Source organism: Methanobrevibacter sp. (assembly GCF_045120835.1).
GTDB lineage: Archaea > Methanobacteriota > Methanobacteria > Methanobacteriales > Methanobacteriaceae > Methanocatella.
In genome coordinates this window covers 1-57,671 of the sequence record NZ_JBGVFE010000095.1, presented here as the reverse complement: position 1 = coordinate 57,671, position 57,671 = coordinate 1, and the positions used below count along the sequence as shown (strand labels likewise).

At 33.9% G+C, this 57,671-nt stretch carries 53 protein-coding genes (1 of these 53 running past the window's edge); 23 read left to right on the top strand and 30 right to left on the bottom strand.

Going from position 1 to position 57,671, the window contains the following annotated elements:
- Positions 1-209, bottom strand: partial view of an aspartate dehydrogenase gene (locus tag ACJMLO_RS08655; RefSeq protein ID WP_405295891.1) — the 5' portion only. 556 nt of this gene lie to the left of the window's left edge; 209 of the gene's 765 nt are visible here — the first part of the coding sequence; it begins with the start codon at positions 207-209; its stop codon lies beyond the left edge, outside the window.
- Between the two features lie 59 nt (positions 210-268).
- Positions 269-661: a PRC-barrel domain-containing protein gene (locus tag ACJMLO_RS08650; protein ID WP_405295889.1), complete on the bottom strand. Its 393-nt coding sequence runs from the start codon at positions 659-661 to the stop codon at positions 269-271.
- Between the two features lie 166 nt (positions 662-827).
- On the opposite strand from ACJMLO_RS08650, the gene ACJMLO_RS08645 reads away from it, so the two are divergent.
- From ACJMLO_RS08645 to ACJMLO_RS08635, 3 genes are all read left to right on the top strand, one after another.
- Positions 828-1,550 (top strand): tRNA-binding protein, encoded by a 723-nt coding sequence (locus ACJMLO_RS08645; protein ID WP_405295887.1) that lies wholly within the window; start codon positions 828-830, stop codon positions 1,548-1,550.
- Positions 1,551-1,749: 199 nt separating this feature from the next.
- Positions 1,750-2,004 carry a hypothetical protein gene (locus tag ACJMLO_RS08640; protein ID WP_405295885.1) on the top strand — a complete coding sequence of 85 codons (255 nt, stop codon included), beginning with the start codon at positions 1,750-1,752 and terminating at the stop codon, positions 2,002-2,004.
- A gap of 29 nt (positions 2,005-2,033) precedes the next feature.
- Positions 2,034-2,228: a hypothetical protein gene (locus ACJMLO_RS08635; protein WP_405295883.1), complete on the top strand. Its 195-nt coding sequence runs from the start codon at positions 2,034-2,036 to the stop codon at positions 2,226-2,228.
- A 23-nt stretch (positions 2,229-2,251) separates the two neighbouring features.
- On the opposite strand, the gene ACJMLO_RS08630 is transcribed toward ACJMLO_RS08635, so the two are convergent.
- A complete protein-coding gene (locus ACJMLO_RS08630) occupies positions 2,252-3,664 on the bottom strand; it encodes a lactaldehyde dehydrogenase (RefSeq protein ID WP_405295881.1) in 1,413 nt (470 codons plus the stop codon).
- A gap of 49 nt (positions 3,665-3,713) precedes the next feature.
- Between ACJMLO_RS08630 and ACJMLO_RS08625 the strand changes: the two genes are divergently transcribed.
- Positions 3,714-4,298, top strand: a complete 585-nt coding sequence (locus tag ACJMLO_RS08625; protein WP_405295879.1) for a TMEM175 family protein — start codon at positions 3,714-3,716, stop codon at positions 4,296-4,298.
- Positions 4,285-4,857 carry a TMEM175 family protein gene (locus ACJMLO_RS08620; protein WP_405295877.1) on the top strand — a complete coding sequence of 191 codons (573 nt, stop codon included), beginning with the start codon at positions 4,285-4,287 and terminating at the stop codon, positions 4,855-4,857. Before ACJMLO_RS08625 ends, ACJMLO_RS08620 begins: the two co-directional genes overlap by 14 nt.
- A 684-nt stretch (positions 4,858-5,541) precedes the next feature.
- Here the strand turns inward: ACJMLO_RS08620 and ACJMLO_RS08615 are convergent.
- A complete protein-coding gene (locus ACJMLO_RS08615; protein ID WP_405295875.1) occupies positions 5,542-5,724 on the bottom strand; it encodes a class III signal peptide-containing protein in 183 nt (60 codons plus the stop codon).
- On the bottom strand, positions 5,724-6,650 hold the full coding sequence (locus tag ACJMLO_RS08610) for a type II secretion system F family protein (protein ID WP_405295873.1): 927 nt from the start codon (positions 6,648-6,650) through the stop codon (positions 5,724-5,726). Before ACJMLO_RS08610 ends, ACJMLO_RS08615 begins: the two co-directional genes overlap by 1 nt.
- Positions 6,651-6,894: 244 nt before the next feature.
- Between ACJMLO_RS08610 and ACJMLO_RS08605 the strand changes: the two genes are divergently transcribed.
- Both ACJMLO_RS08605 and ACJMLO_RS08600 read left to right on the top strand, forming a co-directional pair.
- Entirely contained in the window at positions 6,895-7,056 is a 162-nt protein-coding gene (locus ACJMLO_RS08605; protein WP_405295871.1) for a hypothetical protein, read from the top strand.
- A gap of 93 nt (positions 7,057-7,149) precedes the next feature.
- Positions 7,150-8,064, top strand: coding sequence for a hypothetical protein (locus ACJMLO_RS08600; protein ID WP_405295870.1), 915 nt, complete (start codon positions 7,150-7,152; stop codon positions 8,062-8,064).
- 182 nt (positions 8,065-8,246) lie between these two features.
- On the opposite strand, the gene ACJMLO_RS08595 is transcribed toward ACJMLO_RS08600, so the two are convergent.
- The 6 genes from ACJMLO_RS08595 to ACJMLO_RS08570 form a co-directional block, all read right to left on the bottom strand.
- A complete protein-coding gene (locus ACJMLO_RS08595; protein WP_405295868.1) occupies positions 8,247-9,989 on the bottom strand; it encodes an MATE family efflux transporter in 1,743 nt (580 codons plus the stop codon).
- A gap of 46 nt (positions 9,990-10,035) precedes the next feature.
- Positions 10,036-19,872 (bottom strand): D-alanine--poly(phosphoribitol) ligase subunit DltA, encoded by a 9,837-nt coding sequence (gene dltA, locus ACJMLO_RS08590; RefSeq protein WP_405295866.1) that lies wholly within the window; start codon positions 19,870-19,872, stop codon positions 10,036-10,038.
- A gap of 341 nt (positions 19,873-20,213) precedes the next feature.
- A complete protein-coding gene (locus ACJMLO_RS08585) occupies positions 20,214-20,780 on the bottom strand; it encodes a transglutaminase family protein (protein ID WP_405295864.1) in 567 nt (188 codons plus the stop codon).
- 111 nt (positions 20,781-20,891) lie between these two features.
- Positions 20,892-23,471: a lectin like domain-containing protein gene (locus tag ACJMLO_RS08580; protein WP_405295862.1), complete on the bottom strand. Its 2,580-nt coding sequence runs from the start codon at positions 23,469-23,471 to the stop codon at positions 20,892-20,894.
- Positions 23,472-23,639: 168 nt separating this feature from the next.
- Positions 23,640-23,789 (bottom strand): hypothetical protein, encoded by a 150-nt coding sequence (locus tag ACJMLO_RS08575; RefSeq protein WP_405295860.1) that lies wholly within the window; start codon positions 23,787-23,789, stop codon positions 23,640-23,642.
- A 307-nt stretch (positions 23,790-24,096) separates the two neighbouring features.
- The gene (locus tag ACJMLO_RS08570) at positions 24,097-24,258 is read right to left on the bottom strand and encodes a hypothetical protein (RefSeq protein WP_405295858.1); all 162 of its coding nucleotides are present in this window, start codon (positions 24,256-24,258) and stop codon (positions 24,097-24,099) included.
- 76 nt (positions 24,259-24,334) lie between these two features.
- Here ACJMLO_RS08570 and ACJMLO_RS08565 point away from each other — a divergent pair, with 76 nt between their 5' ends.
- Positions 24,335-25,216: a CPBP family intramembrane glutamic endopeptidase gene (locus ACJMLO_RS08565; protein ID WP_405295856.1), complete on the top strand. Its 882-nt coding sequence runs from the start codon at positions 24,335-24,337 to the stop codon at positions 25,214-25,216.
- 76 nt (positions 25,217-25,292) lie between these two features.
- Here ACJMLO_RS08565 and ACJMLO_RS08560 read toward each other — a convergent pair whose 3' ends face one another.
- The 3 genes from ACJMLO_RS08560 to ACJMLO_RS08550 all read right to left on the bottom strand — a co-directional run bounded on the left by ACJMLO_RS08560 (position 25,293) and on the right by ACJMLO_RS08550 (position 27,717).
- Positions 25,293-26,054: a DUF4013 domain-containing protein gene (locus ACJMLO_RS08560; protein ID WP_405295854.1), complete on the bottom strand. Its 762-nt coding sequence runs from the start codon at positions 26,052-26,054 to the stop codon at positions 25,293-25,295.
- 120 nt (positions 26,055-26,174) lie between these two features.
- The gene (locus ACJMLO_RS08555) at positions 26,175-26,993 is read right to left on the bottom strand and encodes a Cna B-type domain-containing protein (RefSeq protein ID WP_405295852.1); all 819 of its coding nucleotides are present in this window, start codon (positions 26,991-26,993) and stop codon (positions 26,175-26,177) included.
- Between the two features lie 13 nt (positions 26,994-27,006).
- The gene (locus ACJMLO_RS08550) at positions 27,007-27,717 is read right to left on the bottom strand and encodes a DUF4013 domain-containing protein (RefSeq protein WP_405295850.1); all 711 of its coding nucleotides are present in this window, start codon (positions 27,715-27,717) and stop codon (positions 27,007-27,009) included.
- Positions 27,718-27,855: 138 nt separating this feature from the next.
- On the opposite strand from ACJMLO_RS08550, the gene ACJMLO_RS08545 reads away from it, so the two are divergent.
- The gene (locus tag ACJMLO_RS08545; protein WP_405295848.1) at positions 27,856-28,899 is read left to right on the top strand and encodes an acyltransferase; all 1,044 of its coding nucleotides are present in this window, start codon (positions 27,856-27,858) and stop codon (positions 28,897-28,899) included.
- A gap of 1 nt (position 28,900) precedes the next feature.
- Here ACJMLO_RS08545 and ACJMLO_RS08540 read toward each other — a convergent pair whose 3' ends face one another.
- Both ACJMLO_RS08540 and ACJMLO_RS08535 read right to left on the bottom strand, forming a co-directional pair.
- Entirely contained in the window at positions 28,901-29,761 is an 861-nt protein-coding gene (locus ACJMLO_RS08540) for an alpha/beta hydrolase fold domain-containing protein (RefSeq protein WP_405295846.1), read from the bottom strand.
- Between the two features lie 100 nt (positions 29,762-29,861).
- On the bottom strand, positions 29,862-30,878 hold the full coding sequence (locus ACJMLO_RS08535) for an aminopeptidase P family protein (protein ID WP_405295844.1): 1,017 nt from the start codon (positions 30,876-30,878) through the stop codon (positions 29,862-29,864).
- 49 nt (positions 30,879-30,927) lie between these two features.
- Between ACJMLO_RS08535 and ACJMLO_RS08530 the strand changes: the two genes are divergently transcribed.
- The 3 genes from ACJMLO_RS08530 to ACJMLO_RS08520 are packed head-to-tail and all read left to right on the top strand — an operon-like array spanning position 30,928 to position 33,422.
- Positions 30,928-31,569, top strand: coding sequence for a site-2 protease family protein (locus ACJMLO_RS08530; protein WP_405295842.1), 642 nt, complete (start codon positions 30,928-30,930; stop codon positions 31,567-31,569).
- A 1-nt stretch (position 31,570) separates the two neighbouring features.
- Entirely contained in the window at positions 31,571-32,761 is a 1,191-nt protein-coding gene (locus tag ACJMLO_RS08525; RefSeq protein WP_405295840.1) for a YcaO-related McrA-glycine thioamidation protein, read from the top strand.
- Between the two features lies 1 nt (position 32,762).
- Entirely contained in the window at positions 32,763-33,422 is a 660-nt protein-coding gene (locus ACJMLO_RS08520) for a TfuA-related McrA-glycine thioamidation protein (RefSeq protein ID WP_405295838.1), read from the top strand.
- 163 nt (positions 33,423-33,585) lie between these two features.
- Here ACJMLO_RS08520 and ACJMLO_RS08515 read toward each other — a convergent pair whose 3' ends face one another.
- Genes ACJMLO_RS08515 through ACJMLO_RS08500 form a run of 4 tightly spaced genes read right to left on the bottom strand, consistent with a single transcriptional unit; the run spans position 33,586 to position 36,554 of the window.
- The gene (locus ACJMLO_RS08515; RefSeq protein ID WP_405295836.1) at positions 33,586-34,044 is read right to left on the bottom strand and encodes a hypothetical protein; all 459 of its coding nucleotides are present in this window, start codon (positions 34,042-34,044) and stop codon (positions 33,586-33,588) included.
- A gap of 10 nt (positions 34,045-34,054) precedes the next feature.
- On the bottom strand, positions 34,055-34,894 hold the full coding sequence (locus ACJMLO_RS08510) for a CBS domain-containing protein (RefSeq protein WP_405295834.1): 840 nt from the start codon (positions 34,892-34,894) through the stop codon (positions 34,055-34,057).
- A 41-nt stretch (positions 34,895-34,935) separates the two neighbouring features.
- On the bottom strand, positions 34,936-35,358 hold the full coding sequence (locus ACJMLO_RS08505) for a universal stress protein (RefSeq protein ID WP_405295938.1): 423 nt from the start codon (positions 35,356-35,358) through the stop codon (positions 34,936-34,938).
- Between the two features lie 41 nt (positions 35,359-35,399).
- Positions 35,400-36,554 carry an amidohydrolase family protein gene (locus ACJMLO_RS08500; protein WP_405295832.1) on the bottom strand — a complete coding sequence of 385 codons (1,155 nt, stop codon included), beginning with the start codon at positions 36,552-36,554 and terminating at the stop codon, positions 35,400-35,402.
- A 133-nt stretch (positions 36,555-36,687) separates the two neighbouring features.
- On the opposite strand from ACJMLO_RS08500, the gene ACJMLO_RS08495 reads away from it, so the two are divergent.
- Complete coding sequence (locus tag ACJMLO_RS08495; protein WP_405295830.1) at positions 36,688-37,281, top strand: zinc ribbon domain-containing protein; 594 nt, start codon at positions 36,688-36,690, stop codon at positions 37,279-37,281.
- Between the two features lie 18 nt (positions 37,282-37,299).
- On the opposite strand, the gene carB is transcribed toward ACJMLO_RS08495, so the two are convergent.
- Together carB and carA are read right to left on the bottom strand one after the other, a co-directional pair.
- Positions 37,300-40,476 carry a carbamoyl-phosphate synthase large subunit gene (carB, locus tag ACJMLO_RS08490; RefSeq protein WP_405295828.1) on the bottom strand — a complete coding sequence of 1,059 codons (3,177 nt, stop codon included), beginning with the start codon at positions 40,474-40,476 and terminating at the stop codon, positions 37,300-37,302.
- A gap of 18 nt (positions 40,477-40,494) precedes the next feature.
- Positions 40,495-41,577, bottom strand: a complete 1,083-nt coding sequence (carA, locus tag ACJMLO_RS08485; RefSeq protein ID WP_405295826.1) for a glutamine-hydrolyzing carbamoyl-phosphate synthase small subunit — start codon at positions 41,575-41,577, stop codon at positions 40,495-40,497.
- 147 nt (positions 41,578-41,724) lie between these two features.
- On the opposite strand from carA, the gene ACJMLO_RS08480 reads away from it, so the two are divergent.
- Positions 41,725-43,302, top strand: coding sequence for a DEAD/DEAH box helicase (locus ACJMLO_RS08480; protein ID WP_405295824.1), 1,578 nt, complete (start codon positions 41,725-41,727; stop codon positions 43,300-43,302).
- Here the strand turns inward: ACJMLO_RS08480 and nadC are convergent.
- Entirely contained in the window at positions 43,279-44,112 is an 834-nt protein-coding gene (gene nadC / locus ACJMLO_RS08475; RefSeq protein ID WP_405295822.1) for a carboxylating nicotinate-nucleotide diphosphorylase, read from the bottom strand. The two genes, ACJMLO_RS08480 and nadC, sit on opposite strands and share 24 nt — an antisense overlap.
- Positions 44,113-44,181: 69 nt before the next feature.
- On the opposite strand from nadC, the gene rnz reads away from it, so the two are divergent.
- Genes rnz through nadA form a run of 3 tightly spaced genes read left to right on the top strand, consistent with a single transcriptional unit; the run spans position 44,182 to position 46,749 of the window.
- The gene (gene rnz / locus ACJMLO_RS08470; protein ID WP_405295820.1) at positions 44,182-45,081 is read left to right on the top strand and encodes a ribonuclease Z; all 900 of its coding nucleotides are present in this window, start codon (positions 44,182-44,184) and stop codon (positions 45,079-45,081) included.
- Entirely contained in the window at positions 45,078-45,842 is a 765-nt protein-coding gene (locus tag ACJMLO_RS08465; protein WP_405295818.1) for a mechanosensitive ion channel family protein, read from the top strand. Before rnz ends, ACJMLO_RS08465 begins: the two co-directional genes overlap by 4 nt.
- Entirely contained in the window at positions 45,832-46,749 is a 918-nt protein-coding gene (nadA, locus tag ACJMLO_RS08460) for a quinolinate synthase NadA (protein ID WP_405295816.1), read from the top strand. Before ACJMLO_RS08465 ends, nadA begins: the two co-directional genes overlap by 11 nt.
- Positions 46,750-46,768: 19 nt before the next feature.
- Here the strand turns inward: nadA and ACJMLO_RS08455 are convergent, their stop codons facing one another.
- The 3 genes from ACJMLO_RS08455 to ACJMLO_RS08445 all read right to left on the bottom strand — a co-directional run bounded on the left by ACJMLO_RS08455 (position 46,769) and on the right by ACJMLO_RS08445 (position 49,032).
- Positions 46,769-47,758 carry a homoserine acetyltransferase gene (locus tag ACJMLO_RS08455; protein WP_405295814.1) on the bottom strand — a complete coding sequence of 330 codons (990 nt, stop codon included), beginning with the start codon at positions 47,756-47,758 and terminating at the stop codon, positions 46,769-46,771.
- 115 nt (positions 47,759-47,873) lie between these two features.
- The gene (locus tag ACJMLO_RS08450; protein WP_405295812.1) at positions 47,874-48,149 is read right to left on the bottom strand and encodes a DUF5750 family protein; all 276 of its coding nucleotides are present in this window, start codon (positions 48,147-48,149) and stop codon (positions 47,874-47,876) included.
- Positions 48,139-49,032 carry an alpha/beta fold hydrolase gene (locus tag ACJMLO_RS08445; RefSeq protein WP_405295810.1) on the bottom strand — a complete coding sequence of 298 codons (894 nt, stop codon included), beginning with the start codon at positions 49,030-49,032 and terminating at the stop codon, positions 48,139-48,141. The genes ACJMLO_RS08450 and ACJMLO_RS08445 overlap by 11 nt, the downstream gene beginning before the upstream one ends.
- Positions 49,033-49,210: 178 nt before the next feature.
- Between ACJMLO_RS08445 and nucS the strand changes: the two genes are divergently transcribed.
- Positions 49,211-49,993 (top strand): endonuclease NucS, encoded by a 783-nt coding sequence (gene nucS, locus ACJMLO_RS08440; RefSeq protein ID WP_405295808.1) that lies wholly within the window; start codon positions 49,211-49,213, stop codon positions 49,991-49,993.
- Here nucS and ACJMLO_RS08435 read toward each other — a convergent pair.
- Entirely contained in the window at positions 49,990-50,469 is a 480-nt protein-coding gene (locus ACJMLO_RS08435; protein WP_405295806.1) for a hypothetical protein, read from the bottom strand. The genes nucS and ACJMLO_RS08435 overlap by 4 nt on opposite strands.
- A 70-nt stretch (positions 50,470-50,539) precedes the next feature.
- Here ACJMLO_RS08435 and ACJMLO_RS08430 point away from each other — a divergent pair, with 70 nt between their 5' ends.
- Together ACJMLO_RS08430 and ACJMLO_RS08425 are read left to right on the top strand one after the other, a co-directional pair.
- On the top strand, positions 50,540-51,250 hold the full coding sequence (locus ACJMLO_RS08430) for a zinc ribbon domain-containing protein (protein WP_405295804.1): 711 nt from the start codon (positions 50,540-50,542) through the stop codon (positions 51,248-51,250).
- A gap of 42 nt (positions 51,251-51,292) precedes the next feature.
- Positions 51,293-52,120 carry a carbon-nitrogen hydrolase family protein gene (locus tag ACJMLO_RS08425; protein ID WP_405295802.1) on the top strand — a complete coding sequence of 276 codons (828 nt, stop codon included), beginning with the start codon at positions 51,293-51,295 and terminating at the stop codon, positions 52,118-52,120.
- Here the strand turns inward: ACJMLO_RS08425 and ACJMLO_RS08420 are convergent, their stop codons facing one another.
- Together ACJMLO_RS08420 and ACJMLO_RS08415 are read right to left on the bottom strand one after the other, a co-directional pair.
- Entirely contained in the window at positions 52,121-52,960 is an 840-nt protein-coding gene (locus ACJMLO_RS08420) for a HEAT repeat domain-containing protein (protein ID WP_405295800.1), read from the bottom strand. It abuts the gene before it with no gap.
- Between the two features lie 73 nt (positions 52,961-53,033).
- On the bottom strand, positions 53,034-53,804 hold the full coding sequence (locus tag ACJMLO_RS08415) for an SDR family NAD(P)-dependent oxidoreductase (RefSeq protein ID WP_405295798.1): 771 nt from the start codon (positions 53,802-53,804) through the stop codon (positions 53,034-53,036).
- 209 nt (positions 53,805-54,013) lie between these two features.
- Here ACJMLO_RS08415 and ACJMLO_RS08410 point away from each other — a divergent pair, with 209 nt between their 5' ends.
- From ACJMLO_RS08410 to ACJMLO_RS08400, 3 genes are all read left to right on the top strand, one after another.
- Positions 54,014-56,611, top strand: a complete 2,598-nt coding sequence (locus ACJMLO_RS08410; RefSeq protein ID WP_405295796.1) for an ATP-dependent helicase — start codon at positions 54,014-54,016, stop codon at positions 56,609-56,611.
- Positions 56,612-56,672: 61 nt separating this feature from the next.
- Positions 56,673-57,056 (top strand): DUF5518 domain-containing protein, encoded by a 384-nt coding sequence (locus ACJMLO_RS08405; RefSeq protein WP_405295794.1) that lies wholly within the window; start codon positions 56,673-56,675, stop codon positions 57,054-57,056.
- Positions 57,057-57,058: 2 nt separating this feature from the next.
- Positions 57,059-57,463, top strand: a complete 405-nt coding sequence (locus tag ACJMLO_RS08400) for a hypothetical protein (protein WP_405295792.1) — start codon at positions 57,059-57,061, stop codon at positions 57,461-57,463.
- A 7-nt stretch (positions 57,464-57,470) separates the two neighbouring features.
- On the opposite strand, the gene ACJMLO_RS08395 is transcribed toward ACJMLO_RS08400, so the two are convergent.
- On the bottom strand, positions 57,471-57,671 hold a 201-nt coding region (locus ACJMLO_RS08395), incomplete at its 5' end, for a DUF1297 domain-containing protein (RefSeq protein ID WP_405295790.1).

Genomic DNA, 57,671 nt, shown 5'->3' with positions numbered 1-57,671 from the left:
GGCGCTGCACATTCTAAAATCAAATCAACATCATCCAACATGTCCTCAAATTTAAGTACAGCTACTCCACCTACACGACTTGCCAAATTTTCCGCTCTTTCAATATCCTTATCAAAAAAGTATGCAATGTCAATACCGTTTTCTTCGGGAACTATGCTGGTTGTTATAATGTTAGCAATAGCTCCACAGCCTATAATACCTACTTTCATAGTATCACTGAAAAAAAGTTATAAAAAAAGAATTGATGAAAGATTAATTATAATCTTTCTTATTCAAATTGGCTTTGAGTTTCGCCTTGTGGTTGAGGGGTTTCAGGTTTTGGAACAGTAGCTTCAGGGACTTGTGGTTCAGGAGTCATTTTTTTAATATCTCTTGGATTGATTAACATAATGTCCCCAATAGCTTGAACTTTATCAAAATCTACTGTCAATACATCGTTTTGGAAAGATCTCATGTTGTTATCTTCAGGCACTTCTCCACGGATACTTCCTAAAAATGAATTTACAAATCCAGCAGGTTTTGGTTGTTGTTCAATAGCTCTAACTTGTAACTTTGAAATGGTTCCTAACCTAATATTAAGAACAACATCTTCTACACGACCAACATAGTGTCCTGTGTTGGTATAAATATCTAAACTGCGTAATTTTGAAACTTCTACCATGTTTACACCACAATATAAAATATAATAATTAAATAAATATGTATTATTTTATTTAATTGTTAATATAAATACTTTATGTTTTCTAAAGTTGAAAAATGTCTTTTTTGCAAAAAATTTATTAAATTCTAAAATAAAAATATAAATTAGACTTAAATGAGGGCTTTAAATGTGGGATACAACAAAAGATTATAGAATTTTAGTGGCAAGCAAAGCAAGAGAAAACTATATGAATCTTATTCCAACAGCTTCTTTTAGGGGAAGCTGGAATAAAAAACAGGCAATTGATATGGGAAAACAGATGAATAGTGATTTCCAATCCTTAACTTATTCTTACCTTGAAGGAGACGAACTTGTGAATTCTCCTGACGTTCAGTCCTTAAAAGAGAAAGCTTTAAAGATTATTGAGTATTTGGGTGGGGATGACTGGAATAAAAAGTTTCTAAGCAATGCTCCAAAAGAGGACAGGGAAAAAACCCAGGAAAATATTGCAAAGGTAAGGTTTTTCCTTGACACCATCATCGGCCTGAAGGACAGGCTGGCATTAGGTCCCATAAATGATCCGATTATCGGCGTTGACATTAAAGTCGGAGAAGTGATGAGCGTAACACAGCATCCTAAAAATGAAAACCTGATGCTTTGTAATGTGAACCTTGGAAAACGTGCAATCACTGTTGTAACCAATGATTTGAGTGTCAAAGATGACAATAAAGTCGGAGTATCACTGCTTCCTCCACAGGCATTCAGCGATATTGTAAGTGAAGGAATGTTTCTTGGAATGAACGGAAGCATTTTAAAAGACGTTGACGGTGAACTTGGCCAGATGCCAAAAGGCATACCTATTGAATCACTCAATGAAACACGAAATCTTGTTGAAAATTATTTAAAATAAGTTTAATTACTTATTTTCTCTTTTTATTATTATAACATCCCTACAATATTTATTTAGACCCATAACGAAAGTTATATATACAATATCTTCCATAACCTCATGTAATTAGAAAATTAAGTGAAATTAGTCTATTATCAATGCAATATTACATTGTGCGTGGAATTTTACTTAAGTAATGCAATTTTTCAAGGTGAAAACAATGTATGACTTCGGAGAATTTTACCAAATTGGTGAAGAATTAAGTCAACAAAATGATGAAGCACACATCCGATCAGCAATTAATAGAGATTATTATGCATTATTTGGTGAATCTAGAAAATATCTAGTTGAAATTAGAGGCAAAAAATATTTAACCAGTAAAAATGGAATACATACCAAAGTTTGTAATGCTCTAATGTTTTCTAAAGATTCAACCGAAAAATATGTTGGAAACATATTATTTAATTTAACTTAAAAGAAACATTTCCCCAAGGCGAATTTGAATTGGAAATGTATTGCGATTTAAGTGGAGAAGGAGATCATTCCTTACTTGTAAATATCCATGTGGATGACGAAACATTCAACAATGGATTTATGCTGAAAATACACCATGTGAATATGAAAATACTTCCTATTCAAAAAAAGCTTAATATCCTGTCTGAATTCGGGTTAATGCCTGGAGTAAGAAATCAATGCTAAAAAAATAGTGAATGAATCATTCACTATCTTAAATTCAGCCCTATCAATTTTGTTTTTGTCATCTCATCAACAGCGTATTTTATTCCTTCCTTTCCAACACCACTATTTTTGAATCCTCCAAATGGCATGTTATCTGTTCTGAATGTTGATTGCTTGTTGACAAAAACTGTTCCGGCTTCAATTTCCTGAGCACATCTCATTGCTTTTGAATAGTCATTGGTGAATACCCCTGCCTGAAGACCATATTCCGTAGCATTTGCAACTTTGATTGCCTCATCAACATCCCTAACGCGAATTATTGGAGCCACCGGACCGAAGGTTTCTCGGACAACCAGATCCATTTCAGGTGTGACCCCATCAATGACAGTTGCAGAATAGAATGCTCCATCGCGATGACCTCCAGTCAATATCTCAGCACCTGATTCAACCGCATTATTAACAGTTTCCTCAACCTGCATTGCAGCTTTTTCACTGATTAAAGTTCCCAAGGTGGTTTTTTCATCTAAAGGATTTCCCATGACAAGCTTTTCAGTCTCAATAACCAGTTTTTCTGCAAATTCATCTGCAATTTCCTCCTCAACAATGACACGCTTTACACCCATGCATACCTGTCCCGCATTTAAGAATGCTCCATTGATAACTCCTTTAACAGCTTTTTCAATGTCTGCATCCTTCAGGACAATCATCGGGTCATTGCCACCCAGTTCAAGTGTCACTTTTTTCATTCCAGCCTTTTGTGAAATCATCATTCCTGTTGTTACACTTCCGGTAAATGAGATTTTATCGATTTGTGCAGAACACACAAGGTAATCACCAATTTCAGACCCGTATCCTGTTATGACATTAACGACACCATCCGGAAACTCCTCATCCAACAATTCGCAGAATTTCATGACTGTCAAAGGCGCTTCGGTTGGCGGCTTTACAATAACCGTGTTTTTGCATGCAATGGCAGGTGCAATTTTATGGATTGTCAAATTCAAAGGATAATTGAATGGAGTTATTGCTGCAACCACGCCAAGAGGCAGCCTTTGGGTAAAAGCAAAGAATCCCTTGCCATTTAAGCCCGCATCCAAAGGTACGCTTTCCCCATAGATTCTTTTTGCTTCTTCAGCAGCCAGTCTCAGGGTTTCAATTGACCTATCCACTTCAACCAAAGATTCATTGATTGGCTTTCCGACTTCCAGAGTCAATGATTTTGCAAATTCCTCACGGCGATTCTCCAATTTTTTAACGACATTAAGCAATTTGTTTGAAACCTTAAATGCAGACATTTCAGTTAGTGAATCTTTTGCATTTATCGCTTCATCAATTGCAAGTTGTGCAGTTTGCCTGTGGACAATTGGAATCGTATCAATCAACTCGTTATTATATGGATTTAAAACCTCCAGTTCATCATCGCTTGTAATGTATTTTCCACCTATCAACATGTCCATTCTATCACCTTAATTAATATTTTATACTTTGAAATTTAAATATTAACTCATGCAGACAAATAGATTTGAAACCTTTTTTGATGCGATTTTAGCCATCATTATTACAGTTTTGGTTTTAAAAATTCCCCAGCCTACAGCACCCACACCCGAGGCATTTTTAGAGTTAAATTCGATTTTTTTAGCATATTTAATTAGCTTTTTGGTATTATACAACATTTGGCATGCAAATCATAACCTATTTAAGATTGTAGATACCATCGACAACAACTCTGTTTGGATTTACGGAACCATGACCTTTGTCATTACTTTACTCCCATATTTTACAATATGGATTGCAAATCATGTCTATTCAATACCTGCAGAGACAATGTTCGGATTAATCTTTATAGTAACTCATATCCTAAATGTGCTGGCAACAAAAGCCATTTATAGAAGCAATCCCTACAATCAGGAACTGTATGAATTGAATTTCGACTCATATTACATGAGCACCCCAATGATAATACTGATTATCGGTTTTATCCTGACATACACAATTTATATTCCTGGAATCTTTGTTAGCTGCTTGATATCCGTTGTTTTATGGATTGTGCTTGGCAGATTGCTTAGGAGGCGTGGCAATGGAAACAGGTAGATTTGAAGCATTGATTGATGCAATTTTGGCAATCATCATTACCATCATTGTTCTGGAAATTCCTCTTGCAAGCAACGGCACCTGGTTATCCCTTTATGAAATAAGATATGAGTTCATAATATATGCAGTGAGCTTTATTGTATGCTTTAACTTCTGGAACTACAACAATAACCTATTCAGCATTGTAAATAAAATTGACAGCAAGGTCATATGGACAATGGGAGTAACATTATTTGTATTTTCACTATTGCCTTATTTCACAACTTTTGTCGGCGAGAATTTCTATGCATTCTTCCCCCAATTCATGTACGGTTTGTGTTTTATCGTAACTGCAGTTTTATCTCTGCTTATCGGCAGATTCCTAGAGAGGGCAGATCCGGCAAACATTGCCCTTCATCTTGCATTAAGCAATCATTATCCCATGTATGGAACAATCATCCTGGTTTTGATTGGAATGGTTATCGGATACTTTATTTATCCTCCGACAATTATGTTTTGCTGTCTGTTTTCAATTCTGGGAATGTGGATTATACCAAAAATTCAATCAAGTTTAAAATAGTAATGAGAGGTGCATTTCAAGTGTAACAACTTGAAATGACTAATTTTTTAAAAAAACTCCTTTTTTTAAGGTTTTAATCATATTTAACAGTTGTTTTAAAAGTTTCCAAATTTTAAATTCATATTTCTCAAAATATGAAAATTCATTAATTTAAACTGAAAATATGGGCCTTTACTCAAGTTACTCGGAAAGAATTTTCTTACAATAACCCTCAAAAAATATGATAAATAAAAAAATAGTTATAATTTTAACTTTAATTTAAAATTAAAACTAAAATATAAATATTTAAATCATATAAGATTATCTGAATGATTATTTAACGATATTAAGAAAATTTCAAAAATCGGCCAAAAATTACACACAAGATAGACTACCAATATGTAAAATTTATATTACAATTTTTAGGAAAATCGACCAAATCAATCCGATGAGCCTAAAAAAGATGCATTAACACTTATTTCAAAAGGCAGTTTAAACCCGCAAATTTCAATCAATTTAAAATGATGATGCCAAATTATTAGAAAAAAATTCAATTCAAGAAAAAACTTTAAACTTATTTAAACTGAAAAAAATCGGCAAAAATTAAAAAAATAAAGAAATGAATTCCTTATCAAAAACAAAACATTGAATCGAATCACAACAACAATGACAAAATCATATCATCCCCATATTAAAACATACACTCTATTTGAAATATGATTCAAGAGCATTCAGCTTAGTGTTGAATTCCATGACCTCTTTTGATGCAATTTGTTCGGTTAAATCATCCATATAACTATTGTACATATGAATAGCTAGCAAAACCACAACAATTATTGCACCAAAAAGCAGAATGAATTCTGCTGATACCTGCCCTTTATTATCCATTAAAATCCCCCCAGAAGTAATGTTCCTCCAAATGAAGATATCAAATAGAATATTCCAAATGATGCTGCTGCCAAAGGCAGTGAGAATTTGATTCCCTTTTTAATCTCACCATACATTATAATGCTTATGATAAATGCAACCAGAATCGAATGAATCATCATGTAAATCTCGCCTGCAACTGGTGCAGTCAATATTATTTGTGAATCCATTCCATAACCCTGCATAAATCCCGAATAAACGCTTACCATCCCAATTGCAAAAGGTGTTGCAATAATTGCCGAAATTAACAGAAACATCACAGACATCATGACTGCAGATTTCCTTTCACGTTTCAGCGCAAGCAAATCCCTTAAATCATCCGATACATCAGACAATACCTTCGATATACTTGATCCGCTTTTACGTCCATCGAGAATGATTCCAAATACCCTTTCCAATTCTTTAGATTTCAATCGTTTGCTCATTGCTCTCCAGGCATCATCGAAATTGCGACCCATTCGAATCTCTATAATCGTTCTCCTCATTTCATCGTAGAGTGGACCTTCACCATACTGCGCCATATCTTCCATTGCATTTTCGAAACTGAGTCCGACCTGCAGCATGCTTGCAAGCTGCCTTAGAAAATCCGGTGCCGTCCGCTCAATTTCTTGTGCTCGCCGTTCCTGCTGTACAACCACATATGTGAATAATCCCGGAATTATGAACAGTGGTAAAATTAACAGGGAAAGAGGTAAAGCGAAAACATTGATAAATATTGCCAGGATTACTTCACTCATTAAAATACAAATAACAAGAAGAACTAAAACCTGTGATGCATCTGTAAAAATAGCTCCACTCAGTAAAAATTCCTGTAATTTAGATAAATACTTTTCAGGAACAATATTGTCAACAACTAATGCTAAATCATTTATTATTTTAAATTTCATAAAATAAGATTATAGTTTAAAGTATATAAAAGATTGGTTGTTTTTTAAATCATTTTTACGGGCTAAAAACAATATTTATTTTAAAATAAGAAATTTCCTTCAAATGAAACTCTCATGACAATAACTGATACTTTGGGACTCTTTTTCCGATAGATTATACAAAATTTATTTATGTGTTATAACAATAGAATTCTAATTAGCAATATAAATATTCTATAATGCATAATCTATTGGGAGAGTAAACATGTTAAACAAAAAATATTTCATGATATTACTATTATTAATTGTGGGAATTTGTGCAATATCATCTGTAAGTGCATTGGACAGTGCTACTGATACAATATCGACTGATAATATGGAAATATTAACAAATCCAAATGAAGAATCATCAGTAACTGTAAATTAAGCTTGTGAAGTTGCAAATAACAATTATAAGTTAAATACACAAGATGAAGTTGGTTGTGGTGATAAACTTGCCGGTTCAGATGATTGTTATGAATTGGCATTTGACCAGTCAGGTGAAAAATTATCTGTTTTATATGCCGAGAGCTATACAATTGACCTTAATGAAGAATATATCATTTCCGCACATAGTGAAGGGCACATTAAATACCATAGAATCCCTTGCCCCGAGGATGTGAGTGCTGATGCATACCATTTTTACATCCGCATCACCGACAGTGCTTCAAATATTCATTACGAAAAAGAAGTTGAGGGTACCAATAGACATGAGGGAGATTTTGTTCACAACCTAGCAAAAGACACTCTTAAACCCGGCACATATACATTATCATTTATCAATTATGATGATGGTAAAATTCTGGATAGTACTATTTTAAAAGCAAGTGGAACTGCATCAATCACCGTTAATAATTATAATGCAAATTACATGTCCAACACTCCTATGAGTGCCAGAATAACTGATAAAGACACTGGATTACCGCTCACTGCTTTAAGTGTTAATGTTGTATTTACAAATGGTAAAACCACCATATCAAAGAATTACAGACCGGATTCCAATGGTCAAATTTCTTTCATCCCATCATTAAGTGTTGGAACTTGGACTGTGAAATTCACTCCTAGTGAATCCCATATTTCCGGGTCTGCAGTTAAAACAGTTACGGTTAAAAAATCAAAAGTCACAGTAAAAGCAAATAAGGCTGTTAGTTCTAAAGGATCCAAAGTTACCTTAAAAGCCACTGTAACCTGCAATGGGAAAAAAGTGAATGAAGGAACAGTTACATTTAAAATTAACGGTAAAGCTTACAAGATTAACGTTAAAAATGGTGTAGCTAGCAAAAAAGTCAAATTGAAAAAAGTTAAAAAGACTGTGTATACTGCAAAATTCAATGGCAATAAGAATTTGCTGGCCTCCGGAAAAGTTAAGGCAAAAGCTATGATTAAAAAAAGTTAATTAAAATACTTTAAACATTAGTTTGGAATACCAATTGATTGTTTCATAACCTAAAATATCTTGATTATTATTCATAGTTTACACTAAATTATTTTAGCCGCATTAACTATTTAGATTATGTTGTGAAATTCATCGATGATGACTAAAATCAGATTAAAAAAAAAAAGAAGTGGAGAATAAAATTAATTATTTTTTATGGTAATGATAGTGCTGTTAAGTCCTAAAACTCTTGCATAATCAATTTTATCCGCAATATTATTTAAGAATTCGATATTATCAAATTTATCCCCATCTCTTTTTATGGTTGGGTTAAATTCAATGCCCTGATCTTTAATTCCAATTAAAATATGTTCTTTTTGGATTTTAATCATTACATCCATACTTCCCACATTTTGATTGGTGTTAACAATGTTTACAAGCATTTCTTCTATTGCTAAAGATACTCTTATTGAGTTTAAATCGGAAATCTTTCTTGATTTAAGGTATTCATGAACTTTTGAAGCCAAATCAGTTATTTCATTTATATTTCCATTTATTGATAAATCAATGACATTTTCCTCATCCTGTTTTTTAAGCAAGAAAAATCCGTAATATTCACCGTTACTTTTTCTTTCAATGTATTTTGAATATGCAAACATGAATAATACTGTTACTATCTCGGCAATTATAAATGCAATCCAAATACCATCAGATTTCATGAATGGAATCAGCAATATTGCAAATCCAACCGGGACAATGAACCCTTCTATTATTGAAATTAAAAATGAATAGCTGTCCCTTTTTATTGATTCTGCATAATAAGTCATTATAAAACATACTACAAGACCTACGAAACTTAAAGAGAATAATCTAATAGCATTAGTTACAATAGGAATGTCAGCAGGATTATTAATACTGAATAAGAACAGTAAAGATTCAGGGTAAATTAAAAATATTGCTATTAGTATGCTGCTTGAAATTATACCATATTTTAAAGCTCGTTTAATAGTGTATTTTACACCTGCATAATCCTCTTCCTGATAATATACTGATACGATTGGAGACATTGTCTGACTTATTCCAATTGCAAACATGTAAATTAAGAATGAAACATTATCACAAACACTGAATGCAACAAGTCCTGCTCCACCCATTACAATTCCAATTAAATAATTTATAATGAATAATTTTAATGTAATGAAAAGTTGTACTGAAGCTGGTGGAAATCCGGAAACAATAATGTCTTTAAAGTATCCTAAAAACCTTGTTAATTTGATTTTTGTAATTGACAATAGTTTAAGTGTACGTTTCTTATTAATGAAATAATATGAGATGAATACTGCTGCAGCAATATCTCCACTAACTGTAGCAAGAGCAGCACCTCCAATGCCCATTCCAAAGAATTTAAGATAAACAAAGTCTAAAATTATATTCAATACATTTGTTATTATAACTGCAACTAATGGGAGTTTAGGCATTCCGTCGGCACGTGCAAAATATGATATGCTCATCATATAACATAAAAATGGAATTCCAATGAGTGTTACTCCAAGATAATTCTTTACAAGTGGAACTACCTGCATATTACCATGTGCAATATTAGAAGAGCATAAAACATTAACAATAGAATCCAGGAATATCCATCCCAATACCGAGATGATAATTCCAATTACAACTAAACTAACTATGGAAACCGTGAAATATGCATTACTTTTTTCCTCATCATATTCTGCCTTTGCAGATGACATTAAAACACTACCACCTAATCCAATAGCCCAATAAATCAAGTTAATAAATGTAACAATAGGAACAACTAATTGAATAGCTGCCAGATTAAAAGATCCGATTAAAAAACTAACAATTAATGAATCTGAAAATAAGCAGATATTATTTGCCATTGTTGTAAGTAATGTGGGCAGTAAAAACTCATTAAATTTACTTTTCAATAAATTAAAATTTCTTTCATACATAATCGTAAATTCTCCATCATATTTAATCAAAGAATGCTAAATCATTTAAATATTCAATAAACTTATAAATATATTCTTGTGAAATTATTGGCCATTTTACTCCCAGCCTATATAATGCCTGAATCGTATATTCATTTTCGGCTTCAATCCATATTTTTTTGAATTTGCCTGATCCAATTGAAGTGAGTAAACCTGATACTCCTTCCTGTCTTTCATCATCATTTAAAACTTCATTTAAATACATTTCATATTCATCTTCTTCAACAGGATCAATTTTCAGACCTAATGGTTTAATAATATCTATTATATCACCAAAACAAATTGTATGATGCTGGTATGGATGGAAAACAACACATTCTTTAGGTGTTTTAGATAATTCAACTATAGATTTAGCAACCACATCAATAGGACTTAATTCATCAGCATCACTTAGCATTGAGTATGGCATTTTACCAATAGTGACAAATGCCTTGAGTTGATTAATAAATCCATTTGAATTAAAGTTAATTTGGAATTCACCATCATCACTTCTGGCCATCAAGTTTCCAACCCTCATGATTTTAACTGTTAAATCATCTTCAACAGCAGCTTCCAGAACTGCTCTTTCTGCTAAAAACTTACTGCTAATATACTGATTGTCAATTGATTGGCCTATGAATAAATCTTTTTCATTAAATAAGTAATCTTCAGGAGGGAAGTTATTTATACTTTCACCAGCAACACTGTAAGTTGAAACCTGAACATATTTGGCATTTTTTATTTTTGCGAATTTTAAACCGTTAATAACTCCGCCCAAGTTAATGTCTTCAATATCAGTTCCTGAAGAGAAATGTTTAACATTTGCTGCACAATTGAATATGGTATCAATATCATAAGGGATTAATTTTTCAAAATCGGCATAATTTGTTATATCCCCATCAATCACATGCAATCTTTCAGCAAATAACTCCTCGTAATTGATTGAGAAATAATAATATAATAGAGATTTCAATCTTTCTTCAGATGATAAATTGGTTCTGGATCTAATCAAACAATAAATATCACCATCAGTATTATCCAATAATTCTTTTAGAATGTGAATACCTAAAAATCCGGTAGCTCCTGTTAAAAGTATATTTCCCAAATCATTTTCAAGTTCACCATTAATAAGATTATCCAAGGTGTTTTTATCCAATAGTTTATTAATTTCAGTATAATCATAATTGAATTCTTCACTAAGTGAAACATCTAAATTTTCATCAGTTAATATGAATTCGGCAAGTTTTCGTGGAGTTGGATTGTCAAATACATCACCATAACTAATGCTGAAATCCCTATTTAATGCTGCAATAGTGATTTTAGTTACAAGTAGTGAAGTTCCACCAATTTCAAAGAAATTATCCGTAACTCCCACTTGGTCAAGAGATAATATTTCTGCAAATGTATCTGCAAAGAATGCTTCAACATCATTTTCAGGAGCAACATATTCTGTGATTAAAACCGGTTCAGGCAAATTCCTTAAATCAGTTTTACCGTTTAATGTTTGAGGAAGCTCATCCAATTCCATATAAACTGTAGGAACCATATAATATGTTAATTTATCATTTAAATGTTCTTTTAAAGCATCAATATCAATAGAATAATTATCCTCATCTGATTTATATTCATCATAAACAGTGAAATATGCGCATAAATGGTCATTTCCCTTAATCTTTTTAACAACCACAGCCAGTGATTTAATGCCTTCAAATTCTTTAATGGCAGATTCAATTTCACCTATTTCAATTCTCAAACCTCTGAGTTTGATTTGATCATCCAATCTTCCAAGGATTTCAACTTCCCCATTATCATCCCATTTAGCTAAATCACCGGTACGATAGAATCTAATTCCATTAATAGTTTTAAAGGATTTAGCATTGTTTTCCGGACGATTATAATAAGATCTTGAAACACCTTTACCTGCAACGTACAATTCCCCTAAAACATGTGGAGGGAGTGGATTAGCATCCATATCCATAATTTCTTCATAAACATTAAACATTGGCCCTCCAACAGAAACAACATTAGGCTGGTCAATTAATTTATCATTACAAGCAATTGTTATCTCAGTTGGACCGTAACTGTTGAATATTTTACCATCTGAGACTTTGGAAAGAATATCATATAAGTGTTTTGGGAATCCTTCTCCACCCACAACGAATATTTTAAAATCAGCAATAAGATCTTTTAATACATCAATTTCAAGGTATTGCAATAATCTTGAAGGAGTGCCGTCAAATACATTAGCCCCAGTATTTTTGATTAAATCGATTAATGATAATGAATCTTTAAACTGATCATCATTAGCGAAAACAACAGGAACTCCATTTAACATAGGAAGCATAGTTTCATCAAGGAATGTGTCAAATGCTACTGTAACCATACCTAGAATCTTGTAGTTTTCTTTTTCCGCATTAGTTACCAGTTCATAACAGTAAGAATTGTCAGGATTAGGAGTTATGAAATTGGCAAAATTCCTATGTTCAATCATTACGCCTTTAGGAAGACCAGTCGAACCGGAAGTATAAATCATATATGCAAGATTATTAGAGGCAATTTCAACATTTGGATTGGTAGTGTTTTCTTCTTCAAGCAATTCGTCAACATGCACCAATTTATCCGAATAGGATGATAAATCCAATCCTTTAATATCAACAATATCATCATAAATGATATATTTGGATTCGCTGTCTGTTAAAACATGTTCAATACGATTTGCAGGATAATCCGAATCAATAGGTATGAAACATGCCCCGGATTTTAAAATACCCAATATTGAAGTGAAAACATTACTCTCACGCTTTAAAATAAACATGATTTTATCTTCAATTCCAACTCCTTTTCTAATTAAAGCATTAGCAATACGATTAGCATTTTCATTTAAATCATTGAAGGTGAAATCACCATCAGATGCGGTTAAAATTACTTTTTCACCATTCAGATTTACCTGTTTTTCGAAAATCTTATGAATCAATGGTTCTTCGATTTCTACAAATTCCAACTCATCAACATACGGAACTTCCCTTTCAATAATTGAAACATCTTTTAAGAATATATTTTCCAATTCTTGTGATGTGAATTTGATTAATTTATTTAAAACAATATTAATACTGTCTATGAATGTTTTAATTAATTTCGGAGTGTATAATGCATCATTATATTCGCAGGTTACCTGATATGTATCTTCGATTTCTGTTACATCAAGATTCAATTTGAATTTCAAATCATCATATTCCAAACTTTCACGTTCAATCATTTTTCCATTGATTTCAATGTCTTCAATAATTTTACCGTCAAATGCATAGATGAATTCAGGAACGATACCGTACTTATCTACAATATTAGTTAATGGATAGGATGAATATGATAAAGTATTTACCCATTCCTTGTTAATGTATTCGAAATATTCTTTGAAATTTAAATCAGCATTTAATTTTAAGGATAATGGTAATGTTTTAACCATCATTGCCAATGTATTCTGTTCATCAGGAGTGAATCTTCCATTAGTAATTGTTGCAAATAATAGATTTTTATTATTAACAAATTTGGATAAAACAAAACTGGAAATTGATAAAAACAGATTATTTGGAGTGACTGATATTTCTTTACAGAAATTATCCACTTCATCTTTATCAATTCTGACAAATTCTTCAGCTGCTTCACCATCTTCCTCAGATCCATTTAAATCCGGAGAAATTAAGCTGCCCTCATCATGTTCTTTAATCTTGTTTAAGAAAAACATTTCCGCTTCTTTATAATGACTGGATTCTTGGATTTTAACTTCTTTTTGTGAATAATCAAATCCATTTAAAGGTTCCAATTCATTTTCATCAAATTCTAAATCCGGATTGTCATAACTTGATGCGATTTGGCTAAACAAGATATTTAATGAAGTTCCATCAAGGATAATGTGATGGAAATCAGAAAGCAATGCAGTATTTTCTTTATCTTTAATAATTTTAAATCTGAATAGTGGACCTTCACTTAAATCGAATGGTTTGATGAAATCTTCTTTGAATTTATCATCAATTCCATCATCCACTTCAATAATTTCAATTAAATCATCAATGATTAAATCATCACGTCTTTCCTGATATACAACACCATCATTCATTATTATTCTTGTTTTTAAGTATGGATGAGAATTAATAACATTTATAATAGCTGATTTAAGCCTATTTTCATCAATTCCACTTCCTAATTCAATATATTTAGGAAGATTATAAGTCACTTTTTCAAGATCTTTTACACAATCAAAGTATACTCCAAGTTGATTTGGAGTTAACTTATAATATTGTGGTTTTTCTTCACTGACTTCATCTTCCACATCACTTAAACCTTCATTAAGTTCAATGTTTTCAGCAATTCCTCTGATTGTTGGCTGTTGAAGAATAATAGTGACATTAATCTCTTTATCAAGTTTATTGTAGATTTCAGTACTTAATCTCATTATTGTTAATGATGTGAAACCTAACTCGTAAAGATTGTCTGTAACACCAAAATCATTAAAACCTGCAATTTCCGCACAAATCTCAAAAATACTTTCTTCAAGTTCATTTTCAGCACTGACAAGTTCTGTACTTATTTTTGGATCAGGCAAGTTCTTAATATCAATTTTACCATTCGGTGTTTTAGGCATTGAATCCAATTGAGTGAATGAAGTAGGAATCATGTATCTTATTAATTTAGTTAAAAGATACTCTTTTAACTCCCCAACATCAATATTTCTATTACCCGTGTAATATGCACATAGATTATCCTGATTATTTATCTGTTTTACAGTTACTGCTACACTTTCAATACCGGAATATTTTGAAATTACTGATTCGATTTCACCCGGTTCGATTCTTTGACCTCTGAGTTTAATTTGATTGTCTTTTCTTCCAATTATAACCAGTTCATCATTGGAATTCTTATAAGCCAGATCTCCGGTCTTATAAAATCTTAGATTATTAATTATTATGAATTCTGATTCATTCAAATCATCCCTATTCAAATAACCTGGAGAAGTCTGGACACCTGCAGTGCAGATTTCACCAATGATATTATTAGGTAATGGATTTCCATCAATATCAATTATTAAATCAATGTTATTTGGAATAGGAGTTCCTTCAGTTATTTCATCATTACTGATTAATTTCTGATGTGTTGCAATAGTGTTTTCCGAAGAACCATATGAATTGAATATTTTCGCGTCACTGCAATCAACAATATCACTGTAAACTGATGGAATGAACTTCTCCCCACCTATTGTTATGACTTTAAACTGATTAAGCAAATCTTTAAATTCAGTGACTTTCATATATTCCTGAATCCTGGATGGAGTTAATGATAAACCATCAACATGGGATTTTTTAATTAATCTAATGAGTTTGGATAAGTTTTTAGACTCTTCATCACCTGCTAAAGTTACTTTTGTTCCATTAATGATTGTTGCAAGAACTTCTCTTAAAAACGCAATGAATGTTGTTGTAGTTAATGATAACATATTGGAAACATCATTTTGTATAGCATGTATTGCAATATTATCCTTCCTAGGATTTATATAATTGATTAAACCTTTATGAGTGATTTTAACCCCTTTTGGTTTACCGGTAGATCCTGAAGTGTAAACTATACATACTATATCATCAGATTTAATGTTAACATTTAAATTAGCATCATTCTCATTGTCCAACAATTCATCAATATTTGATTGAATGATTAATTTGGCATTAGTGTCCTGTCGGATAAATTCTGTTTGGTCTTCAGGTTGTTCTGTCGATACGATTGTAAAAGAAGCGCCTGTTTTAATTACTGCATATATTGTAGCTATTAATTTAGCTGATCTTTCAAGTTTCAATATAATATGGTCACCTGAAGATATTCCCAAATCAATTAAGCTATTGGCGATTTTGTTTACTTCACTATTCAATTGATTATATGAGAATTCCTCATCATTATCAACAAGAGCAATATCTTCACCAAATTTCCCAACTGCCTCTTCAAACAGTTCACTTAGATTTGAACTGATTTTAATATCCTCAAATGATTTATGAATTTCACTTAATTCATCTTCTTTTGCACTAGGCAATAATGATATTGTGCCGATTGATTTATTAAAGTCTTCTTGTAATTTTTTAACCATCAATTCAATATTTTTTGCCAAATCAACAATTAAATCATAAGAGTAAAGTGAATCATTATATCTTAAAAATAATTGATAGTTATCCTTATCCTCTTCAATATATACACTTAAATTGAATTTAGGCAAATCTAGTGAAACCTCTTTGATGTTTAAAGTGTTGATTTTACCTTCATCATTGATTATCTCCTCTTCTTCATCAACACCTACCTGATATGCATAGTAAATATTAGGATTGATATTATGTTTTTCAAATAATTTGGTATATGGATAATTTTCATGATTAATTGTTTCGGTCAAAGTATCTTGAACAGAATCAAAATATTCACTAACATTTTGAGTCGTATCAATCCTATGAATAAATGGTAATGTTTTTACAACCATAGCTAAGGTATTTTCATAATTTGGATTTAATCTTCCACTTGATATGGTTGCAATCAACATGTCTTTTGTATAAGTATATTTGCTTAATGTTAAAAGAGTTGCAGACAAGAACAAATTATTTGGAGTAATATTATAATCCTTACAATACTTATCAACTGATTTTTTACTCATTGGAATATAATATTCGCCCAATTTTGCATTTTCTATTGGTTTAGTGATATTTGGACTAATATCTGTACTGATATCAATTTCATTTATTTTAGAATTGAAGAATTCTTCAGATTCCTTATAGGAATCCAAACTTTCTTGCCTGTAATCTTCAAGAATATACTCAAAACCAGTGTATTCCTCTTTTAATAAATCATTGCCCTGATATTCGTTAATTAAATTTTCAATGAATATGTTCAATGAAATTCCGTCGAAAATGATGTGATGAATATCTAAAAGCAAGGTAGTTTGATTATTATAATTGTATATTTCAGCACGATAAAGTGGTGAATCAATCAGATTAAACGGTCTTATAAAATTATTCTGAAGTTTTTCACTGCACTGCTTATTAACAATATTTACTGAAACTTCAGCATCATCCTGACGTTTAATGTAGACATCACCATCTTTTTGAGTGATAATGCTTTTTAAATAACTATGATGATTAAATACCTTTATTAAAGATTTCTTTAATTTATCAGGATTAAGGTCTTTACCCATTTCAATAACAAAAGCCATATTATAAATTAATTTATCCGGGTTTTTGACAGATTCAATGTAAACGTTCAACTGATTATGACTTAAGGGATAATATTCCTGTTTTTCATAATTAATTTTTTCAGCTTCATTAGCACTATTAAGCAAATCTTCCAAATCACAGATATTTTCTGCATCCATTAATGTTTTAAAAGTAAGTACAATGTTAAATTGAGAATATATTTCATGAGAAAGTTTCATTACAGATAATGATGAAAAACCCAAACTGAATAAATTATCAGTGACTCCAAAGTCTTTGAAATCTAAAATATCACTGCACATATCATATAATTTTCTTTGAACATCATTTTCAGGCATTACATTTTCAGTTGACAGAATTGGTTCGGGCAAATTCCTAATATCCGTTTTACCATTTGCTGTTTGAGGAATTTCATCCAATTCCATATAAACTGTAGGAACCATATAATAAGTTAATTTTTCATTTAAATGTTGTTTTAAAGCATTTAAATCAATAGATTCACCATATGTAGTATAATATGCACATAAATGGTCATTTTCTTTAATTTTTTTAACAACCACAGCTAGAGATTTTATACCATCAAATTCCTTAATTGCTGATTCAATTTCACCTATTTCTATTCTCAAACCCCTGAGTTTGATTTGATCATCCAATCTTCCAATGATCTGAACTTCACCATTTTCATCCCATTTGGCCAAATCTCCAGTACGGTAAAACTTAATTCCATTAATATACATGAAAGCTTCAGCATTATTCTCAGGACGATTATGATATTCACGTGAAACACCTTTACCTGCAACGTACAATTCCCCTAAAACATTAGGCGGTAATGGGTTGGAATCCATATCCATTATCTCTTCATAAACATTGAATATTGGCCCTCCAACGGAAACAACATTCGGATGGACAATTAATTTATCATTGGAAACAATAGTTATCTCAGTCGGACCGTAACTGTTATATATTTTACCATCTGAAACTTTTGAAAGTATGTCATACAAGTGTTTCGGAAATCCTTCCCCTCCAACAACAAATATCTTAAAATCACAAATTAATTCCCTTAACCCCCCAATTTCCAAGTATTGGAGTAATCTTGAAGGAGTACCGTCAAATACATTAGCTCCAGTATCTTTAATTAAATCAATTAAAGCTAATGGGTCTTTGAATTGATTATCATCAGCGAAAACAACTGGAACATTATTTAATATTGGGAGTATTGCTTCTTCTAAAAAGGTATCGAATGCCACTGTAACCATTGCCAGAACCTTATAGTTTTCCTTTTCTGCATTAGTAACCAATTCATAGCAATAAGAACTGGCAGGATTTGGAGTTACAAAGTTGGAAAAATTACCATGTTCAATCATTACTCCTTTAGGAAGACCAGTAGACCCTGAAGTATAAATCATATATGCAAGATTATCTGCATAAACATCAACATCCGGATTGCTTGTATTCTCCTCTTTAAGCAATTCCTCAACATTCAATAATTTATCAGAGTATGAAGATAAATCCAAACCTTTAATATCAACAATATCATCATAGATGATGAATTTGGATTCACTGTCTGTTAAAACATGCTCAATACGTTCTTCAGGATAATCAGAATCAATTGGAATAAAACAGGCTCCTGCTTTTAAAACACCAAAGATAGTGGCAAAAACGTTACTATCACGTTTTAAGATAAACATGATACGATCTTCGACACTAACGCCCTTATTAATTAATGCATTAGCAATACGATTTGATTTATCATTCAAATCATCATAAGTAAAATCACCATCAGCAGAGGTTAAAATAACCTCATCACCATGCAAATCAACTTGTTTTTCAAAAATTCTATGAACTACAGATTCTTCAATATCAACAAAATCCAAATCATGAAGATTAGGAACATCTCTATTAAGTATGGAAATATCACTTAATAATACAGCTTCAAATTCTTCTTCAGTTAATTTGGTTATTTTATTTATAACTATGGAAATTCCATTTAAAAAAGTATTAATTAACTCTGGTGAGTATAATTGATCATTAAACTTACATATTATTTCAAAAGCATTATTATCTTCAAGTATGGTCAAAACAATATTATATTTTTCTTCTACATATTTATTTTGACAATTAAACTGATATAAAAATTTAGGGTTAAATCCGAATTCATCAACTGTTTTGGTTAATGCATCATTATAAATTAAAGAATTCAACCATACGTCATTAATCTGGATTAAAAATGATTTAACATCTAAATCAGTATCTAAATTTAAGATAACTGGCAAGTCCTCAAAGGAATTATCTTCAATAACACCACTATTTGAAAAAATTAGATTTTTGTTATAAACAAATTTTGATAAAACAAAACTTGAAACGGCAAAAAACAAATTGCGTGAATCAATATTTAAATCATTGCAAAATTTGACTATTTTTCCATTGTCAATGAATGATGAAATTCTGTGAATAGACCCTTTAAATTCATCTCCATTTAAATCAGGAGTGATAATGCTTTCTTCCTCAATTTCCAAAATTTGATTTTTAAAAAATGTTTTTGCATTCGAAACATCTTTAAAAATTAATTTTTCAGTAATTATTTTTGTTGATAAATCATTTAAGTTCATTTCGAAAAACATCCAAAAGTTTCATTAAATAATATATAAATTTAATAATATTTAATTATTCCATAAAAACGTTAAATATTATGTTAGTCAATAATTAACGGTAAGTTTCCAATCACATTTGCTCGTTTTGAAATTGAAACTGTATCTTCTAGGCGTACCCCGAATTCATTTTCCAAAACGGTCTTTAGCTATGTGTTCAAAATATCCAATTTCTCTAAATCCGCATTTCTTATGAAATTCTATGCTTGCCAAATTAATTGAAAAAATAGCAGCATAAAAACTCCAAATTCATTATCCCCAGCACCATCAATAAGATGCATCATCAAATCATTCCAACAAAATCAAAAGTCAAAATCTATGTTAATTTCAAACAAATTCTCAGTTTGCGCTAGTGTATTCACCAGTCTTTCATCCAAATCCACATTATTGTCGTTGTAATCAATTTCTCCGAATTCCTCACGAACTTGAAAAGCCAACTGATCTTTATCCAAACTAAATTCTGCATCGCTGCCCCCACTATTTCCTCGAGCATCAATCCTAACCCATTTATCTCTATTGAAAACCGTGTTTAAAGCATGGATAATGTGGCCTTGACTGTCATCTTCTGCTATTGTCAGAAGCTGATAGCTGATTCCTGATGGAATTCCATTTGCCCTTAGAAGCGCTGCAAGGAGACATGATTTTACCCAACATATTCCAGTCTTATTCATCAATGTCTCACTGGCTGTTTTTGAAACTATATTTACACCAATATCCCATGAATGGGGGATTTCATCTCTAACAAATAAATAGCATCTTTTGATATAATCCTCATCATCATCTGATTGACTGATTAATTCGCCAACCTTTTCTTGAATATGAGGATTCATGTAATCTATACTTGGTGTTTCAATTAAGTACTCATCCATAAACATCACCTAACCTATTGAAATATATTACAACTTATAATATATATTCAATCTCCCTTATAATAATCATAAAGATTAACACAGATGATTCCAATTTTACAAAGTGAAAAATTAATTTTGATTAATTGTGTAAACCTTAAGACAGACAGTTTTATTTTCAAGACTTATGTCCTTCCATGATTGGCCGTCATCGCTTACAAAGCTCATTCCAGGAATGTAATGCTGTCTTGAAAATGCCTGATAAGGAACTGCATTATTCTTAAAGACAACCTTAAACTTATCTCCTGTTTTAATCGGAACATATTTGTCCAGAACGATTGTCTTGAATCCCGCAAACTCGCTGGTTCCGTTTTGGGAATGTGCCAATTTGCCGTTGACATAAACATCAAATGAATATTCGATGCCCGAATCGTTGAAGTAGGTTCCCACAGCTCCGATTGACTCGTTGTATTTGGATGTGAATTCATTTGAATAATAAGTGAAGTTACCGTCAAAGCCTGCCAAACCTGTCAGGTCAGTCTGATAGTTCACATGATAATCCTCTGTATTTTCAAAAATATATGCAACTGCGGCCGCCTGAGGCACAATAGCATAATAATCATTAGCTAAAAAGGATTTATCATAATAGGACAGATAATCATATCCCTTGTCCCCCACTTCAGAACCTTCAGAATCCTTAATAATCCAACCTCCAGGCTTTGAAGGAGACTTATTATCATCCATGTCTTTAAAATCCTTGGCAGGAATGGAATCATTCCAACCGATTAGTGAAACAAAGTGTGTAGGCTGCTCGGCAGTATCCTGGTAATTATATTTAAAATCCCCAACTGCAAACTGAATGGTTACCGCACCATATTCCATTATTGCATGCTTGATTGAATTTACAGTGTCATTTTCTTCAGGGAAAATTATCTTTGCGTCCTGAAGATGGATTCTGTTATTTGTATGAGACACTTCGGAAATCATTCCACGTTCATCATACGGATCATCTTGAGCCATTACAGGACCGTTCCAACTTAATGCATAGCCCAATCCACTGTAAGCAAATCCTGTAACATTGTTTCTAGTATCTCCAATAGGATTATACCTTAACTGAATGTCCTGAATGTTGTTTTCAGATAGGTTGTATAGAACACCTGTGGATTTGAGAAGTGAGCATTCCAATGCACCTGCTGTGGCAAAAGCCCAACAGGCAAGATTATCTCCCTGAAATTTAAGTGGGCTAGCCCATCCGAAATCACGTGAATCGTATGTGGATGGCAGTTTATCAATATTTGCAGTATTATTTTTTAAATTAAGTTTTATCGCCTTATTTTCAACTGAAACGATATAATCAGTGTTATTCAATGATAACAAATCAGTTGAACTTACATTTTTTATTTCAGAATCCCTGATGAAGTTTCCATAGATTACGCCCCCATTGTCAAATGTTGAATTGATGAAATGATTTTCAGCGTCATTGGCATAAATCACATTGCCATTGGAAATGTTATTGAAAAGCTGGCCAATAAAATTACCTCCATTTGCATAGACAACCTTATTGCCCGATAGATTTGAATTGTTTACAGTGAACGTTCCATTATCGAGATAAATTGCACTTGCATTCGATTTAGCCGCATTATTTGATAATGTGGAATTGGTGACGTTCAAATTGGTCCATGATGTGTATATTGCACCACCAGTGGATTTTGCAGCATTATCAGCAAATCTTGAATTTTCAATATTCAAAGCGCCTCCAAGATTCACGATTGCTCCGCCGAACTTGGAGGAACATTCATTGAAGCTGCAGTTGACGACATTCAATCTTTGAGGAATGTTTTTAGACCCCGAATCCAAATCCATATATATTGCCCCACCATTGCTTGATGATGAAACTTTAGAAAATATGCAGTTTTCAATCAGCATGGCATCTGAGGAAACCGGCTTGTCATCTATATCTCTAGGAAAATACTTTCCAACAATAGCTCCTCCGGTTATTGAAGCATATGAATTTGAGAAATTTGAATTTTTGATTGAGAGGTAATCTCCCTTGAAATTAAGCGCTCCTCCATAATCAGAATGGCAATCCCTGAAACTGCAATTGTCAATTTTCAAAGATCCTCTATCCTGAACAATGGCGGAATAAGCATCACCACTTCCTAAAAAGATGGAATTCTTAACGGTCACGTTCGAACTCATTATGGATACGGCAGATGAATTTGAATTTGATTTAAAAGTGCAATTGTTTAAAATGACATTATCAGATTCAAAAATGCTTACAAGCCCTTCTATCTCGCTTCCATTAGAATCATCCATAATGACAATGTCATTCAATACGAGTTCACAGCTTTCGCTGTATATGACCAGCCCTTCAATATTTGTGAGAGTTAGATTATTGATAACGATCTTTCCATGTTTTCCAGAATTGTCAATGGAAATTCCTGAAAGATTGTTGGAACCGTCAATCTTATGCCCATTACCATTAATTGTCAAATTTCCTCCGCCCATAACCTGTCCGGAATCATTGCCCTGAAATTTATAATCCTTAGTCATGTTGAATGTGCCCTTAGCATTTACAAGGTCAGCATAAAAATCATTAATAGAATTATCGCCATTGACATCAGATTGGCCATTTGATGCTAAAACAATTCCAGAACCAATCAGAATGCACAAAATTACTATAATGGAGAATAACTTAAATTTCAACTTCATAAGTGGACCGCCGATTTAATTTTTTCCTGTTGTCAGTTTTTATTTTAGTTCACATTCGTAAAAAAAAAAACAACATACTAATAATATTTTGATTGAAAGACTATTTAAATTTAAAAAAAATAATAAAAAAAGTTAGGAGAATGTAATTCTACTATTTAACTGTTATTTTTACCTTTTTGCTAACTGCTTGTAGTATGCATTGCATTTAAACTTGATTGTAGCTTTGAATTTGCCTTTTTTGGACAGTTTCTTGATTTTAAAGACTGCCTTACCTTTGGCATTTGTTTTTGCCTTGTAGGTTTTGCCATTAACTTTCAAGGTAACTTTGACTTTCTTAATATCCTGATTACCTGATTTTAAAGATATGGTGTATTTTTTAACTTTTTTAGCTTTTTAAAGGCTTTATTTTTGGCAGTTATCTTTGATGCTGATTTATTTACCACCACTTTGGCAGTTGCATTTGAGTTTACATAGGTTCAATCACCATTGAATATAGGTTATGGTTATGTTATAGTGTCCGATTGGCAAGGAATATTCATTTACCACTTTACCGTTGTTGATTGGAAGATATATTATATCACCCTCCAATTCAAAAGCAATGAGACCTGTTGCGGTTTCATTAACATCAGCCTTTGGAAATCATATTGTTTGTTTCTGCAGGATTGAATTTGTCATCACCTAAGTAGGTAACAGTAACATTATAATCACCAGACTCTAAAAATGTTTTGTAATAAGCAAAGCCTCCATCCACTTTAACATATGTTTTAGTGCCGTTGATGTCTATCAAAGCAAATCCATTGGTTTCAACATCATGAAAAATACTTCAAAAAAGGTTATATGTAAAAACAATAATAATAATTACCATGACAGAAAATGATAAAGAAATTTCGGATTATATGACTTTTCCAAAAACTTTCGAAAAGTACAGATGGTACAAACCTATACTTGTTTTCGTATTGGGTGTCATACTGCTTTTTATACTTGACATAATAGTTACAGTTGCCTGTACTGGAGCATTTGGATGGGATTCAATAACCGCTGTTCTGAATGGAGGATATGAAGTCCTTAATACTGAAGTTGGGGAAATCGTTACTGATTTGGGAGTTATTATCATGATTCCTGCCCTGTATCTTGCCACAAAGATTGTCAGAGACAGACCATTTTCATCATATGCCTCTTCACGTGGAGGATGGAATTCTAGACTATATCTTAAAGCTTTTATACTTCCATTCATACTATACATTATTTTTGGATTGGTATCCCTTCTTTTTGAAAAACCGGAAGGCACAATGCACTTTTCAATACTGTTCCTTATTATAACTTTAATTTTAGTGCCGCTACAATGTATTGCTGAGGAATACGTATTCCGTGGTTTGATTATGCAAACCTTCGGATCATGGTTTAACATACCGATTTTAGCAATAATTCTTCAAGCAATAGTTTTTGCAGTTGGCCACAGTTATGATATTATGGGAATCATTGGAATATTTGTATCAGGCCTTGTTTATGGATTCCTTACATGGAAAACCAATGGTATAGAAGTAAGTTCCGCATTGCATACCGCAAATAACCTTAGTATCTCATTATTCGTTATGTTTGGAATTACAACAACATCTTCAACAACAGAACTACCTGATTTCATAATTTCTATTGCTTTTAGTGTATTCTTACTAATTGTAACCTATTATGTTGGTAAGAAAACTAATTGGTACGGTGAAATTGAAGAAAACACTCAGGATGCATGATTATTCAAAAATCTGAATAATCAATTTTTTTCTTTTTTTAATCTTGAACTTGGGATTGGCAGGCAAATGGATAATATCAATGAGACATTCCCTCTTTAATAAGCGAATAAATGGCCCCAATACCCATGAACTGAGTTACCCACATTAAAAATAGAGTGAATATTGAAAAGGCGTAGGTTAAAAACCAATACGGAAATGAGATATATTGAAAATAACCCAAGATTACTATCGCCAAAATAATGAAAGTACAATGAACGATATATTTTTTCCATCCTATAACCTCAATGAGTTCTATTAACAATTTTAAATTAAAAGCATCTAACAAACGTTTATCGTCTGCTATCAATGCCAATGCCAATTCATAGAAAATGGAAAACAGATAGAATATAATCGAACCCGTAAAAATGAAAATTAAGGTATCTACGGGATTATGGGAATATATCATATGCAATGTATTTGGCAAGTCCAATAACAAGTCGGACAAGTCAAATTCTGGAAAATCCAATGGAAAACAAACTAAGTCCAATATATAGCTCTGAACAAGATAATAAACCAAAGTTACGATAGTAGCTTTGGTTCCAAGGAATAACACTTTTTTTATATTAATTGCAGGCAATTTTTTACCATGATTTATTCTATCATTGGTAATCTGCATTCCATAACCCATAATTAAAATTAAAGTTAAAACTAGAACAATCGTCGATGAATTGGAATCAAGCTGTGGAGCAATGGCATCCTGAATATAAGAGATGACAAATAAAAACAGCAGTAACAATAAAAAGAATTTCTTATTGTACATGCAATATTTCCACGCATCTTTAAGCATAAATAATGGCATGATTATTCCCAGACCTATTTAATTTGATTACCATCATCCTCTTACTAGACCCATCATTGAAAAAAAAGAAATAAGGTTATAAAAAGAAAATAAATGTAGATGATTAATCATCTACTTTTTTTATTTTTTACGTACAATTGGAACAAGAATCGCCACAAATACCGCAATTACTAAAACAATTAATGGAAAACCAGTGTTTTTAGTATCAGCAACTGTAGTATTATTTGCAGGATCTTTTTTATCAGAATCTGCAACTTTTGTTATAGTTGTAGTGGTTACAGTTGTTTTGGTTCTTTTTTTATCTGAATCGCCCTTGTCCTTATTGTCCTCTTTAGAATTATCATCGACAGGATCAGTGGAATTTGTTGAATTTGTAGAGTTAGTGGAATTTGTTGAATTTGTTGAATTTCCAGTACCATTTGACAATAAGAGTGAATCATCGCTTTGATTCAATTTTAAAGCATCATCGTCACTTTGATTCAATTCCAAAGTTGTGTCCTCATCTTCACTGGTTTTTAAGGTTGTATCCTCATCTTGAGAAAGTTTATCATCCTTTGAAGATTCTTTTAATGACGCATCATCGTCATCTGCACCCAAAACCTCACTTTCAATTTGAGAATTTGAAATCACAAATCCATGTTTAGCATTTCCGCTCACGGAAGTTGAATATCCGGAAATAGGTGACACCTCTACACTATAATCCCCATCACCATCTACATCAAAAGTAGTTTTCCAAGAATCAGCTTCACTTAACTTAGCAGAATCAACAACTTTACCGTCTTCTAGAAGGTCAACAGTTATTGTTGTTGGCCTATCGCCACCATGATCATGCCAAACTACACTTACAGATATTGAATCCAAATCTCCTGCAGATATTACTCCAATAGAGGTAATGACGAAAATTGCAACGATTAAGATTCCCAATAATTTTTTATACATTTAATCACCTCTTTTAAATTTCAGAATATAGCAAACCGGTTGCTCTACCAGTGACAAAGGTTGCATAAACTCCAAAAATACCTAATATGATTCCTCCAATAGTTGAATTAACATTTGAAATCAAACCTGCAATAAAGAATAAAACAAATACGATAACAGCAATTAAAACCATTAAGAGTATTACTTTTACAAATCCTATTTCCCCAATGTCGGAAATTGCTCCACCAACAGACAATGCATGCATCATGTCTCCGGTTTTTGCCAATCTACATTCTCCCATCATCAATGCAAATCCAAATACAAGACCTACAATAAAATTAATTACAATTGATATCCAGTGCTGTAAAAAAATTGCCAATAAAGAAGAGATAATAACTGGAATTAGCAAATAAACAAAATTTACAACAAAAAGTTTGAATCCATTGATGAATTGTCTCATAAAATCGATTTCAGGAGCATCATCACTTCTTTCGATACCCAATTTGATTATATCCAATTGATAACCTAAAACAACAAAACCGATTAAAAGTATTACAATAAATCCCAATACTCCCGCACCGATTGTTGCTAGAACATTTTGAGCTGCAAAACTTACGGCCAGAACTCCGACAGCCGCTCCAAAAACAACGCCAAAAATAATTCCTAAAATAACATATATAATTAATGCTTTGATATTTTGCAGAGGATAATATAAAGCATCAGTTAATATTTCAATTATTTCCATTTTTTTCACCTAAATTTTAATGAAAACTCAATAAAGGAGCTTTAATTCTATTTATATCCATAATATTATTTAAAACTTAAACTATTTATTTTAAAATAAATATAATACAATACACAGAACAAAATTGGAGAAAAACTAATGGGCAAAACTAGGATAGAATGGATTGATTTGGTTCGTGCGATAGCAATATTGACAGTTTTATATATTCACGCAACAGATGGCATTTACATCATATCATCCGATGCTACAATGCATTTTACGCTATTTTCAAGACTGTTTAATTTCGCATCACTTTTCATCGGACGTATTGGGGTTCCATTTTTTTTAATGATAACAGGTTACCTTTTACTTGATAGAAGTTATGATGATGAGCGCGTTCGTAATTTCTGGACCCATAACTGTAAGAACTTGATAATCATCACCATAATATGGAGCGTATTCTATGCAATCAGTTTGCAATTTGTTACAGTTGGAAGCGGCCAAGTAAACTTTGGAGAAGCAGGAAACCTATTCTTTAGCCACATGTGGTATATGCCAATGATTATAGGAATGTATCTTTCACTTCCTTTTGTTTCAGATGCACTCAAACACTTTGATGCAAAAACTATTTGGCATGCAGTAGTCCTATTCTCACTTCTAGCATTCATACTTCCGTTCGTTACCACAGTATTGGCAATGAACAGCATTGAAAATGTCAATATCCAATATTGTCTTGGATTCAGTGGCGGAGTCTACGGAATATACATGATTTTGGGTTACCTTGTTAAAAAAGAATTCTTCAAAAAAATTGGAAGCATCAAGCTATGGTTGATTGCCATAATATCCTTTGCCGTCTGCGTTCTATTCGAATACTACGCATTCAGCATAAATTATAATTTTATGTTATGGTATGATTTCCCATTCGTTTTAACAGGATCATTTGCATTATTCGAATTATGTTCCCGAGTTAAACGTGTTAGAGGATTCAAAATTATTACAGTACTCTCAAAATATTCCTTTGCAGTATTTTTAATACACAACCTATTCAGACTGCCTTTACTTCCTGTCGTTGTCAAGTTACCATTTACAGAACCGGTAAAAGCTTTGATTCTTTGGGTTTTATTGATATTCTTCAGCTATATTGCTGCGGCAATAATCTACAGAATCCCAAAAGTCGGAAAATACGTATTATATATGAGATAGTTTAATTAATTATCTCTTTTTCTATTTCTTTAAATGCTTTTCTAGCTTCGGGCATGGGAAACATCGGATAGACATGGAACAATCCCTCTGCCTCAATGAATCTTACATTGACATCCTCATCTTTAAGTTTGCTGACATATTTTTTGATGTCTTTATAAAATATTTCATTAGTGCCGGCAAAAATCAGGACATCAGCCAAACCGGAATTATCCCCATAAAGAGGACTGACACGATAATCCCTGACATCAATTTCCCCTGCCCAGGATTTTCCTATTCTTCTAAGTCCCACTTCACCCAGCATTGGGTCAGATTCATCATCATAAGGAAAACCGCTCATTGAAACATCAACCCATGGTGAAAATACAATTATATGATCAGGCTGAGGCAAGTCAATAGTTTTTAAATACTGCGCAAACGATAAAACAAAACCCCCACCTGCAGAATCCCCCATCAATGTCAGATTATCCTTATCAACTAGTGGTTTATACAAGTCAGTGACAATGTCGAATGTCTCATCTGCAGTATGATTTGGGGCAAGCGGATAAACCGGTGCAAGCACCCTTGCATTCAGTTTTCGTGCAAGCTTTCGACAGTAGAAGAGATGCTGGTAATTTATTTCATTTACATAAGCTCCGCCATGTATGAACAGAATTGTCTTATCTGCATTTTCATCCCCAAAGGCAAAGACCTGTGTTTGATTGATAGTGATAGTTTTGAAAATGCCTTCTGGAACCTTTTGAGGTTTTCTTGATTGAACAGCTAAAAAATCATCCGCCTTGTCCTGTGAACACATATAGTCGTTTTTAAGAAGCCTCAAAATACCCTCTTCTATTCTTGCAATAAATGATTTTTTATTCGGCATTAATAAAATATTTAAAAGTCTATAAATTTAAATATTTTGAAAAACATTTTACCATCGAAAGAAGTGGATATCTGGCAGCACATGAAATTTTTCACATTTACTACAAAATATTCAACGGCAGATTGCCGATAACATTGCCTCTTTTTGAAATTTCCACAGTATCTTCCAGACGTACTCCGAATTCACCTTCCAGATAAATTCCAGGCTCCACGGTTATTACCATGCCCTTTTCAATTACTGTCTCATCACGCAGTGAAAATCCTGGAGTTTCATGAATATCCAAACCTAAACTATGTCCTGTCGAGTGGATAAACTTATCCCCATATCCATAACCTTCAATAATGTCTCGTGCAACCTTATCGATTTCACAACATTTAATGCCTGGTCTGATTGCCTTGATAGCCTTGTCATGTGCCTCGGCAACAATATCCCAAATTTCCTGCTGACGTTCACTGTAAACAACGGTACGAGTATTGTCAGAACAGTATCCCTGATAAATAGCTCCCCAATCAATCAAAACCGGCTGCTGCAATACCTTATCCTGAGGAATTGCATGAGGAAGTGATGATTCAGCTCCTGTAGCCACAATCGTATCAAATGACTCCTTGGATGCTCCGTTTTCAATCATTGCCCTGACCAAATCAAAGGCAACTTCCTTTTCGGTATTTTTATTGTTTAGAATATCCAATTGCAAAAATGATTTTTGGGCAATTTCAGTAGCTTCAGCAATCTTTTCGATTTCATCTGGAGTCTTAATCATTCTTTGCTTGTCAATATATGTTTTAGAGTCAATTTCAAAATCATCCCTGAACCTAGCATATGTGCTGAAAGGCAATGTCGGCTCAATTGCAAGGCGTTTAATGCCTTCCTTTTTCAGCTCGCCAATCATTGATTCGAATGAATCATGCTCCCTGACCTCAATTGAAGAATCACGACTGGCCAGTTCCATATCCATTCCGGAAGCGTAGATTATGGGATTTTCCTTAATGATACAGAAAGCAAAGCTTGTTGGCTTATAACCTGAAATATACTCGACATTTGTGAATTTGGTTAACAGATAAGCTTGAAAATCATCCTTTTTTAAATCATTTAAAATATTAGTTATATGCAAGTCCATAATTAATATTAGAAAAAACTTTATATATAAAACTAGATATTTTAACATTATGATTAAATTTACAGGAAGCGAAGTAAGAGATTTACTAATTGCATTTTTCGTTATTTCACTTTGTTTTGCAATTGCAAATGGAGGAAGAGACACAAATGCAATCCTCCAAATGTTACCGATTGTAATGGTTGGTGTAGGTACAGGTTTCATTTTACACGAGCTTGGACACAAATTCGTGTCAATGAAATACGGTTACTGGGCGGAATTTAAGCTATGGCCTCAGGGACTGATTTTTGCACTAGTGACATCATTTTTCGGATTTGTATTTGCAGCACCAGGTGCGGTTTACACCTATGCAAATTACATGACAGATGAAATCAACGGCAAGATTTCAATTGCAGGCCCTATAGTCAATATAGCCCTTGCACTAATATTTTTGGCAATTGCAACTGCAGTTTATACATCTGCATTCAACTCAGAGACTTCATTTTGGATATTTATAATAAGTTCTGCTGCTTATTCAGTCAACAGCTTTTTAGCTGTCTTTAATTTACTTCCAATTGGAAACCTTGATGGGTCAAAGGTGTTGAGTTGGAATATCGGAATTTGGATTGTTACAATAGCGATTGCAGGAATTTTAACTGCAGGATCAATGACAATAGGTGTTGAAAATATCGTAAGAATGATATTGGGAATTTAAAATGACAGATGAGTTAACATACTTCAAGGGAACACATAGAGTTATTTCACCCGAAAAAACGATTGAAATAAATGAAGACAAACTGAAAGTCGCAGGCGTAACCCGTATTGCAGACATTACCGATTTGGACAGGATTGGCCTTCCAATTTATACTGCAATCAGGCCGACTGCAGAAGACGGAGCAATAAGCATCTATGGAGGCAAGGGAATTACAAAAGACCATGCCCGAGCTTCTGCAATGATGGAGGCTTTTGAGAGATATTCTGCTGAAAAGCAAGACACTGACGAAAGCATCATTGCAACAGTTGATGAGATTGATTCAAATTACATCAATCCCAAAACCCTGAATCTGCCAAAAGACTTTAAGAAGGAAAATTTAAATTCAATGAAATTGGAATGGAGCTCTGCAAAGGACATAATTTCAGATAAAGAATATTATGTTCCAACCAATGCTATTTTTCACCCATATAAATACCCAGTATCCCTGTTCAAGTCAAACACCAATGGCCTTGCTTCTGGAAATATCCTTGAAGAGGCAGTGCTACACGGAATATTCGAAGTGATTGAACGGGACGCATGGAGCATATTTGAGCTGACCCATAAAAACTATGCCCAGATTGACACCGACAGCATTGAAAGCGATATTGTTAATGACACCCTTGAGAAATTCGAATCAAATGGCATTAAAATCAAACTCATGGACTTTACAGCAGACATCAATATCCCCACAATTGCAGCTTCAGCAGATGACACAGTTACAAAAGACGCCGGACTTTTGACATTGGGTATGGGAACCCATCTGGATCCGGAAGTTGCAATATTAAGGGCACTGACCGAAGTGGCACAAAGTAGAGCGACACAAATTAACGGTGCCCGTGAAGATACCGTCAGAGCAGATTTTGCTCGTGAAGCAGGCTATGAGCGTATGAAACGTATAAACAAATACTACTTTAAAGAGGAAGATGAAAAAATCGACCTTTCAAGTATTGAGAACAAATCCACAACTTCCATTAACCGAGACTTGGACATCGTTAAGGAAGAATTGATGGCCAATGATATTGATAAGATATTGTATTATGATTTGACACGTCCTGAAGTGGACGTTAGTGTTGTAAGAGTCATTATACCTGAAATGGAACTTTATGCTCTTGACCCTTCAAGAGCAGGCTACCGATTTTTAAAAGTAAGATAAAATGATAAAGATTATTGTTTACACAGGTCTATCCCTTCCATTTGATGAAGCAAGGGAAATTCTTGATTCCACTGACAACATCAAAGTAATCTACAAAAGACCTATTCAAAGAGGGGATTTGAGTCATGCCATTAAAGAAAACCCCGACATCATTGCAATCATTGATGGAGTATTTCACCAAAACTCCGCCGTGGGGCATAAGGAAATACTTAATGTAATGAATAAGGGCATTGCGGTTTATGGCGCCTCAAGCATGGGTGCCTTAAGGGCATCAGAACTTGATTCCTTGGGCATGATTGGAATAGGATATGTTTACAACCAATATACTACAGGCAAGGTTGATTCCGATGACGATGTTGCAGTAATGCTTGACGGCGATACTCTGGAAGCACTATCAGAACCTTTAATCAATATGGACTATGTTTTTTCAAATGCCCTTCGTGAAAATATCATAGACGAATCTGAAAAAGAGGAATTGATAAAAATAACCAAGGACACCTATTATCCTCAAAGAAACTATGCTCAAACATTAAGAAAATCCTCGCTAAGCGATGATAAAAAAGGAAAACTCATTGATTTTATTCGACAATCCCCAGACATTAAAAAGGAAGATGCAAAAGAGTTGCTCATAACTATTAAAAACGAAATTGACAAATCTTAGGAAACCCATATATACTTGACAAAAATTTATGCATTGATTATAATTAACCACTCACCAAAATAAAATAAACTTCAATTAAAATAATAGTTTATCCAAAAATACCTTTTAAATTAATCGTTGAACAAATATAATCAAACAAAAAATAAGGAGATAAAATGAAAGTTTAATTTTCTTTCATTTCCAAATATCTTTTTAAGACAATGTCGGGAGTTTCAATATTGTGATCAAAACCGGCTGTAAACTCCTGAGGTTCAAAATCACTTCCAATCTTCTTAAGTCCCTTTAAAGAAACAGTGCCTCCTTCAATTTTAAACCCTACATCATCCGCTACAACGGAACTTAAAGTAATTTCAATTTCAGAGGCCTCATCCAGAACCTGATTTGCCCTGACATCATATTTTATATTTAAAGTCTTATGAGGCATTATTTCATTAATTGTCCTTTTGATGACTGAATCAAAGAGCTCCAAAAACTTAGTGGCAGGAGGCATATTATTAGCCCACCAATAAGTAATTACAGAGTTTAAGACAATTTCATGTTCGGAAAAATCATCATATAATCGTGCACGAACACTGACAGTACTGTCATCAACCTTGAGTACCAATACTGGACTAACAGCCATTATATCCCAATTATTCCACTAATGCCTTAATTAAGTCACTTGCTCTTACAAGACCAACTAAATCGCCTTCAACACCGATAACAGGGATTTGTTCAATGTTTAAGGTTTTCATTTTTTTAGCACAGTCTGAAACTTTAGTTTTGGAATTGGCTACTTCAACATTGCCGATAGCAACATCGCCAACAACCTTGTCGGTGAATTTTAAACTGTTTTTCTCTATGTATAATACTGAAGTACTATCCCAAGACCATTTGTCTCCTTCGGTTCCAACAGTGGAACTGTGTTCACTTCTCTCTGAGATGATTTCAATTTCAGAAATGAAATCGGTTTCAGTTAAAATGCCTGATAATTTTGCATCGTCATCAAGTGCTAAAACAGATTTTAAACCGAATTGATTCATGGTTTCGAATGCAACGTTTAATGGAGCTTTTTCCCATGTGGTTGGAACGGTGGTAATCATATAATCTTCAACTGCATCATTAACTTCAATTTTGGTTAAAGCTTTTGATACTAAATCAAATGAAGTGATAATTCCTACCAATTCACCGTCATCGTTTACGACAGGAACTCTTCTAACATTATTTTCCATCATTACACGAGCAGCATCCACTACATCATCACCCGGATGAACAGTGATTAAATCTCTACTCATCAACATTGCAATTTGTTCTTCATCAGGATTATTAATTAAATCGGAACGAGTCACTAGTCCTACTAAAATGTCAGTATCTTCTTTTACTACTGGAAGTACTGCTTTGTTTTCTTTTCTCATTAAGTCTAAAACTTTTTCACGATTTCCTGGAACGGAAACACTAACAACATTTTTAGACATGGTTCTTTTAACTAACATAAAAACACCTTCAATAAATATAATAATAAAATGGCAATTAACTAATGAACAACCAGTACCGCACATTTGGCTGAGTTAACAACCTTATCTGCTACACTACCCATAATAAATCTATCAAAACCAGATTTACCAGAACTACCCATTACAATTAAGTCAACGGCTTCTTCCTCAGCAACCTCCAGAATAACTCTAGCAGGTGAGCCTTCTCTAATTACATGGGAAATCTCCAAATCATCTTCATTCAATTCATCAAATTCCTTTAGATTTTCTTCTGATCTTTCTTTTAAAATCTGATTCAACTGGTATATTTCATCGTCTAATGGAAGTCCGTTAACAAAACTATTTTCTGTGACACTCACAGCAATCAATTTAGCCCCACTCATTTTTGATAAGAACAAAGCATGCTTTTGAGCTTTTTTAGCAAATTCTGATCCATCAGTAGGAACCAATATTTTTTTATACATCATTAACATCTCCCATAATATACAGATTTATATCCATGATATTATATGCTAAATATTTTGTTGATAGTATATAATATATTTTTCGTTTCTACTCGATTACATATATTAATGTAAGGATTTTTAGAAAAAGATTTCAAAACATTAAATTCCGCAAAATTATCCTCCAAAATCACGGATTTTTTAACAATATTGTTGATTTTAAATCCGCAGATATTGGTTGTTGCCATCTTAACCAAATCTTTTGGATTAATATAGCTCTTATAATAAACAGACATTATTTTTAAGGTAAATTCCAACTCCCTAAACATGTTTGGTGAATTAAGCATTACATTATCTGTTCCAAGCAATGGCTTGATGCCTAAGTCGAGCATTTTGTTTAAGGGAACGACACCAACGTTTAATGTTGCATTTGCTCTAGGACAAACAACAACATTCTGATTAGAATTGGTTACCAACTCCAAATCATTGGATTTAGGATTTGTTAGATGAACCAATTGGTCAAAATTAGTTTCAACACCTTTTCCAATTTCTGTTACTTTATCATTATTTAAAGACTCAATCTGATTAGATTCCGATTCCGCCACATGAATTGAGGATATCTTACCCTGGCGGCTACATTCTTCGGTTATCATTTTTGCAACATCTGAAGTTATCTCTCCAAAACCGCTTGGCGCGATTCCGTCAGCCACCTTTAAGATTTTTCGAATCGCACTTTTGACTTTACTCAAATCAGGATCATCACCATAAAAACTGTCATCACGGCCCAAAATTATTGGCCGGATTGGAATATCTCTAGAAGCCTCATTTAAAAGTTTAATTCCTTTTATTCCTCCTTCCCTATAGTCTATGAAGTGAGTTGTTCCGGAATTGACCATATCCCACATTGATTGTTTCATGGCTTCAATCAACTCATCATCCGAAGCATTAGCTAGAGCCTTATGCTTTACGCCTTCAGGCGGTTTGACCATTTCACTTAATGTAAGTGAATAGCCCTCATCTTTAATTATAGAGTCCCCAATATGAACATGGCCATCTATAAATGAAGGACATACAATAGCACCGCCAACATCGATGATTTTACCTTCTCGGGCATCTTTTTTGATTTCAATGATTTTGCCTTCATCAACGACGATATTTTCTCTTGATGGGACCAAATCCTGGCCTTTTAGGATAATTCCATTTGATATAGTAAACATTAATGTAAAATCTAATTTTTTTTATTAAAATAATTTTGTATTCATTAAATTTATTTAATCGAAAAACCATAATATTAGTTAATAATCGTGAAAGAAAAATTTACGATAATCATTTTCTTTTTAAACCATCAAGGTGATTCCTATTAACTCTCAAGAAATAAGATACTTCTACAGGAATATTGTAAAAACTGGCGACGTATACAGAGTTAAATATAACAATGAAGATTATGGAGAATTTAGAAAATTATCCGATGCATTATATGAAAGGGATGCACTATTTTTTTGTAATTTCGATTACGATTTGCTTGTAGAATGTGACCTTGAGAACAAGTATGAAAACATGGAACTTCCCCCATTTCCAGAAAAGCGACCTAAAGGCAGAATCAAGGGAACCAAATTCAATAAAAAAGAAAGGGAAGGAGAAATCCTGTTCAATCATAAAATTCGCAAATTCTATATTCAAAAAGGAGATGACATTATAGGCCATTATGATACAATGACCGAAGCATTTTACTATAAAAAACTCCTGATGGACAACAATTGGGATAAAAATGTTTTAAGAACAAATATCACCCAAAAAATTGAAATCAACAAAGTCATCGATCCGTCTGTCAATTATAAAGTTCAATTAAACTACTGTCCTAAATGTAAAAATAAGCTAAAAGCCGAGGATGAGGAATGTCCTTCCTGCGGTATTAACATTAAAGATTACCTGTATAATAATTAAAAAAAGGATAGAGAATAATTATTCCCCATCAACATAGTCATTTAAAGATTTTACATTGATTTTATTATTCTGAACCGCTTCTATAGCATTAAGTGCAGCTCTTGCTCCGGCCAATGTGGTTACATAAGGTATGCCAAGTTCAATGGCCAGACGTCTGATAATATATCCGTCACGAGCGGACTGCTTACCTTCAGAAGTGTTAATAATCAAATCAATTTCCTTATTTAGGATAGCATCCCTGATATTTGGGGACCCTTGAGAAACCTTCAGGACGGTTTCAACATCAGCAAGACCTGTTGATTCACCAGTTCCCTGAGTGGCCACTATTTTAAATCCTAAATTAGCTGCCTTTTCTGCAATTGGTCTGATTTTTTTCTTATCTGTTTCCTTAACACTTATGAATATTTTACCTTCTTTAGGCAATTCCATTCCTGCAGAAAGCTGTGATTTGTAGAACGCCATTCCAAAGCTTTCATCTATACCTATACTTTCCCCTGTTGATTTCATTTCAGGTCCGAGCACTGTATCTGATTCCGGCAATTTAAGGAATGGGAATACGGATTCTTTTACTGCAACATGGTCGATTTTAATTTCTTTTACCAAACCAAAGTCTTTTAATTTAGCACCTTCCATAATCCAGGTTGCAACTTTAGCAAGAGGCACCCCAATAGCTTTACTTACGAATGGAACGGTCCTACTTGCACGAGGGTTTGCTTCAATAATGTAAACCATTTCCTCATCAAGTTTAACTGCATACTGAATATTCATCAATCCTTTAACATCCAATTCCAAAGCAAGTTTTGTTGAATGTTCACGGATTGTGTCAAGAATATGCTCAGGAATTGTCTGAGGAGGTATTACGCATGCTGAATCTCCTGAGTGAACACCGGCTTCCTCGATGTGTTCCATGATTCCTGCAATGAATACGTCTTCGCCATCACATAAGATATCCACATCCAATTCAATTGCATCTTCAAGGAACTTGTCAACCAAAATCGGATGGTCCGGTGAAACCTTTACGGCTTCCTGCATATACTCTTCAAGTTCATTTGTATCATAAACTATTTCCATAGCCCTTCCGCCAATAACGTATGACGGACGTACAAGCACTGGGAATGTGATTTTTTCAGCGATTTCCTTTGCCTCTTCGAATGAATTAGCTGTTCCGTAAGGCGCCTGATGGATATGCAGTTTTTCCAGAAGTTCTGCGAATAATTCTCTGTCTTCTACCCTATCAATACTTTCATACGGAGTTCCGAGAATCTTGACACCTGCATTTGCAAGCGGCACAGCAAGGTTAATGGAAGTCTGTCCACCGAACTGTACAATTACTCCGTCTGGTTTTTCCTGTTCAATTACGCCCATCACATCTTCAAAAGTTAATGGTTCGAAGAACAGTTTGTCTGAAATGTCATAATCGGTACTTACAGTTTCAGGATTGTTGTTGATCAATATTGTTTCGATTCCATCTTCTTTTAAAGCAAGAGATGAATGTACACAACAGTAATCAAATTCGATACCCTGACCTATTCTTATAGGTCCTGCACCCAGAATAACTACCTTTTTCTTGGATGTTGAAACAAGTTCATTTCCTTTATCATAACTGCTGTAGTAATAAGGAGTCTTAGCTTCAAATTCAGCAGCACAGGTATCTACCATCTTATAAGACTGGGCAATATTGTATCTTTTAAGCAAGTTTCTGATATACTCTTCAGTCTGACCGGATAATTCGGCCAAACGCTTATTTGAACAACCCATTTGTTTTGCTTTTCTTAAATATTCTTCGTCATCCAATTTTTCAGCGGTAACCTCGTTTTCGAAGTTTACGATGTTTCTGATTTTGTATAAGAAGAAATTGTCAATCTTGGTCAATTCACGGATTTTATCAATGTCCATTCCGTCTTTGATTGCGGAATAGATTTGGAAATAAATCAAATCAGTCGGATTTGCAAGATCCTCTTCAGTGTATTCGACATATTCAAATCCGTCAAAGCCCATATCAAGTGATCTTAATGCTTTCTGGAATGCTTCCTCAAAGGTTCTTCCAATAGCCATCACTTCTCCGGTCGCTTTCATTTGAACACCGACTTCACGGCTAATTCCTTTGAATTTGTCAAATGGCCATCTTGGGATTTTAATAACCACATAATCAATGGCAGGTTCAAAAGAAGCTGGAGTCTCTTTGGTAATGTCATTTTTGATTTCATCCAAAGTTAGTCCCAATGCCACTTTTGATGAGATTTTAGCAATAGGATAACCGGTCGCTTTTGATGCGAGCGCACTACTTCTTGATACACGAGGGTTTAACTCAATTACCTTATATTCATCGGTTTCAGGGTTTAGTGCAAACTGAATGTTACATCCTCCGCGAATTCCTAAAGCTCTGATAATCTTGATAGATGCATCACGCATCCTTTGTATGGTTTCATCACATAAACATTGAATCGGAGCAACTACTACACTGTCTCCGGTGTGGATACCCATAGGATCAATGTTTTCCATTGTACAGACAATGATACAGGTATCTTCCTTGTCTCTCATTACTTCAAACTCTATTTCTTTCCATCCGAGAACTGATTCGTCAATGAGAACCTGGTTGATGAAACTCATATCCAATCCATGAGTTGCAATTTCAATTAGCTCCTCCTCATTGTGGGCAATTCCCCCACCGGTTCCTCCTAATGTGAAAGCCGGCCTTACGATGACAGGATAACCAATTTCTTCAACGGCCTTAAGTGCTTCATCCACACTTTCTACAGCCTGACATTTTGGAATTTCCTCACCTATCTCTTCCATAAGGTTTGCAAACAAATCACGGTCTTCCACATCCTTAATTGTCTGAACGTCAGAACCGATAACTTTGATTCCTTCGAGTAATCCTAAATCTCCAAGACCTGTTGCAATGTTTAATCCTGTTTGTCCACCCATGGTCGGTAAAATAGCATCAATTTCTTCTTCTTTTATGATTTTTGCAACAACTTCCGGAGTTAATGGTTCAGTATAAACAGTATCTGCCATTCCAAGGTCGGTTTGAATGGTAGCAGGATTACTGTTAACGAGTACTGTTTCAATACCCTCTTCTCTTAGTGATTTACATGCTTGTGAACCGGAATAATCGAACTCTGCAGCCTGTCCAATTTGAATAGGTCCGGAACCAATAATTAATACTTTTTTAATATCTTTATCAACTGGCATATGTAATCCCCTTTAAATTTAATAATCATCCATCATTTGGTTAAATTCATCGAAAATATGTGTTGTATCATTTGGACCCGGTCCCGCTTCGGGATGGTACTGTATACAATGCAATGGCAATTCTTTATGTGAAATACCCTCTGGAGTTCCATCATTTAAGTTTATTTGAGTCAATACCAAATCTGTTTCCTTTAAGGATTCCTTGTCAATAGTGAAACCATGATTTTGTGAAGTGATGAATACTTTTCCGGATTCCAAATCCTTAACCGGCTGGTTTTCACCACGGTGACCGAATTTCATTTTGTATGACCTTGCACCGAATGACTTTGCAATCAGCTGCTGACCCATACATATTCCAAATATCGGCAATCTATTTGACAGTTTTTTCATTGTCTCGATAGTTTCAAATACCCTATCAGGGTTTCCAGGTCCGGAAGTAATCATCAATCCGGATGGTGAATAATCCAGAACTGTTTTATAATCGGTATCATACGGGAATAAGACAATTCCAATATCCCTTTCTAAAAATGAGTTGATGATATTCTTTTTAACACCACAATCAATCAAAGCGACTTTTTTATCTGCATCTTCATTGAACTGTTTGATTTCCTTTGTGGACACAAGAGGCACAACATCCACATCTTCAATGCTAGGCTGTGACTTTGCCATGTCCAGAAGTTTGTCATCATCAATATCTTCAGTTGTGATTGCCGCTTTAAGAGAACCTCTCTCCCTAATCTTCAATGTCAAGTCACGAGTGTCGATTCCACTTATTCCAGGAGTTTTAAATTCCTTTAAAAATTCATCCAAAGTCTTTTGAGGTCCGTAGTATGAAAGTTCACGGCAAACCTCACGACAAACAAATCCTTCAACCTGAATTTTATCAGATTGATACCACTTCTCACTTACCCCATGATTTCCCTCTAAAGGATAAGTGGACATTAATATTTCCCCTTTAAAAGACGGATCAGTTAAAGATTCAGTGTATCCTCCCATACCGGTAGAAAAAACAAGTTCTCCCAATTTGGTGGTTTCATGACCGAATGCTTCACCTTTTAAAATAGTACCATCTTCCAAAGCCAATTTAGCTATTTTTACCATTAAATCACCATTTCAAAAAATATAATTCTATATCTTTAATATATTATATTTTACAATATTATTAAACTTTGTTTTTTTAGATTATTTTGAAAAATTAATGTAAAAATTAAAAAATGTTAAACCCACTCCCAGCATGAAAATATTTAATTGAATCAAAAGACATACTTGATTACAGAAATTACCGAGACCAGGACTATGGACCGTGAATCTGAAAAGTTAATTAAAAATCAATTGAAAAACTCCCAGGATTTTAAGAAATTCAAAAAAATGATTGGGGAGACCAAAGCCTATGACATCCCAAAAACATTGACCGGAGAGTTGAGGCCATACCAAAAGATAGGTTATTCATGGCTTGTTTCAAATATCAAATATAATTTTGGATGCATATTGGCTGACGATATGGGTCTTGGTAAAACCATTCAGGTTTTAAGTGCAATACTCCATTTTAAGGAAATGAATCCCCTTGACAGCGAGCCTTCACTAATAATCGTTCCACCTACCCTAATATCGAACTGGGAAAATGAAATCAAGAAGTTCACACCTAAACTCACCTATTACATTTATCACGGATCCAACAGGACATTTCCACTTGAAGAGTACGACATCATATTAACATCCTATGGAGTAATCAGGCTTGATTTGGATATGTTTTCAGACAAAAAATGGTTCATATGCGTTATTGATGAGGCCCAAAACATCAAAAATCCAAATACACAACAGACAAAGGCAATAAAAAATGTCCCTGCAGCAAATAAAATTGCCCTGACCGGAACGCCGATTGAAAACAAGCTAACCGACTACTGGTCAATATTTGATTTCGTAAACAAGGGATACCTCTCAACGCTTGACAACTTTAAGGCAAACTATGTCATGAGAATCGAGAGGCTTGAAGAAACCTCCACACTGGAAAAATTCAAAACTATAACCAAACCATTTGTTTTAAGACGTCTGAAAACCGACGACAACATCAAGGACGAGCTTCCGGATAAAATCGTTAATGACATCTACTGCAACCTAACGAACAAACAGATAAAACTATACAATGCAATAATGGACGGAATATTTGAAGATCTGGAAGGAAAAACCGGCATAGAAAGAAGAGGAGTTATCTTAAACATAATAACCGGTTTGAAGCAGGCCTGCAATCATCCGGCACAATATCTGCGTTCGGACAATCCAAAAATTTCAGAATCCGGAAAGATGGAACTGCTGATTACGCTTCTTGAAAATATCCTGGATATCGATGAAAAAGTGATAATCTTTACCCAATACGCACAGATGGGTAAAATCATACAAAAGCTAGTCTCCAAAAAGTTAAAAACAGACGTTTTATTCCTGCACGGTTCCCTTACACAGCAAAAAAGAAATGAAGTAATCGACAATTTTCAGGAAAATGAGGATTATAAGATTCTTGTTGCGACACTTAAAACAGGAGGCGTGGGATTGAACCTGACTGCCGCTCAAAATGTCATTCACTATGACTTATGGTGGAATCCTGCCATAGAAAACCAGGCGACTGACCGTGTGCATCGTATTGGTCAAAAAAGTGATGTCATGGTATACCGATTCATCACCAAAGGAACACTTGAAGAAGTAATAGACGAAATGAGCAAGAGCAAACTTGACCTGGCTGAAAAGGCAATAAGCAGTGATGAAACATTCCTCACTGAAATGAGCAATGAGGAATTAAAGGAAAAATTATCATTGAGATTGGTCAATTCTTAAGCTGAAATTCAGGCTTCTTGAGGAATGTGTCAATGCACCGATTGATATGATGTCCACGCCCAAATCAGCATAATCAAGAATATTGTCTTCAGTTATGCCGCCTGAAACTTCAATCAATGAATTTTGGCGAATGCCTAATTTTTCAAGCTCATCAATGACCTCTTTAACATCAGTTGGCCCCATATTGTCAAGCATCACAATATCCGCACCATTTTTTACGCATTCAACCGCATCAGACAATGTTTCAACTTCAATCTCTATTTTTTTGGAAAAACTTGTGTTTTGTTTTGCCCTTAAAAGAGCTTCAAGAGGTGATTTGCATGTTGCAATATGATTGTCCTTAATAAGAACCATGTCATCCAAACTGAACCTGTGGGTGTCGGCTCCACCAACTTTCAGACCGTATTTGTCAAATTTTCCAATTGCCGGAGATGTCTTGCGTGTTCCTGCCACCCTTACATCAAAGTTACTAACCAATTTGGCATAATGATTGGCAGCGGTTGCAACTCCGCTCATTCTCATAATCAGATTAAGGGCAGTTCTTTCCAAAAGCAGGATTTTTCTTGCTTCACCAACAAAGGACATTAAAATGTCTCCGGAAGTAATTCTAACTCCATCTTTCATCCAGAACTTGACTTCAACACCGTATTCCTCAAACAAATCACGAACAATATCTATGCCCGCCAGGATACCCTCATCTTTTGAGACTATACATCCATTGACAATTTTTCCCTCTTCAACTACGGCGTTGGATGTAATATCCCCAAATCCTTCGTCTTCAGCCAGCATATACTCAATAATTTTATCCAAAAAATCACCTAAAAATTTAATATAACTATGAATATATATTATCTCAAGAAATATAAAAGTGATTACATTATGGAAATAATATTTTTAGGAACTTCCTCTGCAGTTCATTCAAAAGAAAGAAATCACCCCTCAATTGCAATTAAGGCATTTGGTGAAACAATCTTGTTTGATTGCGGCGAAGCAACTCAAAGACAAATTTTACATAGCAGCGTAAGTCCAATGAAAATATCCAAGATATTCATTACTCATTATCACGGAGATCATATATTGGGCCTTCCAGGATTGTTGCAGTCAATGAGTTTGAACGGAAGAGAATCCAAATTAACAATCTACGGTCCGAAAGGATTGAATAAAATCAAAGATGCAATATATTCATTAGGATATTGTGTAATTGAATATCCGGTGGAATTTATCGAAATAGACTCCGGAATCATTGTTGATAATGAAGAATACTTTATTACAGCTCAAAGAGTTAAGCATAATACACTCTCCCTTGCCTATTCAATTGAAGAGAAGAAAAAACCTAGATTTTTAAGAGAAAAGGCCATTGAATTGGGTGTTCCGGTTGGTCCTGCATTTGGACGATTGCATAATGGCGAAGAGGTTGAAATTGATGGCAAAATCATAAAACCAGAACAAGTCCTTGGAGAGCCTAGAAAAGGAACAAAAATAACATATTCAGGAGACACAAGACCTTGTGAAGAAATGATAATGTTTGCCCGTGATTCCACACTACTTATTCATGAATCAACATTTATTCAAAAAGACAGCATTAATGCAGAAGAATACGGCCATTCGACTTCTGTTGATGCGGCATATACTGCCAGGGATTCAAACAGCAAGGAATTGATTTTGACCCATATAAGCACCAGATACGGTGATGAATATGCAGACATCATGTTAAAAGAAGCCAAAAAAATCTTTGAAAATACGAAATTGGCTTACGATTTAATGGAAATAGAATTATGATTGCTTCAAATTTGCCAAACGTTAATGACGCTACAATGACTTTAATCAGTATCCTGCTGATTATTTTTATTACATCCATAATAACCAGAGTCATTGCAAGACTGTTCAATAAAATGGAAAGATTCAAAAAAGACAAGACCGCAATTTATCTTATTACAGACATCATCAATTATATAATCTATTTTATTGCATTGATGGCCATTCTGCAATATTTTGGAATTAATCTTGCAGGAACCCTATTGAGTTTAGGTATCGTAGGTATTGCAGTGAGTTTTGCGGCCAAAGACATTATTTCAAACCTATTTTCCGGAATAATCCTGATTATCGGCAAAAGTATTAAAGTTGGAGACACGATTGAAATACACGGCAAAAAGGGAATTGTTGAGCGAATTTCACTTAGAACAACAATAGTTGTTGACGACAATGGAGTAAAGAACAATGTTCCAAACTCAACATTGACAAATAATGAGTATCTGCTCTTCAAAACTCCTGAAAAATATCGGGCGGATATCTTAACAGGCCTGCCATTAAATATCGATGTGGAAGAGTTTAGAAAGTACATTATTGAAAGAATGGAAAGTTACCCTGAAATTGCTGAAAGTCCAAAGCCTGATGTTTTTGCAAAGGAAATAACCTTTAAACAATCAAAAGTTAAAGTATCCTTCTGGGTAAAAAGTTTTAATAATAAAGATGAATATAAAATAATAATCACTAACGAGATAAGAAAATTTATAAAAATGGGTGAAAATGATGAACAGTAAACTTCAAGAGGAAATATTGAAATTAAAAGATGAAAAAAATGCAATTATACTTGCACACAATTATCAGCCAAAAGAAGTTCAGGAAATTGCTGATTTTCTTGGAGATTCACTTGAATTATGTATAAAAGCTTCTGAAATTGATGACAAAGATTTAGTTGTATTCTGTGGTGTGGATTTCATGGCAGAAACTGCATTTATTCTAAATCCTGATAAAAAAATTGTCATACCTACCCTTGAGGCAGAATGTCCAATGGCACATATGCTTCCGGAAGAGGAATTGCTAAAGGCCAAAGAGGAACACCCTGACGCGGGGGTTATCCTTTATGTAAACAGTATTGCTGAGGCAAAACAGCACGCAGACACCCTATGTACTTCAGCCAATGCAGTAAAAGTGGCTGAAAGCATACCTCAAGATAAGATATTATTCGGACCGGACAAAAACCTGGGAACCCATGTTGGAGAAAAGATAGACAAGGAAATTATCCCGGTTCCGCGTGACGGTCACTGCTATGTTCACAGACTATTCGCTGTTGAAGATGTTGAACTCAAAAGAGAACAATACCCTAATGCAGAGATAATCTGTCACCCAGAATGTAAACTTGAAGTTCAAAAAGCATGTGACGAGGTAATGTCAACTGGAGGAATGTTAAGGCATATTGCTAAAAGCGATAAAGAGGAATTCGTTATCGGAACTGAAATTGACATGATTACAAGAATCAATTCCGAAGTTTCAGGCAAAAAACTCTATCCATTGCTTGAAGGGGCAATCTGTGAAACAATGAAATTGCATACACTTGAAAAGATAAGGGACGCTCTCGTAAATGAAGCTCCTGAAGTCACATTGCCAAAAGAAGTTGCAGATAAATCTAGAAAAGCTGTAGAACACATGTTAAGTGTTTCAAAATAGTTTTTTTAGAATTATTTTCTTATTTTTTAAATTGACTCATGAATTCGTTTAAATCATCCATAAAATAAGAAAAATCATCATCATCAGCATTTTTTCTTACAAAATCATATAAAATTACTTTTGAATTTTTAATCATGTCTTTTAAAGGGAGACTATCAAATTCAGGAGAATAATAAATATCACATTTTGAGGATATAATCAATACTTTTGCCTTAATATTTTCCAGTTTATCCTCAATATTATAATTAAGGATTGAATCATTTATGAACTTGAAATCGTAGAGATCCATAAACAGCCCATCATCTATGAAATCATCCATCAAAACATCAATCTCATCATTAGACATTTCCTGAAAAATCCTTTTTGAAAAATAGGTCGAATACAAAAGGCTATTAACCGAAACCATTACTTTAGATAGTGATTCATCATAAGATTCAGTATTTAACTCATCATGGGACCCTACAATAGTGTCCATGCATTTAGCAATGACATATCTATAGCCGCCTGTTTTATAGGAACTAGAATGTATGATTAAAAAATCCATTTCATCAGGATATTCGCAAGCCCATGTATAGGCCTCATAACCTCCGAATCCACGAGCCAAAATTCCATGAACACTTTCAATACCTAATTTTTCTTTTAAAAATTGCCTTTTGAAATTTACAGCATCCTTAATTGAATATGCCGGAAAATTCTGATTTAACCCTGTAATCGAAGGACTGCATGAATCTGGAACACCTAAAGAGGTTATGGATATTAAGAAATATTCATTTTTATCAAAAGAAGATCCCTCTTGGGTAACCTCATAGAGATTATTAAGAGAGGCATAATCCCCACTATAAGAATGGCAATAAACAATAGCATTGACAATGTTTCCTTCATCATCAAACTTGGGAGTGCCGGTTAAGGAATATTCTACAGAAGCATTTTCAAGTACACGACCATATTCAAATTCAAACCTGTCAATTGTGTACCGACCATATCCCTCATGGATTTCTTCAGTAATCATAATAATTCAACCTTTAATAATTAATTAGACTTAAAGGCATATAAAAGTATTTAAATGAAAAAAAGTCTAAAAGATTACTGAAATTAATTTGAAAATCTTAAAAAATATTCAAAAATCACATGTCTTCCAAAAAGCCTGATAGGAACATATTCATTTCTATCTCTTCACGGGCAATAAAATCATCAATTCTGATTTTTGCAACATCGCTTTGAAAGGGATAGAGCTTTTCATCAAAATACATTGTCAATATCAGATTGTCACCATCGATAGCAATCTCTTCATCAAGATGATTGTTCAGATAACTTAATTGCCCAAATGACAATCCAGAAACCATGTATTCGATGAATTTCTTGCCATCTTTTTCACCATAATCCACAATATTAACTATCACCAAATTCCTCCATGAATTCTTTTAATTCATCGGAAATTGTTTCAAGTTCGTTGAAACACAAATGTCCAAGTTCAGAATCCATAATTAACAGTTTGGAATTTTCAATCATTTCAGACATTGGAATTCCATCCAATTCCGGGGGAAAATGTGGGTCTTGCTTGCATGAGATGATTAAAACTTTGGCGGTGATTTTATCCAAATTTCCTTCAACATTAAAGTTCATGCATGACTCATTGCAATATTTCAAATCGTAGATATCCGTTTCAAGCATTTCATTGCCGAATGTTTCAAAATCCGCAGACAACTCTTCATTGGTCATTGCCCTTAAAGCTTCTTTAGAAAGACCAAAGTTAAATTCAGCCAGACAGGCAAGTCTTAAAGTCCTTACCAACGAATAAGTCATTTCGCCCTTAGCATAATCAGGATCGGAAGTTATGATTTCATCAACAAATTTTGAGAGAATATAATCATGTCCTGCCACCTTGTAACTGCTTACGCCACAGATGACGAAATCCTGAAAATCAGGGTATTCAATAGCTTGTGTTAGGCCAACAAAACCACCCATTGAGTTACCAATCAACCCTAAAACGTGTTTTATTGCGAATTTTTCTGATAGAAATTGTTTTTGAAAATTAACCACATCAACAAGACTATATTTTGGGAATTTATTTTTTAAATCAGTGCTTGATGGAGAACAGCTTCCAGGTGAGCCTAAAGCTGACATGCATATGAAAAAATACTTATCCGCATCAAAAGCATCTCCACTTTCAGTCAGAGGCAAAATCTTGTTGATTCCGGAGAAGTCTCCTAAAGAGCCTGAACAATAAATAATCGCATTATCGATATCTCCATTATCATCATATTTTGGAGTTCCGAAGGTCATATATTCAATCTTGGGATTGTCAATTACTTTTCCATTTTCAAATTCAAAGGACTGTAGTGTAAAATACTCTTTCTTATCTTCAAAATATTCTTCATCGTAAATTAAAATTCCCCCAACATATTATACTAATTGATTTTAAAAACAAAATATTTAAATTAAACTAACTAATGTTATTGTGATGAAATATAAAATTTTAGAAAAACCAAATTGCGAAGATGCATATGACCTCGTTCATGACGCCTTAAGAAAAAAGGCCACAATACTTATTTTTGCATGCTGTAAAGTAAACTACGAGGGAAGGGCAATCAGTGAACTGAACTGGGGAGAACGTATAATCATGATTAAACCGGACGGAGCATTTTTAATCCATCAGGAAAAGAAAGTTGAACCAGTGAATTGGCAACCTCCAAAATCAAAAACAAAAGCATATATCAAAAATGACAATCTGTTCCTTGAAAGCCACAGAAGGACTCCAAAAGAATTATTGACCGTGGAAATAAAAAAGATTCAGTTTATCAATTATGCAAACATTGAAGACTTTGAAGAGCTTGAACAGGCAGGATATGAAAAGGACATGAGTGACATGATAATGGAAAAGCCACATATGATTGAAGAAGGCTTTACCCCCACCACACGTGAATACAGTGTCGAACACGGTTTTATTGACATTCTGGGAAAAGACAGCGACAATAATTTAATGGTATTGGAGCTGAAAGCTCGAAAAGCCGGAGTGACTGCCGTTAAACAGCTTAGAAGATACTTGCAGGATTTGGAAAATACGGAAAATGACTATTTAAAGGAATGCAAGGCTGAAAAGAAAAAAATCAGAGGATTGCTTGTTGCTCCATCAATCATGGATGACGCTTTAGAGATGGTTGAAGAGGAAGGCATTGAATTCGTGTCTGTCGAACCGCCTAGAGAGTTGAAAAGAGATAAAAAAGTAACACTGGACTTCTTCTAATCCAGCGCATCTTCAATTCTTTTTAGCTCCTCCTGATAGAATTTTTTAGTAAAATCGTTTGCAGGGATTGAAGTTGTCACATGACAATCCTTTTCCAATTTGTAAATGAGATAATCTTCGCTTTCAAGAGGAATGGTGCCAGAATCATCTAAAACTTCCAAATCCTCTAACTCAGACAATATATTTTGATATTCCTCTTTTTCCAATTCGACCACATCATCCAATTCCATTTCCTGAACATTTGGATTCAATTGCAATGCAATGGCAACGAATCCATTGACTTCTTTATCAGATACTGAAAATTGAGAATTTCTAATTTCATCCATTGAGAACTTAATATGAGTTATAGTATTTTTTGTAACTGGAATCTCACGGGATAAACCAATCTGATTAATTTCATAATGATTTTTCCATTCGCCTATTTTATAAATTGCATAATTAATATCATCAAGATTAATAATTTTGTCTTCCGCCATAATATCACATTCATTAAATATATTTTTATATCATAAATAATAAATGTTAATTTTAATGGAGGTTTAATCTGTGAAAAAATGTCCTGAATGTGGAAATCCTAGTTATGATGGTGCTCCCGTATGTGGAAATTGTGGTTACAAATTTCCTAAATCAAAGGTTGTAGCCCCTAAAAGGGAAGATATTTTCCAACAAGAAGAACCAATAGTTAAAAAAGAAACCAATAATGATGAGGATACTATCAGTATCATCAAAGACAAAAAGCTTGTTATTGGGATTATACTAGCTATAACTTTAATTGTTATTGGTGGAATCGTACTCAGTGGAACAAATAATCACAATGGCAACTCAAAAGTGATTCAGACAAATGATTTGCTTGAGTACAGTTCTGCAGATTTTGCATTTAAATACCCAAACAGTTGGAAAAAGATTAACTTAACTGATGAGGAACATCCTGGAGCAGTATTTTTCCAAAATAAAAATAATGTAACTATTGAATATTATAACATTTCCAATGATGCAGCATCTTTAAAAGAGATAAATCAAGACAGAATAAGTGTTGCTCAAGGAAGTGGCGATTATGTAGAAGTTGTTGAAACAATAACTTTAGACGGTAGAAACGCATCCAACATGATATTAGAAAATGCCGATGGCGATTACACAAGATACGTTTCTATGTTTAGTGATGGAAAACTATACGTCTTTAAAATTACTGGAAGTTCTGAAAACTCACTTTCATCTGAAGATATTGAAAGTGCAATAAATTCTGCAGATATCGCTTAAGTATGATTTATTCATACTTTTTTTCTATTTTTATGTGTTAAAATGACAAAAATAAAACTTGCCCTTTGTCAAATGAATGTTATTGACGATAAACAGACAAATATCAACAAAGCTAGCTCAATGATAGCTAGAAGTGTAGATGAAAATGCTGATTTTATAGTTTTGCCTGAAATGTTTAACTGTCCATATTCCAATGACAAATTCATTGAATATTGCGAAGAGGAACATGCCAGCTACACTTTAGACAATATTTCAAAACTGGCACGAGCCAATGATGTTTATATTTTAGCCGGATCAATTCCCGAAAAGGAAAATGACAAATTATACAATACCAGTTACCTTTTTGACAAAACCGGCGAGATTATAGCAAAACACAGGAAAATGCATCTTTTTGATATTGACGTTAAAGACAAGATTACCTTTAAGGAATCCGATGTGCTGACTGCAGGTGATGAATTTACAGTCGTTGATACTGAATTCGGCAGGATAGGCATCGGAATTTGTTATGACGTGCGTTTTGTTGAGCTTGCAAGAGTAATGGTTGAGGAGGGTGCATTGATACTATTTTATCCGGGAGCATTTAACATGACCACAGGCCCCGCCCACTGGGAGCTGCTATTCCGTTCAAGGGCTCTCGACAATCAGGTTTTCTGTGTTGGCGTTGCACCTGCACTTAACATGGATGCCAGCTATCACAGTTACGGCCATTCAATTGTAACAAATCCCTGGGGAGAAGTCATAACTGAAGCGGATGAAAAAGAAGATTTGATTTTCTGTGAGATTGATTTGGATGAAATAAAAAAAGTAAGGGAAGAGATTCCTCTTTTAAAAAATAAAAGAAATGATCTCTACGAAGTTATTCAAAAATAACTATTTCAATTTAGCCAACCTTTTTTTGAAGTAATCCTGCTTTTTAGTTCCGTCGAATACTTCAATTGCGGTTTCAATGACCCTGACTTCATTGTCATAGTCATTAGCTTTTCTGTATAAAATACATAATCTTTTATATGGAGCGTCTTTAGTCTGTTTTGCATCCACATAACGCTCATATTCTTTAATTGCTTTTTGAGGATTGGTTTTTTCCATTTCTTTAATTGTGCTCATTGGAATGACTTTTACAACAGCCTCACCGGATGCCTTTGCTTTTTGCCTTTTTTGAGCCTTCTTGATGGCTTTATTGCATGACTTTTTGAAGTCCTTATCCTCTTCGGTTTTTCTTGCATCCTTGATTAACTTTATTGACTCATCAGTTGCAAGGTCTCCTAATGCCTGAATGGCAGCCAGTCTAACTCCCCAGTCTTCATCTTCAAGGCATTTTGCAATGCAGTCCAGTTCATCATCAGCCTGAAGTTCACCTAAAGACCTTACCGCAACTTTTCTAACTCCAAAGTCTTCATCTTCAGTTGCCTTGACAAAATAAGGAATAACCTTTTTATCCTCGGTTTCTTTAAGTGCAAAAGCTAAAAATCTTTTGTCTTTGCCTTCTGCATTTTCAAACTCTTCAATTAATTTATCAACTGCCACATCACCCATGCTACCCAAAATTTCAGCAGCCTTAAATCTTACTTGAGCGTTTTCATCTGTAGTGGCTTTAATTAATGGTTCAATAGCTTCTTCATCAGTTGTGCCAACCAATGATTCGATAGCTTCTTTTCTGACTTTAACGTCATCACTTGATAAATCGTTAATAGCATCATTTAAATTAGTCATGATAATAAGTTAGATTTTAAGAATATATAATCTTTACAAAAAATAGAAAAAAATAAGAGAAAAAATCTCTTATTTAAATAGCTGTCCATCCACCGTCTACACAAATCAATTGTCCAGTACAGTAACTGGATGCATCTGAAGCCAGATAAATTGCCAATCCATCCAATTCACCAGGTTCACCTAAACGGCCAGCAGGACAGTAAGCTACGATAAGGTCCATGAATCCTTCTAGGTCAATGGTGTCTTGTGTCAATTCGGTTGCAAATACAGCAGGACCAATTGCATTTACGGTAATGTTGTATTTAGCCCATTCTACAGCCAAGTTTTTGGTCAGGTTCATTACTCCACCTTTTGCTGAGGAGTATGCACTGATTCCTCCTCCAGGGAAGATTACTCTTGAGTGAATTGAACCGATATTGATGATTTTACCGTAATTTTGGTCAATCATGTATTTTCCAACTTCGGCACACATGTAGTAAACACCACTTAAATCTATTTTGATGTGATGATCCCATTCTTCGGTAGTTTGTTCCATTACAGGTTTATTGTTACCCATACCTGCAGCATTTACCAAGATGTCAATCCTTCCATAATGGTCAATTACTTTTTTAACGGATTCTGCGATATTTTCTGTGTCTGCCACGTCAGTAACCGCATACATTACTTCAGTTCCAAATTTCTCTTGGATTTCTGCAACGTTTTCTTGTAATCTTTCTTCTCTTCTTGCGAATAATGCTAATTTTGCTCCTTGGCTTGCATATGCTTGAGCAATTTGCCAACCAAGACCAGAGGAAGCACCAGTTACAAGAGCTACTTTGTCTTTAATATCAAAATAGTTTTTCATTTTTTATACCACCTTAGGCATAAGCCTATGTATAATATTATACACATTTTAACTATTTAATTATTTTTATCTATTAAATTCGTTAATAATCGAACTATTTTTAACACAATATTAAACATGCTTAATAATATTCAAAACAGCAAATCCATTAAAAAAAAACATAAAATTAAATAAAACAATAATGCCAATAGAGATATGAGGAATCGCAAATGATTGAAGAGCAAACAAAAAGTTACACCAAAAAACAGATTTTAAAAACCCTGCATCCTTGGGTTCAGAAATGGTTTAACTCACAATTTGAGGATTTTACTCCCGCTCAGAAAAAATCAATCATTGACATTCACAAAAAGAACAACATACTAATATCATCACCAACAGGGTCAGGTAAAACTTTAACTGCATTCCTGTCCGTTCTAAGTGAACTGACCGAGCTTGCCGAAAAAGAGGAATTAGAGGATAAGGTCTACTGCATTTACATCTCACCCCTAAAGGCTCTTGACAATGATATTGAAAAGAACCTTGACGAACCGCTAAACGGAATTGAAAAAATTGCCGGTAAAAAATTAAACATAAGAAAAGCCGTCAGGACCGGAGACACTTCGCAATATCAAAGGCAAAAGATGCTTAAAAAACCTCCGCACATCCTAATTACCACCCCCGAGACATTATCAATATTGCTCGTAGCCCCAAAGTTTAGAGAAAAGCTGAGTCACGTAAGATATGTCATAGTTGATGAAATCCATTCTCTTGCTGAAAACAAAAGAGGAGTTCATTTAAGCTTATCTCTTGAAAGATTGCAGCATTTGATTGGCCAATATACAAGAATTGGGCTATCGGCAACTGTCAGCCCAATTGAAGAGGTTGCCAAATTTCTAGCCGGTTATGAATACGGCGTTGAGAGGAACTGCAAAGTGGTTAATGTAAACTACCTAAAAGAGCTGGATATGGAAGTGATGTGTCCTGTAAGCGATATAGTGCTTGCAGATGAAGAGGACACCAGACTCGGAATGTATGACATGCTTGACGATTTGATTTGGGAAAACAAAACCACATTAATCTTTACAAATACAAGAAGCGGAACGGAACGTTTTGTTTATAATTTGAAGAAAATGTATCCTATGCACTACAACAACGAAAACATAATGGCTCACCACTCCTCGCTTTCAAAGGAAGTCAGACTGGAAACGGAAAACAAACTGAAAGAAGGAAAATTAAAGGCCGTAGTCTCTTCCACTTCATTGGAGCTTGGTATTGATATCGGTTATATCGATTTGGTTGTTTTGATAAACTCTCCAAAATCGGTTGCAAGAGCCCTTCAAAGAATCGGACGAAGTGGACATAGGTTGCATGAAAAATCACGCGGAAAAATCATTGTAACCAATCGTGACGATTTGGTTGAGTGTTCCGTACTTTTAAAGAATGCAAAAGAAGGTAAAATTGATAAAATATCAATACCTACAAACTGTTTGGATGTTCTGGCTCAGCACATCTATGGAATGAGCATAGAAAATCCCTGGGACATTGACTATGCATATGATGTTATAAGGAAGAGCTATTGTTATAAGGACCTTACAAGAGACGATTACGAAGACGTCTTAAGCTATATGGCCGGAGAATATCCCGAACTTGAAGAGAGATATGTTTATGCCAAGATATGGATTGACTATGAAAAGAACACATTTGGAAAACGTGGAAAACTGGCAAGAATGCTTTATTCGACAAACATTGGAACAATCCCAGATTCCTCAGGAGTTCTTGTCAAATATGACGGTGAAACAGTTGGAAAAATCGAAGAGGCATTTATGGAGAGATTGAAAAAAGGAGATACATTCGTTTTGGGTGGACGCACCTACAGATTCAATTATGCAAAAGGAATGACAATAAACGTTACTCCTTCAAGTGGACCGCCAACAATACCTTCATGGTTTTCACAGCAACTTCCGCTATCCTTTGACCTTGCAATGGACATACAGAAGTTCCGGTCATATATGGAAGCTAAATTCGAATACCGAAGAAGCAAGGAAGAAATTATGGAATTCATTTATGATTATTTGTATGTCGACGATTTTGCGGCCAATTCAATTTACGAATACTTCGTTGAACAATATAAATATGCCAAAATCCCCTCCAACAGATGTCTGCTAATTGAATACTACAAGGGATATGGAGGGAGGAAATTTGTAATATTCCATTCGCTGTTTGGCCGAAAGGTCAATGATGCCCTCTCCCGTGCTGTGGCTTATGTTGTAGCCCAGAGATACAATACCAACGTAACAATATCAATATCCGACAATGGATTTTATTTAAGCTCGGATGGAGTTATCGGAGGTTTGGAATCCTTTAAAAAATTAAATCCCGAGAATTTTGAAAGAATTCTGGCAAATTCCCTGAATAAAACAGAAACACTGGCTTCCAGATTCAGGCATTGCGCCGGAAGATCTTTAATGACTCTCAGAAGATACAAGGGAGAATCCAAATCGGCAGGCCGCCAACAGGTACGGGGAAAGATATTGCTCAAATTTGTTCAGGACATGGATGATGACTTTTCAATCCTAAAGGAAGCGAGGCGAGAGGCCATGGAAGATTATATGGATGTAAAGAATGCACTTAAAATTATTAACATGGTAGATTCCAGAGAGATGGAAATAAAAACCATTGATACTGTAATACCTAGCCCATTTGCATTCAATCTTGTTTCACAAGGTTATTTGGATGTTTTAAATCAAAATGACAAAGGAGAATTTTCAAAAAGAATGCATAAAGCAATACTTGACCAGATTAAAGATAAACTAAAAGACATCTATTAGAATTAAAAAAAGCAAATAATTTTAATAATGAGATTAAATAATTATATGAAAAGGTGATATTATGGCTAAATGGAGCGCAGTATTTGTTGGTTTCATACTGGCAATAATAGTTAAGGCATTTTTTGCACCTTATGAATTTGTAGGATTATTAATTGTAGGATTCATTACAGGTTATATTGCTCATTCCGGAGCCTTAGGAGGTTTATGGAATGCTGCACTTGCCGGAGCATTGGGCACAATCATTGGCGCAATACTGTTCATTTTGGTTGTGACATTTGGAGGCAGTTTAACCGGAATCTTTGGAGGATTAACAGGATTTACATTATCCGGAATTACAAGTCTTGTTGCAATTCTTGAATCAATAATTTATTATGCAATAGTTATGGGAATTACCGGAGCTATTGGAGGAGCAATATCCTCTAAAAACAAAAATTCGGAGAGATAAATATGATGAACTTACCTGAAATAAATTTTAAAGCTTTAGTATTTGGAGCGGCAATAGCTGCGGCATTTATTTTATTTGGATATCAAATATGGGATTGGTTATATCCGTTTTCTGCAATGGGTCTGTTATACGCAGGATATGGTCAAAGGGATGTTAAGACCGGAGCATTTGCAGGAGGATTTGCATCCACACCAATCATTGTCTTGACATTCCAAGGTTATATGGGACAATTTGACGGTTTTTTCTTAACTGAAAATGGAATGTTGGCTTTAACCGTCTTGATTCTTGTTGTTGGTGTATTTGTTGGTTTTGTTGGTGCATGGACAAAAAGAAGTCGTGTAAAAGCTTTAGAAGAATATGAGAAAAAACAGAACATCGGAAAAAATAAAAAGAAAAATAAAAAATAATAACAATTTATGTTATTATTTTATCTAATTCATCTCTTTCTATTCCTTTTTTAATTTCAACAGCCACTCTTCTACCCATACTCATTGGTTTGCCATAAGTTAAGTAGGAGTAAGGAGAACCATCCATAAATGTGTTTGTTCCACCGTCAGTTCTTGCACTGATTTCAAAACAGATTACTTCCAAATTATCATTTACTAATGTTTGCAT

Bases quoted from the DNA above. Each gene is read 5' to 3' on its own strand.
- ACJMLO_RS08615 (WP_405295875.1), bottom strand. From the start codon at position 5,724: ATGGATAATAAAGGGCAGGTATCAGCAGAATTCATTCTGCTTTTTGGT.
- nadA (WP_405295816.1), top strand. From the start codon at position 45,832: ATGAACAGTAAACTTCAAGAGGAAATATTGAAATTAAAAGATGAAAAA.
- ACJMLO_RS08445 (WP_405295810.1), bottom strand. From the start codon at position 49,032: ATGACCTTCGGAACTCCAAAATATGATGATAATGGAGATATCGATAAT.
- ACJMLO_RS08415 (WP_405295798.1), bottom strand. From the start codon at position 53,804: ATGAAAAACTATTTTGATATTAAAGACAAAGTAGCTCTTGTAACTGGT.
- ACJMLO_RS08425 (WP_405295802.1), top strand. From the start codon at position 51,293: ATGACAAAAATAAAACTTGCCCTTTGTCAAATGAATGTTATTGACGAT.
- ACJMLO_RS08410 (WP_405295796.1), top strand. From the start codon at position 54,014: ATGATTGAAGAGCAAACAAAAAGTTACACCAAAAAACAGATTTTAAAA.
- ACJMLO_RS08535 (WP_405295844.1), bottom strand. From the start codon at position 30,878: ATGGACTTGCATATAACTAATATTTTAAATGATTTAAAAAAGGATGAT.
- ACJMLO_RS08525 (WP_405295840.1), top strand. From the start codon at position 31,571: ATGACAGATGAGTTAACATACTTCAAGGGAACACATAGAGTTATTTCA.
- ACJMLO_RS08515 (WP_405295836.1), bottom strand. From the start codon at position 34,044: ATGGCTGTTAGTCCAGTATTGGTACTCAAGGTTGATGACAGTACTGTC.
- ACJMLO_RS08510 (WP_405295834.1), bottom strand. From the start codon at position 34,894: ATGTTAGTTAAAAGAACCATGTCTAAAAATGTTGTTAGTGTTTCCGTT.
- ACJMLO_RS08400 (WP_405295792.1), top strand. From the start codon at position 57,059: ATGATGAACTTACCTGAAATAAATTTTAAAGCTTTAGTATTTGGAGCG.
- ACJMLO_RS08530 (WP_405295842.1), top strand. From the start codon at position 30,928: ATGATTAAATTTACAGGAAGCGAAGTAAGAGATTTACTAATTGCATTT.
- ACJMLO_RS08465 (WP_405295818.1), top strand. From the start codon at position 45,078: ATGATTGCTTCAAATTTGCCAAACGTTAATGACGCTACAATGACTTTA.
- nucS (WP_405295808.1), top strand. From the start codon at position 49,211: ATGAAATATAAAATTTTAGAAAAACCAAATTGCGAAGATGCATATGAC.
- ACJMLO_RS08650 (WP_405295889.1), bottom strand. From the start codon at position 661: ATGGTAGAAGTTTCAAAATTACGCAGTTTAGATATTTATACCAACACA.
- ACJMLO_RS08610 (WP_405295873.1), bottom strand. From the start codon at position 6,650: ATGAAATTTAAAATAATAAATGATTTAGCATTAGTTGTTGACAATATT.
- ACJMLO_RS08605 (WP_405295871.1), top strand. From the start codon at position 6,895: ATGTTAAACAAAAAATATTTCATGATATTACTATTATTAATTGTGGGA.
- ACJMLO_RS08565 (WP_405295856.1), top strand. From the start codon at position 24,335: ATGACAGAAAATGATAAAGAAATTTCGGATTATATGACTTTTCCAAAA.
- rnz (WP_405295820.1), top strand. From the start codon at position 44,182: ATGGAAATAATATTTTTAGGAACTTCCTCTGCAGTTCATTCAAAAGAA.
- ACJMLO_RS08645 (WP_405295887.1), top strand. From the start codon at position 828: ATGTGGGATACAACAAAAGATTATAGAATTTTAGTGGCAAGCAAAGCA.
- ACJMLO_RS08545 (WP_405295848.1), top strand. From the start codon at position 27,856: ATGGGCAAAACTAGGATAGAATGGATTGATTTGGTTCGTGCGATAGCA.
- ACJMLO_RS08625 (WP_405295879.1), top strand. From the start codon at position 3,714: ATGCAGACAAATAGATTTGAAACCTTTTTTGATGCGATTTTAGCCATC.
- ACJMLO_RS08405 (WP_405295794.1), top strand. From the start codon at position 56,673: ATGGCTAAATGGAGCGCAGTATTTGTTGGTTTCATACTGGCAATAATA.
- ACJMLO_RS08435 (WP_405295806.1), bottom strand. From the start codon at position 50,469: ATGGCGGAAGACAAAATTATTAATCTTGATGATATTAATTATGCAATT.
- dltA (WP_405295866.1), bottom strand. From the start codon at position 19,872: ATGAACTTAAATGATTTATCAACAAAAATAATTACTGAAAAATTAATT.
- ACJMLO_RS08555 (WP_405295852.1), bottom strand. From the start codon at position 26,993: ATGTATAAAAAATTATTGGGAATCTTAATCGTTGCAATTTTCGTCATT.
- ACJMLO_RS08505 (WP_405295938.1), bottom strand. From the start codon at position 35,358: ATGTATAAAAAAATATTGGTTCCTACTGATGGATCAGAATTTGCTAAA.
- carA (WP_405295826.1), bottom strand. From the start codon at position 41,577: ATGGTAAAAATAGCTAAATTGGCTTTGGAAGATGGTACTATTTTAAAA.
- carB (WP_405295828.1), bottom strand. From the start codon at position 40,476: ATGCCAGTTGATAAAGATATTAAAAAAGTATTAATTATTGGTTCCGGA.
- ACJMLO_RS08455 (WP_405295814.1), bottom strand. From the start codon at position 47,758: ATGATTACTGAAGAAATCCATGAGGGATATGGTCGGTACACAATTGAC.
- ACJMLO_RS08540 (WP_405295846.1), bottom strand. From the start codon at position 29,761: ATGCCGAATAAAAAATCATTTATTGCAAGAATAGAAGAGGGTATTTTG.
- ACJMLO_RS08620 (WP_405295877.1), top strand. From the start codon at position 4,285: ATGGAAACAGGTAGATTTGAAGCATTGATTGATGCAATTTTGGCAATC.
- ACJMLO_RS08585 (WP_405295864.1), bottom strand. From the start codon at position 20,780: ATGGATGAGTACTTAATTGAAACACCAAGTATAGATTACATGAATCCT.
- ACJMLO_RS08640 (WP_405295885.1), top strand. From the start codon at position 1,750: ATGTATGACTTCGGAGAATTTTACCAAATTGGTGAAGAATTAAGTCAA.
- ACJMLO_RS08580 (WP_405295862.1), bottom strand. From the start codon at position 23,471: ATGAAGTTGAAATTTAAGTTATTCTCCATTATAGTAATTTTGTGCATT.
- ACJMLO_RS08630 (WP_405295881.1), bottom strand. From the start codon at position 3,664: ATGGACATGTTGATAGGTGGAAAATACATTACAAGCGATGATGAACTG.
- ACJMLO_RS08550 (WP_405295850.1), bottom strand. From the start codon at position 27,717: ATGGAAATAATTGAAATATTAACTGATGCTTTATATTATCCTCTGCAA.
- ACJMLO_RS08520 (WP_405295838.1), top strand. From the start codon at position 32,763: ATGATAAAGATTATTGTTTACACAGGTCTATCCCTTCCATTTGATGAA.
- ACJMLO_RS08560 (WP_405295854.1), bottom strand. From the start codon at position 26,054: ATGCCATTATTTATGCTTAAAGATGCGTGGAAATATTGCATGTACAAT.
- ACJMLO_RS08500 (WP_405295832.1), bottom strand. From the start codon at position 36,554: ATGTTTACTATATCAAATGGAATTATCCTAAAAGGCCAGGATTTGGTC.
- ACJMLO_RS08420 (WP_405295800.1), bottom strand. From the start codon at position 52,960: ATGACTAATTTAAATGATGCTATTAACGATTTATCAAGTGATGACGTT.